50 protein-coding genes, 2 tRNA genes and 1 pseudogene (1 of these 53 running past the window's edge) are annotated in these 45,904 nt (G+C 64.4%); 38 read left to right on the plus strand and 15 right to left on the minus strand.

Annotated features, from left to right (window positions below; all coding sequences use genetic code 11):
* The 4 genes from bamA to rpmE form a co-directional block, all read left to right on the plus strand.
* Window positions 1-65, plus strand: the 3' end of a protein-coding gene (gene bamA / locus GVM20_RS02705; RefSeq protein WP_166545747.1) for an outer membrane protein assembly factor BamA. Its footprint begins 2,668 nt before the window's first position; the window shows 65 of its 2,733 coding nt (coding positions 2,669-2,733); its start codon lies beyond the left edge, outside the window; it ends in the stop codon at window positions 63-65.
* Complete coding sequence (locus GVM20_RS02710) at window positions 65-754, plus strand: OmpH/Skp family outer membrane protein (RefSeq protein ID WP_166545748.1); 690 nt, start codon at window positions 65-67, stop codon at window positions 752-754. The genes bamA and GVM20_RS02710 overlap by 1 nt, the downstream gene beginning before the upstream one ends.
* A 19-nt stretch (window positions 755-773) precedes the next feature.
* Window positions 774-1,250: a 3-hydroxyacyl-ACP dehydratase FabZ gene (fabZ, locus tag GVM20_RS02715; RefSeq protein ID WP_160760668.1), complete on the plus strand. Its 477-nt coding sequence runs from the start codon at window positions 774-776 to the stop codon at window positions 1,248-1,250.
* A 113-nt stretch (window positions 1,251-1,363) separates the two neighbouring features.
* On the plus strand, window positions 1,364-1,591 hold the full coding sequence (gene rpmE / locus GVM20_RS02720) for a 50S ribosomal protein L31 (RefSeq protein ID WP_160760669.1): 228 nt from the start codon (window positions 1,364-1,366) through the stop codon (window positions 1,589-1,591).
* 69 nt (window positions 1,592-1,660) lie between these two features.
* Here the strand turns inward: rpmE and GVM20_RS02725 are convergent, their stop codons facing one another.
* Window positions 1,661-1,978 (minus strand): TraR/DksA family transcriptional regulator, encoded by a 318-nt coding sequence (locus tag GVM20_RS02725; RefSeq protein ID WP_166545749.1) that lies wholly within the window; start codon window positions 1,976-1,978, stop codon window positions 1,661-1,663.
* Window positions 1,978-2,613 carry a prolyl hydroxylase family protein gene (locus GVM20_RS02730; RefSeq protein WP_166545750.1) on the minus strand — a complete coding sequence of 212 codons (636 nt, stop codon included), beginning with the start codon at window positions 2,611-2,613 and terminating at the stop codon, window positions 1,978-1,980. Before GVM20_RS02730 ends, GVM20_RS02725 begins: the two co-directional genes overlap by 1 nt.
* Before the next feature lie 232 nt (window positions 2,614-2,845).
* Between GVM20_RS02730 and GVM20_RS02735 the strand changes: the two genes are divergently transcribed.
* The 11 genes from GVM20_RS02735 (at window position 2,846) to GVM20_RS02785 (ending at window position 11,688) form a co-directional block, all read left to right on the plus strand.
* Window positions 2,846-2,922: transfer RNA gene (locus GVM20_RS02735), tRNA-His, on the plus strand.
* Window positions 2,923-2,970: 48 nt separating this feature from the next.
* Window positions 2,971-4,038, plus strand: coding sequence for a Leu/Phe/Val dehydrogenase (locus GVM20_RS02740; RefSeq protein WP_166545751.1), 1,068 nt, complete (start codon window positions 2,971-2,973; stop codon window positions 4,036-4,038).
* A 98-nt stretch (window positions 4,039-4,136) separates the two neighbouring features.
* Window positions 4,137-4,895, plus strand: a complete 759-nt coding sequence (gene ccmC / locus GVM20_RS02745) for a heme ABC transporter permease CcmC (RefSeq protein ID WP_166545752.1) — start codon at window positions 4,137-4,139, stop codon at window positions 4,893-4,895.
* Window positions 4,895-5,035 carry a heme exporter protein CcmD gene (locus tag GVM20_RS02750; protein ID WP_166545753.1) on the plus strand — a complete coding sequence of 47 codons (141 nt, stop codon included), beginning with the start codon at window positions 4,895-4,897 and terminating at the stop codon, window positions 5,033-5,035. The genes ccmC and GVM20_RS02750 overlap by 1 nt, the downstream gene beginning before the upstream one ends.
* Before the next feature lie 13 nt (window positions 5,036-5,048).
* Window positions 5,049-5,510, plus strand: a complete 462-nt coding sequence (gene ccmE, locus GVM20_RS02755; RefSeq protein WP_199799408.1) for a cytochrome c maturation protein CcmE — start codon at window positions 5,049-5,051, stop codon at window positions 5,508-5,510.
* Window positions 5,511-5,537: 27 nt separating this feature from the next.
* Window positions 5,538-7,523 (plus strand): heme lyase CcmF/NrfE family subunit, encoded by a 1,986-nt coding sequence (locus tag GVM20_RS02760; protein ID WP_166545755.1) that lies wholly within the window; start codon window positions 5,538-5,540, stop codon window positions 7,521-7,523.
* A gap of 4 nt (window positions 7,524-7,527) precedes the next feature.
* Window positions 7,528-8,058, plus strand: a complete 531-nt coding sequence (locus GVM20_RS02765) for a DsbE family thiol:disulfide interchange protein (protein WP_166545756.1) — start codon at window positions 7,528-7,530, stop codon at window positions 8,056-8,058.
* The gene (locus GVM20_RS02770; RefSeq protein ID WP_166545757.1) at window positions 8,055-8,483 is read left to right on the plus strand and encodes a cytochrome c-type biogenesis protein; all 429 of its coding nucleotides are present in this window, start codon (window positions 8,055-8,057) and stop codon (window positions 8,481-8,483) included. Before GVM20_RS02765 ends, GVM20_RS02770 begins: the two co-directional genes overlap by 4 nt.
* Window positions 8,480-9,127 (plus strand): tetratricopeptide repeat protein, encoded by a 648-nt coding sequence (locus tag GVM20_RS02775; protein ID WP_166545758.1) that lies wholly within the window; start codon window positions 8,480-8,482, stop codon window positions 9,125-9,127. The genes GVM20_RS02770 and GVM20_RS02775 overlap by 4 nt, the downstream gene beginning before the upstream one ends.
* Before the next feature lie 138 nt (window positions 9,128-9,265).
* A complete protein-coding gene (locus GVM20_RS02780; protein WP_166545759.1) occupies window positions 9,266-11,209 on the plus strand; it encodes a potassium transporter Kup in 1,944 nt (647 codons plus the stop codon).
* A gap of 107 nt (window positions 11,210-11,316) precedes the next feature.
* A complete protein-coding gene (locus GVM20_RS02785) occupies window positions 11,317-11,688 on the plus strand; it encodes a VOC family protein (protein WP_166545760.1) in 372 nt (123 codons plus the stop codon).
* Here the strand turns inward: GVM20_RS02785 and GVM20_RS02790 are convergent, their stop codons facing one another.
* From GVM20_RS02790 to GVM20_RS02810, 5 genes are all read right to left on the minus strand, one after another.
* On the minus strand, window positions 11,689-12,339 hold the full coding sequence (locus GVM20_RS02790) for an inner membrane-spanning protein YciB (protein ID WP_166545761.1): 651 nt from the start codon (window positions 12,337-12,339) through the stop codon (window positions 11,689-11,691).
* Window positions 12,339-13,262, minus strand: coding sequence for a signal recognition particle-docking protein FtsY (ftsY, locus tag GVM20_RS02795; protein WP_166545762.1), 924 nt, complete (start codon window positions 13,260-13,262; stop codon window positions 12,339-12,341). Before ftsY ends, GVM20_RS02790 begins: the two co-directional genes overlap by 1 nt.
* Window positions 13,259-14,434 carry a MiaB/RimO family radical SAM methylthiotransferase gene (locus GVM20_RS02800; protein ID WP_166545763.1) on the minus strand — a complete coding sequence of 392 codons (1,176 nt, stop codon included), beginning with the start codon at window positions 14,432-14,434 and terminating at the stop codon, window positions 13,259-13,261. The genes ftsY and GVM20_RS02800 overlap by 4 nt, the downstream gene beginning before the upstream one ends.
* Window positions 14,431-15,234: a diaminopimelate epimerase gene (gene dapF, locus GVM20_RS02805; protein ID WP_199799432.1), complete on the minus strand. Its 804-nt coding sequence runs from the start codon at window positions 15,232-15,234 to the stop codon at window positions 14,431-14,433. Before dapF ends, GVM20_RS02800 begins: the two co-directional genes overlap by 4 nt.
* Before the next feature lie 91 nt (window positions 15,235-15,325).
* A complete protein-coding gene (locus GVM20_RS02810) occupies window positions 15,326-16,918 on the minus strand; it encodes a putative bifunctional diguanylate cyclase/phosphodiesterase (protein ID WP_353653094.1) in 1,593 nt (530 codons plus the stop codon).
* A 250-nt stretch (window positions 16,919-17,168) separates the two neighbouring features.
* Here GVM20_RS02810 and GVM20_RS02815 point away from each other — a divergent pair, with 250 nt between their 5' ends.
* Together GVM20_RS02815 and GVM20_RS02820 are read left to right on the plus strand one after the other, a co-directional pair.
* Window positions 17,169-17,576 (plus strand): EVE domain-containing protein, encoded by a 408-nt coding sequence (locus GVM20_RS02815; RefSeq protein ID WP_166545766.1) that lies wholly within the window; start codon window positions 17,169-17,171, stop codon window positions 17,574-17,576.
* Between the two features lie 127 nt (window positions 17,577-17,703).
* On the plus strand, window positions 17,704-17,874 hold the full coding sequence (locus GVM20_RS02820; RefSeq protein ID WP_166545767.1) for a CsbD family protein: 171 nt from the start codon (window positions 17,704-17,706) through the stop codon (window positions 17,872-17,874).
* 58 nt (window positions 17,875-17,932) lie between these two features.
* Here the strand turns inward: GVM20_RS02820 and GVM20_RS02825 are convergent, their stop codons facing one another.
* Window positions 17,933-19,639, minus strand: a complete 1,707-nt coding sequence (locus tag GVM20_RS02825; RefSeq protein WP_166545768.1) for a thiamine pyrophosphate-binding protein — start codon at window positions 19,637-19,639, stop codon at window positions 17,933-17,935.
* A 178-nt stretch (window positions 19,640-19,817) separates the two neighbouring features.
* On the opposite strand from GVM20_RS02825, the gene GVM20_RS02830 reads away from it, so the two are divergent.
* The gene (locus GVM20_RS02830) at window positions 19,818-20,009 is read left to right on the plus strand and encodes a hypothetical protein (protein WP_166545769.1); all 192 of its coding nucleotides are present in this window, start codon (window positions 19,818-19,820) and stop codon (window positions 20,007-20,009) included.
* Here the strand turns inward: GVM20_RS02830 and GVM20_RS02835 are convergent.
* Complete coding sequence (locus GVM20_RS02835) at window positions 20,002-21,327, minus strand: MFS transporter (RefSeq protein ID WP_166545770.1); 1,326 nt, start codon at window positions 21,325-21,327, stop codon at window positions 20,002-20,004. The two genes, GVM20_RS02830 and GVM20_RS02835, sit on opposite strands and share 8 nt — an antisense overlap.
* A gap of 163 nt (window positions 21,328-21,490) precedes the next feature.
* On the opposite strand from GVM20_RS02835, the gene pgsA reads away from it, so the two are divergent.
* On the plus strand, window positions 21,491-22,099 hold the full coding sequence (pgsA, locus tag GVM20_RS02840) for a CDP-diacylglycerol--glycerol-3-phosphate 3-phosphatidyltransferase (RefSeq protein WP_166545771.1): 609 nt from the start codon (window positions 21,491-21,493) through the stop codon (window positions 22,097-22,099).
* A gap of 52 nt (window positions 22,100-22,151) precedes the next feature.
* A complete protein-coding gene (locus GVM20_RS02845; RefSeq protein ID WP_166545772.1) occupies window positions 22,152-22,493 on the plus strand; it encodes a hypothetical protein in 342 nt (113 codons plus the stop codon).
* A 13-nt stretch (window positions 22,494-22,506) separates the two neighbouring features.
* Here the strand turns inward: GVM20_RS02845 and GVM20_RS02850 are convergent, their stop codons facing one another.
* Window positions 22,507-23,403, minus strand: coding sequence for a hydrogen peroxide-inducible genes activator (locus GVM20_RS02850; RefSeq protein WP_160760693.1), 897 nt, complete (start codon window positions 23,401-23,403; stop codon window positions 22,507-22,509).
* 9 nt (window positions 23,404-23,412) lie between these two features.
* Window positions 23,413-24,651 (minus strand): ribonuclease D, encoded by a 1,239-nt coding sequence (rnd, locus tag GVM20_RS02855; RefSeq protein WP_166545773.1) that lies wholly within the window; start codon window positions 24,649-24,651, stop codon window positions 23,413-23,415.
* Window positions 24,652-24,906: 255 nt separating this feature from the next.
* Between rnd and aspS the strand changes: the two genes are divergently transcribed.
* Window positions 24,907-26,700 (plus strand): aspartate--tRNA ligase, encoded by a 1,794-nt coding sequence (gene aspS, locus GVM20_RS02860; RefSeq protein WP_166545774.1) that lies wholly within the window; start codon window positions 24,907-24,909, stop codon window positions 26,698-26,700.
* Here aspS and GVM20_RS02865 read toward each other — a convergent pair.
* Window positions 26,697-27,713, minus strand: coding sequence for a histone deacetylase family protein (locus GVM20_RS02865; protein WP_166545820.1), 1,017 nt, complete (start codon window positions 27,711-27,713; stop codon window positions 26,697-26,699). The genes aspS and GVM20_RS02865 overlap by 4 nt on opposite strands.
* A gap of 119 nt (window positions 27,714-27,832) precedes the next feature.
* Here GVM20_RS02865 and GVM20_RS02870 point away from each other — a divergent pair, with 119 nt between their 5' ends.
* The 11 genes from GVM20_RS02870 (at window position 27,833) to GVM20_RS02920 (ending at window position 37,440) form a co-directional block, all read left to right on the plus strand.
* Window positions 27,833-28,813 (plus strand): tetratricopeptide repeat protein, encoded by a 981-nt coding sequence (locus GVM20_RS02870; protein ID WP_166545775.1) that lies wholly within the window; start codon window positions 27,833-27,835, stop codon window positions 28,811-28,813.
* Between the two features lie 81 nt (window positions 28,814-28,894).
* Window positions 28,895-29,131, plus strand: coding sequence for an acyl carrier protein (locus GVM20_RS02875; RefSeq protein WP_017666217.1), 237 nt, complete (start codon window positions 28,895-28,897; stop codon window positions 29,129-29,131).
* Window positions 29,132-29,310: 179 nt separating this feature from the next.
* On the plus strand, window positions 29,311-30,570 hold the full coding sequence (gene fabF, locus GVM20_RS02880; RefSeq protein WP_166545776.1) for a beta-ketoacyl-ACP synthase II: 1,260 nt from the start codon (window positions 29,311-29,313) through the stop codon (window positions 30,568-30,570).
* A 10-nt stretch (window positions 30,571-30,580) separates the two neighbouring features.
* The gene (gene mltG / locus GVM20_RS02885; protein ID WP_166545777.1) at window positions 30,581-31,537 is read left to right on the plus strand and encodes an endolytic transglycosylase MltG; all 957 of its coding nucleotides are present in this window, start codon (window positions 30,581-30,583) and stop codon (window positions 31,535-31,537) included.
* Between the two features lie 57 nt (window positions 31,538-31,594).
* Window positions 31,595-32,125, plus strand: a complete 531-nt coding sequence (locus GVM20_RS02890) for a 2'-5' RNA ligase family protein (RefSeq protein WP_166545778.1) — start codon at window positions 31,595-31,597, stop codon at window positions 32,123-32,125.
* Between the two features lie 114 nt (window positions 32,126-32,239).
* Window positions 32,240-32,316: transfer RNA gene (locus tag GVM20_RS02895), tRNA-Met, on the plus strand.
* 221 nt (window positions 32,317-32,537) lie between these two features.
* Window positions 32,538-32,978, plus strand: coding sequence for an RrF2 family transcriptional regulator (locus GVM20_RS02900; RefSeq protein WP_166545779.1), 441 nt, complete (start codon window positions 32,538-32,540; stop codon window positions 32,976-32,978).
* A 143-nt stretch (window positions 32,979-33,121) separates the two neighbouring features.
* Window positions 33,122-33,289, plus strand: a complete 168-nt coding sequence (locus GVM20_RS02905) for a YezD family protein (RefSeq protein ID WP_166545780.1) — start codon at window positions 33,122-33,124, stop codon at window positions 33,287-33,289.
* An 87-nt stretch (window positions 33,290-33,376) separates the two neighbouring features.
* Entirely contained in the window at window positions 33,377-35,818 is a 2,442-nt protein-coding gene (locus tag GVM20_RS02910; protein WP_166545781.1) for a TonB-dependent receptor, read from the plus strand.
* 28 nt (window positions 35,819-35,846) lie between these two features.
* The gene (locus GVM20_RS02915; RefSeq protein WP_166545782.1) at window positions 35,847-36,620 is read left to right on the plus strand and encodes a sulfite exporter TauE/SafE family protein; all 774 of its coding nucleotides are present in this window, start codon (window positions 35,847-35,849) and stop codon (window positions 36,618-36,620) included.
* 16 nt (window positions 36,621-36,636) lie between these two features.
* On the plus strand, window positions 36,637-37,440 hold the full coding sequence (locus GVM20_RS02920) for a lipid II flippase family protein (RefSeq protein WP_166545783.1): 804 nt from the start codon (window positions 36,637-36,639) through the stop codon (window positions 37,438-37,440).
* Here GVM20_RS02920 and chrA read toward each other — a convergent pair.
* A complete protein-coding gene (chrA, locus tag GVM20_RS02925) occupies window positions 37,437-38,756 on the minus strand; it encodes a chromate efflux transporter (protein WP_199799409.1) in 1,320 nt (439 codons plus the stop codon). The two genes, GVM20_RS02920 and chrA, sit on opposite strands and share 4 nt — an antisense overlap.
* Window positions 38,757-39,083: 327 nt before the next feature.
* On the opposite strand from chrA, the gene GVM20_RS02930 reads away from it, so the two are divergent.
* The 4 genes from GVM20_RS02930 to GVM20_RS02945 all read left to right on the plus strand — a co-directional run bounded on the left by GVM20_RS02930 (window position 39,084) and on the right by GVM20_RS02945 (window position 42,450).
* Entirely contained in the window at window positions 39,084-39,857 is a 774-nt protein-coding gene (locus GVM20_RS02930) for an SDR family NAD(P)-dependent oxidoreductase (protein WP_166545784.1), read from the plus strand.
* A gap of 10 nt (window positions 39,858-39,867) precedes the next feature.
* Window positions 39,868-40,662 (plus strand): SDR family oxidoreductase, encoded by a 795-nt coding sequence (locus GVM20_RS02935; protein WP_166545785.1) that lies wholly within the window; start codon window positions 39,868-39,870, stop codon window positions 40,660-40,662.
* Window positions 40,663-40,974: 312 nt separating this feature from the next.
* Window positions 40,975-41,304 (plus strand): DUF6481 family protein, encoded by a 330-nt coding sequence (locus GVM20_RS02940; RefSeq protein ID WP_166545786.1) that lies wholly within the window; start codon window positions 40,975-40,977, stop codon window positions 41,302-41,304.
* Window positions 41,305-42,450, plus strand: coding sequence for a cupin domain-containing protein (locus GVM20_RS02945; protein ID WP_166545787.1), 1,146 nt, complete (start codon window positions 41,305-41,307; stop codon window positions 42,448-42,450). It abuts the gene before it with no gap.
* A gap of 15 nt (window positions 42,451-42,465) precedes the next feature.
* On the opposite strand, the gene GVM20_RS02950 is transcribed toward GVM20_RS02945, so the two are convergent.
* Window positions 42,466-43,014, minus strand: a complete 549-nt coding sequence (locus GVM20_RS02950) for a pseudouridine synthase (protein ID WP_166545822.1) — start codon at window positions 43,012-43,014, stop codon at window positions 42,466-42,468.
* 229 nt (window positions 43,015-43,243) lie between these two features.
* Here GVM20_RS02950 and GVM20_RS02955 point away from each other — a divergent pair, with 229 nt between their 5' ends.
* Window positions 43,244-44,041, plus strand: coding sequence for a transglutaminase-like domain-containing protein (locus GVM20_RS02955; protein ID WP_166545788.1), 798 nt, complete (start codon window positions 43,244-43,246; stop codon window positions 44,039-44,041).
* A gap of 248 nt (window positions 44,042-44,289) precedes the next feature.
* Complete coding sequence (locus GVM20_RS02960) at window positions 44,290-45,309, plus strand: fatty acid desaturase (RefSeq protein ID WP_166545789.1); 1,020 nt, start codon at window positions 44,290-44,292, stop codon at window positions 45,307-45,309.
* A gap of 19 nt (window positions 45,310-45,328) precedes the next feature.
* Here GVM20_RS02960 and GVM20_RS02965 read toward each other — a convergent pair.
* A pseudogene (locus tag GVM20_RS02965) lies at window positions 45,329-45,904 on the minus strand (ATP-binding protein); the annotation flags it as partial.

The following is a 45,904-nucleotide window of genomic DNA, read 5'->3' on the forward strand; positions in this document are numbered from 1 at the left end:
CCATTCGCAGGGTCGAAGGCGATGACGAGCGGCGCTTCACATTCAACGTAGGAACCCAATTCTGATGACACGTCTTGCCAAGCTTCTTGCTCCGGCCGGCCTGGTGCTGGCCGCCACCGCCGCGCTTCCCGCACAGGCACAGGTCGATGGCCGCATGGCCTCGGTCGATGTCACGCGCACCATCATCGGCACCACCGCCTTCCAGACCTCCTACGAGCAGGTCAACACGACGTACGCTCAGCAGAACGAGCTGCGTCGCACCAAGGCGCAGGAGCGGCAGACCATGCTCGCCAAGTTCGACAAGAACGCCGACAAGCAGGTTGATGAGACCGAGCAGGCCGCCATGCAGAAGTCGGCCGACTTCCCCAAGCTTCAGGCGCTGGAGCAGGAAATTCAGGGCCTTTCCAACCAGATCGACGGTGCCCGCGTCTTCGCGATCGAGCAGATCATCATGCAGTATGGCTCGGCCTTGCAGGACGTGACCACGGCTGAGCAGATCAAGGTCGTGCTGGATCCGGGCACGGTGCTGTTCGCGGTGCCGGAAATGGATATCACCCCCAAGGTGACTGCTGCACTCAACGCCCGCGTTCCGGCGGTAGGCGTGGTTCCGCCCGCTGGTTGGCAGCCGAGCCGTGAAGGCGTGCAGGTCTATCAGGAAATTCAGCAGCGCCTCGCGCTCGCCGCGCAGTTGCAGCAGCAACAGCAGGCCGCCCCCGCACCGCAGGGCGACACGGCCGCGCCGGTCGGCCGCTGATCCTGACGGAGAACATAAGATGAGCGAAGCGGGTAGCGCGCCGGCCGAGGTGCTGGATTACGACATCGTCAAGATCCTCAAGGCCTTGCCACATCGCTACCCGCTGCTTCTGGTCGACCGGGTGCGGTCGATCACGCTGGGTGAGCGCATTCACGCGGTCAAGGCCGTGAGCATGAACGAGCAGTTCTTCCAGGGCCATTTCCCCGGCGCACCGATCATGCCGGGCGTGCTTCAGATCGAGGCGCTGGCGCAGGCTGCCGGCATCCTCGGGATCGAGACGATGGAGCTGGCCGGCACCGGCAAGCTGGTTATCTTCATGGGGATCGAGAACGCCAAGTTCCGCGCGCCCGTGACACCGGGCTGCCTGCTCGACCTGCACGTGGAATTCACCCAGAAGCGCAGCCGGGTCTACAAGTTCAAGGGCGTCGCCAGCGTCGAGGGCAAGACCACTTGCGAAGTCGAATTCACCGCCATGATGACGGATCCGCCTGCCTGAGGGCAGCAATGCTCATCTAAGGTTGCATTGCGCTGCGTTCCTCACTAAGGCGCGCGCTTCCCATTCATAGCTGTGCCGGTCGGTACCGGTGCCACGCTGCAAAGGATCACGTCATGAAGGCCGAAGGTCACCCCGAATACCACATGATCACGGTCAAGATGACCGATGGCACCGAATTCCAGACCCGCTCGACTTGGGGCAAGGAAGGCGACACCCTGTCGCTCGAAATCGATCCCCTCAGCCACCCGGCTTGGACCGGTGGCCGTCAGCAGGCGTCGGAAGGCGGCCGCGTGGCCCAGTTCAACAAGCGTTTCGGCGGGCTCAGCCTCAAGAACAAGTAATCGATCTTTTCAGCTTGCGGCCTTCGGGCCGTACGAGGAAGGCGGCCCGACGGGGTCGCCTTTTTCGTTTCAGGCGGCACATCTGATACAACAGGTGGCCATGGGCTGCGCTTCCAGTCGCGCGATCGGGATCTCCGCGCCGCAATTCGCACAAGCCCCGTAGGAGCCGGCCTCGATTCGGGCGAGGGCCGCGCGAATCTGGCGGGCCTCGGCGCGCAGCACATCATCGACCCCTTCGAGGGCTTCGTCGTCGGCAAGGTCGGTCGCCTGCTCGGCGAAATCGGCGTCGAGAGGGCTACGCAAGTCCTCCTCGATTTCCTCGCTGCGTGCGACAATATCGGCGAGCCGCGCCTTCAGCTGCTGCTCGATTGCGGTGTAGTCGTTCATCAACCCCTCCATGGCTTTTCGCGATACCACTTGGTGATCACGTATTTGACGCCCTTCCTGACCTTCATCCCGTGGTGCAGCGTCGCTGGATTGATACCTCCGTCAGGCAAGCGGTTGTTCCAACAGAGCAGTTTGCCTGTTTCGGGTTGAAAGGTCTTGTCGAGCAGCTTGAAGCGGGTAGCACCACCCGCGGCGACGTCATTGAGGTAGATCATGAAAGTCCAGGTGCGGTTGCCCGACAACGTACAGAATTTGGCAAAGTCCCGGCCACCCGGCGCGAAGTAATCGGTGTGCGGTTTGAACTCCTGCCCTTCGGCATAACGCTGGCCTTGCAGTGGTTCGCCAAAGGCCGGGTCAATGCCCGACAGGTCGGCCAGCAGCGCTTCGATCTTCTGGACTGCCGGGAGTTCGGCTGAAAGATCGCAGGTCTCGCTGGTGCGGAACACCGGATCGCCATTATCGTCCGCAATGGTCGAGGGACGGCGACCGGCGTCGATCAGCGTCATCAGCTCTTCTGCCAGATCAGGCGCGACGAATCGCTTCCGCTGGAACAGCACCGCCTTGGGGGTCGGCACGCGCTGCACACCGGGTTGCGCCGCGATTTTGGCAGCGATGGAATCGGGGAGGGTCGTCATGGCTGCCCAAGGATAGATGCGGCTTGGGGCTTGGCAATGATTCACCGGGGCGCGTAACAATCTTGCGTGCGGGGCGACGCAAAGCAGTTTTCGCTTCCCTTGAAGAGGCCTTTGTGCAAGAGGCGCGCCTCCCTCGCCAGCGCACTTGACGTGCGTCTGCCTTGCGTACACCGCGCCACTTCGCGCGGGCTTGGCAGCGACCGAAATGGTGGTATGCGGGCAGGGGCGTGTGGCGATCATAGCTCAGTTGGTTAGAGCGCCGGTTTGTGGTACCGGAGGTCGCGGGTTCGAACCCCGTTGATCGCCCCATCTCCCCCCATGCAGCAGGTTAGCACCGCGCCCGATAGGGGAGACGACATGACCGCATTCTGGGCCGAGCCCGATTTCGACGCACATGAACTTGTGCAGCTGGTCCACGACCGGGCGAGCGGGCTGACGGCGATCATTGCGGTCCATTCGACCCACCTCGGCCCGTCTGCGGGTGGGACCCGTTTCTGGCATTACAACGATCCCGCCGGTGCGATGCGCGATGCGCTGCGCCTGTCGCGCGGGATGAGCTACAAGAACGCCATGGCCGGTCTGCCGATGGGCGGCGGCAAGGCGGTGATCCTTGCAGACGAGCAGCGGATCAAGACCCCCGAGATGCTTGCGGCATTCGGTGATGCGGTCGAAGGTCTCGGCGGGCGCTATGTCACGGCCGAGGACGTCGGCATCTCTGAGGCGGACATGGTTGCCGTCTCACAGCGCACCGCGCACGTATCCGGCCTGCCAGTGGCGGGTGAGGGCAGCGCGGGCGGCGATCCCGGCCCGTTCACGGCCTATGGCATCTATCTCGGCATCAAGGCGGCGGTACGGCACAAGCTGGGCAAGGATAGCCTCGCTGGTGTCCATGTCGCTGTGCAAGGCACCGGCTCGGTCGGTGGCGGGGTGGCCCGGTTGCTGGCGCGTGACGGCGCGAAGCTGACTCTGGCTGATATCAACGCAGACCGCGCAGCGGCGCTGGCAGCGCAGCTGGGCGGCGTGGCGTTGGCATCTGACACGATCATGGCGACGGCTTGCGACGTGTTCAGCCCCAATGCGCTGGGCGCGATCCTTGATGACGCCGGAATTGCCGCGCTCGATTGTCCGATTGTGGCAGGCGGGGCCAATAACCAGCTCGCCCGTCCCGAGCACGGCGCGCTACTCGCCGCGCGCGGCATCCTCTACGCACCTGACTATGTCATCAATGCTGGCGGCATCATTTCGGTCGCGACCGAATACCTCGCGCGCCGCGACAGCCGCACCGGAAATGTTGCCGAAGTCAATGCGCTGGTCGAGCAGATTCCCGGCCGACTCGAAACGATCTGGCAGGAGAGCGAAAGCACCGGCATTTCGGCCGATGTGGTGGCGGACCGGATGGCGCAAAAGCTCATCGGCCGCGGGTGATGGTGCGGCGCGCAGTGGGAACTATTCCACGCGCGCGTGATTTGCTCTCTTGTCCGGTTCGGGTGTAAGGCTACAAGCCCGGCCAGACGCAAACGATCATGCACATCTACGCCAACCCCACCCGTTTTCTGTCACTTGCAAAGTGGCTCACGCCGCTCCTGTTCTGGAGCGGTCTGGCGCTGTCTGTCGGCGCGGTGGGCTGGGGCCTGTTCATGGTCCCGCCCGACCGGCTGATGGGCGATACGGTGCGCATCCTGTTCATCCACGTGCCTGCTGCATGGCTCGGCATGGGCGGATGGGCGGGGATCGCGATTTCCAGCGCTATGTTGCTGATCTGGAAGCATCCACTCGCCGCCCTGTCTGCCCGCGCGATTGCGGTGCCGGGAATGGTATTCTGCGCGATCTGCCTCGCCACCGGATCGATCTGGGGGCGCCCGACTTGGGGCACCTGGTGGGAATGGGACGGCCGGCTGACTTCGATGTTGGTGCTGCTGTTCCTCTACGCTGGCTACATCGCGCTGACAGAAGCGGCCGAGAAGGAAGGCTCCTCGACCAAGATCGCTGCGATTTTCGGTCTCGTCGGCGCGGTCAATGTGCCGATCATCAACCGATCGGTGGTATGGTGGAACTCGCTGCATCAGCCCCCCAGCATCACCGCGGGCAAAAGCGCGATTGAGGCGACCTTCCTTGTGCCGCTGCTGGTCGCAGTGGTGGGCTTCTCGCTCTTGTTCGGGGCGATTGTGCTGATGCGGATGCGCGCGCTGATAGCCGAGCAACAGGTCGAAGCGCGCCTGCGCCGCCGTGCGCTTGATGATGACGCGCCGACGCCGGTCGCGCCCGCGATGGAGCAGGCGTGATGCGTGAAGAATTGAACCAGTGGGATTTCGTGTGGCTCGCCTATGGCGTAGGCGCGCTTGCGCTGGCCTTGCTGATCGTCTGGGCATGGCGCTCGATGGCGCGCGCCGAAGCGCGGCGCGATGCGTCGCGGCGGCGCTGAACGGGACAATGCAATGAAAGCCAAGCACCAACGTCTGATCCTCGTGATCATTGCCCTCGTCGCGATTGTCGGCGCGGGGCTGCTGGCGGCGTGGAGCCTGCGCAACCAGGCGAATTACTTCTACCTGCCCGAACAGATGGCCTCGGCCCCGCCGGAAGTGGGTCAGGCCGTGCGCCTCGGCGGGATGGTCAAGGCGGGCTCGATCAAAACCGAAGCCGACGGTGTGACAGTAAACTTCCTGGTCACCGGCAACACGGCCGACGCGATCCCCGTGCGCTACAGCGGCATCCTGCCCGATCTCTTTGTCGAGAATTCGGGCGTGGTGGCTGAAGGCAGCCTTGGCCCCGACGGCGTGTTCTTGGCGACCAATCTGCTCGCCAAGCATGACGAGAATTACGTGCCCAAGGAACTCGAAGGCATGGGCACTGATCAGGCCGCCAAGATGGCAGCCGAAACCACCGTCGGGCTGAAATAGCATCGTGGCACAAATGAGGGCCAAGCAATGATCCCCGAAATCGGACTGGCCGCCCTGTGGCTCGCCGCCGCGCTGGCGGTGTTGCAGATGGTCTCGGGCGCCTTTGCGCTGAAGGCGGCGGAAGGCGCGGTCAATCCGCTCGCGATCTACGCGCGCCCCGCGGCCGTGGTGCAGGCTTTCCTTGCGGTGCTGGCCTTCCTGATGCTGCTGTGGTCCTTCGCGATCACCGACCTGTCGATCAAGCTGGTCGCGAGCAATTCGCACTCGATGAAGCCGCTGCTTTACAAGCTGACGGGAACCTGGGGGAACCACGAAGGCTCGATGCTGCTGTGGGTCGGCGTGCTGGCGCTATCGGGCGGGTTGCTGGCCGGGTTCGAGAAGCGGCTGCCGGAACGCACCATGGGCGCGACGCTGGCGGTGCAGGGCTTTGTGGCGCTGGGCTTCTATGCCTTCCTGCTGTTGTCCTCCAACCCGTTCGAGCGTCTGCCGGTCCCGGCTGCTGAGGGCACGGGTCTCAACCCGCTGCTGCAAGATATCGGCCTCGCGATCCACCCACCGACGCTTTATGCGGGCTATGTCGGCCTGTCGGTCGCGTTCAGCCTCGCCATGGGCGCGCTGCTGACCAATCAGGTCAACCCCTCCTTCGCCCGCGTGCTGCGCCCCTGGGTGCTGGGTGCGTGGGTGCTGCTGACCTTCGGGATCACCGCCGGTTCCTATTGGGCCTATTATGAGCTCGGCTGGGGCGGCTGGTGGTTCTGGGATCCGGTTGAGAACGCCTCGCTGATGCCGTGGCTCGCTGCGACCGCACTGATGCATTCGGTGAGCGTCCTTGCGGCGCGCGATGCGCTGCGGACGTGGACGATCATGCTGGGCGTGCTCGCGTTCTCGATGTCGATGCTGGGTACGTTCCTCGTGCGGTCAGGCGTGCTGACCAGCGTCCATGCCTTCGCTGTCGATCCTGAGCGCGGAGCGTTCATCCTTGGGCTGCTGGGTCTCTACATTGGCGGGGCGTTCACGATCTTTGCCCTGCGCGCTGGCGCCGTGGCCGAGGGCAAGCGCTTTGCCATTGCTAGCCGCGAAGGCGCGTTGGTGTTCAACAATGTGATGCTGTCCGCGATCCTTGCGATCGTGTTGCTGGGCACGCTCTATCCGCTGCTGACCGAGGTGTTCGACGTGCGCGTGTCGGTCGGCCCGCCTTACTTTAACCCGGCGGGCGCTATCTTCGCCATTCCGATGCTGCTGGTGATGGCGGTCGGCCCGCTGCTGCGCTGGAAGAGCGACAAGCCCGCACGGCTCCAGTTCGAGCTGGCGCTGATCGCGGCGCTGGTGATCGGCGTGATCGCGCTGGTGAGCTTCTTCGGTCAGTTCCCGCTGCTGCCGCTGCTAGGCCTTGGCCTTGCGGCCGCGCTGGCGGTGGCTGCCTTCCTGCCGCTGCGTGGGCGCAATCTCGCACGCGTGCCGGTCGCAACCTGGGGCATGGTGCTCGCCCATTTCGGCATAGCAGTGTCCTTGTTCGGCATGGCCTGCGAAGGCGCGTTCTCGCAGGAGCGCCTTGCCGCGGTTGCGCCGGGCGGCACCGAGCAGATCGGCGATTTCGCTGTCACGCTTGAAAGCGTCACGCCCGTTGCGGGTCCGAACTGGACCGCGATTGAGGCACGGCTGGCGGTCAGCAGGGATGGCGGCGAGCCGGTGATCCTCAATCCGCAGGCGCGCAACTTCTGGTCGCCGCCACAATCCACCAGCGAAAGCGCGCTGCTGACCCGCTGGGACGGGCAGCTTTACGCAGTGATCGGCAATCAGGCCGAGGATGGCCGCTGGCAAATCCGGGTGTGGTGGAAGCCGTTTGTGACCTTCATCTGGTACGGCGGATTGCTGATCGCGCTGGGCGGCATTCTGGCGATTGCGGGCCGCGTGAAGGTCGACGTGAAGCGTCGTGCAGCGGTGACCAAGGGAGCAGAGCGCCGCGCCGATGTCGAGGCGCTTGATGTCGCCTCGCCGGTCCCGGCGGAGTAGGCCGATGCGCTCGCGTCTGTTCCTGTGGGTGCCGCTCGCCCTGTTCGCCTTCTTTGCGGGGGTCGCGGGCTATATGTTGACGCAGGAGAAGGACGAGTTCGTCGAAAGCACGATGATCGGCCAGCCCTTGCCCGATTTCGCGCTCGATCCTGCGTTCGGTGGACTGCCGGGGGCAGCCAAGGGCGACCTCGTCGGAGGCAAGCCGCGCCTGCTCAACATCTGGGCCAGCTGGTGCACACCCTGCATTGCCGAAGCACCGCAACTCGAAGCGCTGCAAGCCCGCGGCGTGGAGATTGTCGGGATCGCCATCCGCGACCGGCCGGAGGATGTCGCCAATTTCCTTGGCCGCTACGGCAATCCCTATGCGCGGATTGGCAGCGACCGCATTTCCGAAGTGCAGCTGGCGATCGGATCGTCGGGGGTGCCGGAAACCTTTGTGATCGATGCCAAGGGCGTAATCCGCTATCAGCATATTGGCGACATCCGGCCCGAGCATGTCGCGGTGCTGCTGGAAGAACTGGAGAAGGCCCGATGATCCGCGCTGTCGTGGCTCTGCTGCTGGCCCTGCTCGCCATTCCGGCCTTGGCGCAGGACTCGATGCCGCCGGCGCCCTATGCCTATAATCAGCTCGACGATCCGCGGCTTGAGGCCGAAGCGACCGCGCTGATGCACACGCTGCGCTGCCTCAAGTGCCAATCGCAGAGCATCGCGGATTCCGACGCGCCGATGGCGGGCGATATGCGCCATCAGGTGCGCAGCCGTATTCTGGCAGGCGAAAGCCCCGACCAGATTCGCGGCTGGCTGATCGCCCGCTATGGCGATTACGTCAGCTACGAGCCTGAGGTCAGCGCGACCACCTGGCCGCTGTTCGCAGCGCCGGTGTTGCTGCTGCTGATCGTAGGAGGCGTGCTGCTGCGGCGGCTGGGCAAGCGGCGCAGCGATGCGGGGGATGCGGCATGATCGGCGGCTGGCTGGCGATTGGCGCTTTGGCGCTGGCAGCGTTCGCGCTTGCGGTGTTGCTGCTCAAGCTCCCGCGTGAAGGCATGACGCTGTTCGGCGCTGTGCTGGTATTCGGCCTGGCGGGCTATGCCTGGCAGGGCTCACCGGGGCAGGCTTCTGCGCCCAAGGGGGAGGCGGAGGCTGCGTCGGGGCAGGGCGAGGCGATGGTTGAAGGACGCGCCGCGCTGTTCTCGCGCACACTGCCGGCGCCCGACTACCTCGTCACCTCCGACGCCTTTGCCCGCCGCGGCAAGTTTGCCGATGCGGCCAACCTCCTCCAGCGCGGCTTGGCTGAGAACCCCCGCGACGTGGAGAGCTGGCTGGCGCTGGGCCTCGCGTTGGTCGGCCATGCCGATGGTTTTGTGACGCCGGCTGCGGTGCAGGCCTTCGGTCGGGCCAAGGCGATCGATCCGGGCCATCCGGGCGCAGAGTACTTCCTCGGCTTTGCCTATCTCCAGAGCGGTGAGATCGTTGCGGCGCGCAATGTCTGGCAAGGTCTGCTCGCCAACTCGCCGCCCGAGGCGCCTTGGCGGGAGGGGCTTGCCGCCGAAGTTGCCCGGCTCAACGACATGATCGCCCGCGCGCCGATGCTTCAGGGCCAATGACGCCTTGCTCTCTGGCGCGCGCCACCCGCGCTGATATTGTTGCAGGTGCGAATAGGCAGTGCTAGGCGCGCTGCCTCATCGGCCTGAATGGTTCCGGCAGGATGGGCAGTACCGCGGGATACGGGAAATCCGATCAAGATGAGCAGCGTAGCCAATACTGACGAACCCGTCGCCGCGAGCGCCCATAGCCACGGGCACAGCGCATCGACGCTGACCCTTGCGGTCGGCGCCGTCGGCGTCGTGTTCGGTGACATCGGCACCAGCCCGCTTTACGCCTTCCGCGAGACCTTCGCCGCGCACCACGGCACAATCGGGATCACGCCCGATGCCGAGCATATCCACGGTGTGCTGAGCCTCGTGTTCTGGTCGATGATGATGGTGGTGACGGTCAAATATGTCCTCACCATTATGCGCGCCGACAACAAGGGCGAAGGCGGCAGCCTTGCCTTGCTCGCGCTGATCCGGCGCGCTTCGGACAATCGCCGGTGGACGGCGCCGCTGATCCTGCTGGGCGTGTTCGCCACCGCGCTGTTCTACGGCGACAGCATGATCACTCCGGCGATCTCGGTTCTGTCCGCGACCGAGGGTCTGCAATACATCGTCCCCGGCTTCAAACCGTGGATCGTGCCGACGGCGGTGGCGATCCTGTTTGGCCTGTTCGCGATCCAGTCGCGCGGGTCGGGCAAGGTCGGCAAGCTGTTCGGCCCGATCATGCTGACCTATTTCGGGATGCTGGCGACGCTGGGTGTGATGCACCTCAGCGCCAATCCCGCGATCATTCTGGAAACGATCAACCCCATCAACGCGCTGCGGTTTTTCCAGTCTGATGGCTTTACCGCCTTCATCGCTCTGGGCAGCGTGGTGCTGGCGGTGACCGGTGCCGAGGCGCTTTACGCTGACATGGGCCATTTCGGACGCAAGCCGATCGGGCTGTCGTGGCTGACTTTCGTGTTTCCGGCGCTGATGCTCAATTACATGGGGCAGGGCGCGATGATCCTATCGGCAAGTTCGCCCGCGGCTGCGGCTGCGCTCGTCAAGGATCCGTTCTTCCTGATGATCCCTGACCTTGTTCGCGTGCCAGTGATCATCCTCGCGCTGCTCGCCACGATTATTGCCAGCCAGGCGGTGATTTCGGGGGCCTTCAGCCTGACCCAGCAAGCGATCCAGCTCGGCTTCATCCCGCGTATGGAAATCCGCCACACCAGCGCATCGGCTGCGGGGCAAATCTACATCCCGACAATCAACTGGGGTCTGATGGTGATGGTGATCCTGCTGGTGCTGTTCTTCCAGTCATCGACCAATCTTGCCGCGGCCTATGGCATCGCAGTGACCGGGGCGATGTTCATCGACACGCTGCTGCTGGCGGCCGTCCTGTTCTCGCTGTGGCGCTGGCCGGTATGGAAGGCGCTTCCGCTGGTCGCTGCGTTCCTGATCGTCGACATTGCCTATTTCGGTGCGAACCTGATCAAGGTGCCGCAGGGCGGCTGGGTGCCGCTGCTGATCGGCTTCGTGATCTTCACTCTGCTCACCACCTGGTCGCGCGGACGCGAGCTGATGCGGGCGAGCATGTCCGAAAGCGCGCTGCCGATCGAGATTTTCGCCAAGAGCGCGCAGAACAGCGCCACCCGCGTGCCGGGAACGGCCGTGTTCATGGCCTCGACAAACACCGGCGTGCCATCGGCGCTGCTGCACAATATCAAGCACAACAAGGTGCTGCACGAACGCATCCTCATCCTGACCGTGGCGGTGCAGGATGTGCCCTATCTCGAATCGATCGAACGCTATTCGTGCAAGGATCTGGGCAACGGCTTCTACCGGGTCACGATCCGCTGTGGCTTCCTTGAAGAAACCGATGTGCCCGCGCTGCTGCGCACGCTCGACCTGTGCGGCGCGCCGTTCGACATGATGCACACCAGCTTCTTCCTGTCCCGGCAAACGCTGCTCGCATCAGCCAAGCCGGGCATGGCGATCTGGCGCGAGAAGCTGTTCGCCTGGATGCTGCGCAACGCGGCGAGCGCGATGGAATTCTTCCGGCTGCCCACCAACCGCGTGGTTGAGCTGGGGAGTCAGGTGGAAATCTGACCTTGCGGGCGCTCGCTCTCGCCCTTGGGCCGCTGTGCCTGATGGTAGCAGCGTGTGCGCCAGAGGCAGCTGGCGAAGCGCAGGTATCCGGCAAGGAGCAGGCAGCGATGACGAACCCGGTCTTTCATTTCGAAATTCCCGTCACCGACATGGACCGGGCCATTGCTTTCTACGAAGACGTATTTGGCTACCGGCTGACCCGCGAAGAGGTCGATGGCTATGACATGGCGTTCTTCCCGCGTGCGGGCGATGCGCCGGGCGCAAGCGGAGCCTTGGCCAAGGGCGACGTCTATCGCCCGTCGCATGATGGGCCAGTGATCTACTTCGACGTGCCCGATATCGACGCTGTACTCGCGCGGGCGGAGGCACGCGGAGCGAAGGTGCTCTATGCCAAGAAGGATATTGGCGAGGCGGGCTTCGTTGCGGAAATCGAGGATAGCGAGGGCAACCGGATTGCCCTGTCACAAGTGAAGCCCTGATCAGCCCCCCGTCGGCGGCTCGTCCTTCAGCGGCTCGTCACGGTCCTCGAAGCTCAGCCCGTGCTTCAGCAGCATCGGAATCTGGCTGAAGGTGAACAGGAAGGTCAGCGGCAGGAACACCCACAGCTTGGCCCACAGCCAACCTTCGAAATCCATCTGCGCGCGCAGGACTTCATTGAGCCCCGCCAGCACCAGGAAGAACACCCCCCAGTTGCGCGAAAGCTTGAGCCAGCCTTCGTCCGACAGGCCCTCGAAGGCGGCTTCGAGCAGGATCTTGAGCATCGCTCGCCCGGCAACATACCCGGCCAGCAGCACCGCGCCGAAAGTCGCATAGATAATCGTCGGCTTGATCTGCACGAAAGTGGGATCGCCGAAGAAGATCGTCAGACTGCCAAAGCCAACGATCAGCGCGGTCGAAAACCACAACATCGGCGACACCTTGCCCAGCCGCCATTTCGAGACCAGCAGCGCGATAACGGCGGCGACCATGAACGCGCCCGTGCCGTTGATGATCGCGCCGAGTTCGCCCGCTGCACTCACCTTGTCGGGCGCGCTCCAGCGATAGACGCCGAGGAACACCACCAGCGGGCCGTAATCGACCGCGACGTTGAGCCAGCTCGACGCGGCCTTCTTGGTTTCATTGTCGCTCATCACGCCACTCCGGCAATCACGCGGGCGACCAGATCGGGGTCGAACGGGCGCAGGTCTTCCATCTTCTCGCCGACGCCGATGGCGTGGATGGGGAGGCCATATTGCTCCGCCGCCGCGACCAGCACGCCGCCGCGTGCGGTGCCATCGAGCTTGGTCATGATCAGGCCGGTCACGCCCGCGACTTCTTTGAACACGTCAATCTGGGCGAGCGCGTTCTGGCCATTGGTCGCATCCAGCACCAGCACCACATCATGCGGCGCTTCGGGGTTGATCCGGCCGAGGACGCGGCGGATTTTCGCCAGCTCCTCCATCAGCTCCTTCTTGTTCTGGAGGCGCCCGGCGGTGTCGACGATCAGCGCGTCGATCCCGGTGTCGGTCGCCTGTTTGACCGCGTCGAACACAATCGCCGCCGGATCGCCGCCCTCGGGCCCGCGCACCAGATCTACGCCGATGCGGCCCGCCCAAGTCGCTAATTGGCCGATGGCCGCCGCGCGGAAGGTGTCACCCGCTGCCAGCAACACGCCGTAGTCATCCTCCTGAAACAGGTGGGCGAGTTTGGCGATGGTGGTGGTCTTGCCGCTGCCGTTCACGCCGATCACAAGGATTACCTGCGGGCGCGGGAAGGCGGTGATTTCGAGCGGCTTGGCGACGGGGCGCAGGATCGCTGCGATCTCTTCGGCCACGGCTTCCTTCAGCTCGCGAGTGGTGATCTCCAGCCCGAAGCGCTTGTCGGACAAGCGCGCCCGGATGCGGGCCGCCGCGGCCGGGCCGAGGTCGGACATGATCAGCGCATCCTCGACCTCGTCGAGCGTGGCGTCGTCAAGCTTCGCGCTCCCGCCCACCCCGGCAAGGTTGGCAGTCAGGCGCTCCGATGTCTTGGCGAAGCCGCCGAACAGGCGCTGGCTCCAGCTGGTTTCACTCATCCGAGCAGGCCCTCCCTGACCTCGCGCACATTCACTTCGATGATGTCGCCCGCTGCTGTCCCGTCAGGCAGCGCGACGCGGGCATAGTTGGGGGCATAGCCCGTGCCGTCGCGTTCGGCGAGGACGGGGAGCGTTTCGCCCACAAGGCTGTCGAGCCAGACCGCACGGCGCGCGGCGGCGCGGGCGCGCAGGTCAGCAGCGCGGCTTTTCACCACCTCGCGCGGTACCTGCGGCATCCGCGCGGCCGGGGTGCCGGGGCGGGGCGAGAAGGGGAAGATGTGGGCATGGACGATGTCGAGCTCGTCGATGATGCCGAGGTTGTCAGCATGGTGCGCTTGAGTCTCGGTCGGAAAGCCGGCGATCAGGTCAGCGCCGACGGCGATGTCTGGCCGGATCGCCTTGAGGCGCTGAACCAGTTCCACCGCATCGCGGCGCAGATGACGGCGCTTCATGCGCTTGAGGATCAGGTCGGCGCCGTGCTGCAAGCTGAGGTGCAGGTGCGGCATCACCCGGGGTTCGTGGGCGAGCAGGTCGAACAGCCCCGCATCAATCTCGATCCCGTCCACCGAGGACAGGCGCAGGCGGGGGAGGCGAGGGAAAGCTGCAAGAATCGCTGCGACCAGCGTGCCAAGGCGCGGCTCGCTCGGCAGATCATGCCCCCACGAGGTCAGATCGACCCCGGTGAGCACCACCTCCTTGGCTCCGGCTGCCAGATGTTCTTCGACCTCGCGCAGCACGTCCCCCACGCTCAACGAACGGCTCACCCCGCGCCCCTGCGGTATTACGCAGAAGGTGCAGGCATGGTCGCAGCCGTTCTGCACCGCCACAAAAGCGCGGGTGCGCGCCGGGGCGATCGGAGGGGCATCGGCGGCGACATTCCACGCCCTCGGATCGAGCTTGGCCGCGTTCGCCACCAGCCCATCAACCTCAACCATCGCGCCAATGGCGTCACGATCGATCTCCGCTGCGCAGCCCGTCACCACCAGCCGCGCGGTCGGATGGTCACGCCGCGCGCGGCGGATAGCCTTGCGGGTCTGGCTGAGCGCCTCACCCGTCACCGCGCAGGAATTGACCACCACCAGATCGGTTTCGCCCGCGAGCATTGCGCGCATCCGCTCGCTCTCGGCGATGTTCATGCGGCAGCCGAGCGAGATAATCTGCGGAGCGTTCAAGCTCCGGCTCCCGCGGCGTAATCATCCCAATTGAAGGTGCCGCGATAGCTTTCGGCCGCAGGGCCGCTCATCAGGATCGAGCCGCCCGGCTGCCATGCGATCACAAGGTCGCCGCCCGGCAGTGTCACGCGCACCGGGCTCGCCACCAAGCCGCGCCGGATCGCTGCGACCGCTGTCGCGCAGGCCCCGGTGCCGCAAGCGCGGGTCAACCCGGCGCCGCGTTCCCACACCCGCAGCTTGAGGTGATCCGGCCCGGCAAGGCTCGCGACATTGACGTTCACCCGCTCGGGAAACAGCGGATCATGCTCGATCACCGGCCCCAGAGTTTCCAGCGGCACGGCATCGGCCTCATCGACGAGGAAAATCGCGTGCGGATTGCCGACATTGACCGCCATCGGCCCTTCAAGGCTGTCCCACCCGACCGGCATCGTGAAGGTGTCCATCGGAAAGGCGAGCGGGATCGCGTCCCATTCAAAGCGCGGCGCGCCCATGTCGACCCGTGCGCCGCCGCCCAGCGGTTCGAGCGCAATCGGCCCGCCGCCAGTCTCGATCACTGCGGGTTCGCCATGCAGGAGTGCCACGGCCCGCGCGGCATTGCCGCAGGCCTCGACCTCGCTGCCATCGGAATTGAAGATCCGCATCCGAAACGCCTGTGTCTCGCTCGGCTCCAGTAGCACCAGCTGATCGAAGCCGATCCCGGTGCGCCGGTCACCCAGCGCGCGCGCAATATGCGGCGTCATCTGCGGCAGCGGCGTCAGCCGCGCGTCGAGCACGACGAAGTCGTTGCCCAGCCCGTGCATCTTGATGAAGGCAATCGTCTGCGTCACGGCTGCGCATCTATGCACGCAGGCCGTCCGCGTCCAGTCCTGCCCGCGGGCAGGGGGCGCAATCTCAGGGTCGGGCGATGCGGTAGAGGGTTGGGCCGTCTTCGGTGCCGGTGCGTGGCAGCGACGGTGCTTGGCCGGAAACGCCAGTCAGCTTGCCCGCCGCTTTCAGCCGCGCGCGCACGGCTTCGGCATCTTCGGGCAGGCCATAGAGATAGCCCTGCGCCTTCAGCCGACCCATTGATTTCAGCGCCTGAAGGATTTGTTCGTCCTCGACACCTTCCGCCGTCAGCGGCAGATCAAGCCCGCGGCCGAGCGAGATGATCGCTTCGACAATCCGTGAGCGGCTGCCCGGTTCGCGCAATTCGCTGACAAAGCTGCGGTCGATCTTGATCCGGTCGAACGGCAGATTGCGCAGCTGTTCAAGGCTGGAATAGCCGGTGCCGAAATCGTCGAGGCTGATCTGCACGCCCTGATTGCGCAGGCTCATGATCATCGAGCGCACCAGACCGATGTTCTCGTGCAGGCAGCTTTCGGTGATCTCGATTTCGAGCCGCTGCGGGGGGAAACCTGTGGCGACCAGCTTTTTCAGCAGTCGCTGCGCAAACCACGGATCGCGCAGCTGCACCGGCGAGATGTTGATCGACAGGGTCAGGCTGTCATCCCATTCGCGCGCATCGGCGAAGGCCTGTTCCATCAGGCGTTCGGACATTTCGTTGATGAGGCCGATTTCCTCGGCGATCGGCACGAAAATGTCGGGGCTGATCACGCCAAGCTGCGGGGAGCGCCAGCGCGCGAGCATCTCGAACCCGACCAGCGCGCCGCTTTCGACATCGACCTGCTGTTCGTAGTACGGCACGAATTCGCCGCGCGCGAGGCCCCGGCGGATGCCGGTTTCGAGCTGGTTGCGGAAGCGCATCTCGCTTTCCATGCTCGGCTCGAACCAGAAGTAGCGGTTCCGGCCCTGCTTCTTGGCATGGTAAAGCGCCATGTCGGCGCGCTGCATCAGCGTGCCGGCATCAACCACGAGGCCGATTGTGCCATCCGCATCATGATCGGCGGACAGCCCGACCGACAAGGTCAGCTCAACCGTGATCGTCGGCAGGCGGAAGGGCTGGGCCAGGCTTTCGAACAGGCGGATGACCAGATCATCGACCCGGTCGGCGTGACCTGCGGGGTAGGGCATCACAAAGGCGAATTCGTCCCCGCCAAGTCGCGACAGGCGCGCGTCACGCGGGAGTATGGCGCGCACCCGCTCGGCCAACATCACCAGCACCGCATCGCCCACCGGATGACCGTGCATGTCATTGATCTGCTTGAAGTTGTCGAGATCCATCATGCAATAGGCGACAGCTTCACCGCGAACGGCCGCGCGCGACCGCAGCTCCTCGGTCGCTTCGAGCATACTGCGGCGGTTGAGGCACTGGGTCAGCGGATCGGTGGCCGCCAGCATTTGCGCGCGGGCTTCGGCCCTGCGGCGCTCTTCGATTTCGCGGGTGAGTTCGCGGTAACGCCGCCAGCCGAAGATGATCAGCGCGATGTTCAGCAGCAGGGCGTTGACCAACAGAACATCCGGACGCGCACCATTGCCAAACAGGGCGTCCATGACTTTGGGCAGCACCGTGCCGCCGGTTCCCACCAGCATGATGATGGCCGCCACGGCAATTCCCAACGCGATGATATCGCGCTCAGCCGTTTGCAGTGGGTTGTGGGGCTCGTGATCTTTCAAAATCGTTGCCTTAATCGTCCCGCGCATGTCGCTTGGCAGGTACGCCAGCGGTGCCTTCGCCCGATTCATCGCAGATTGCGCTAAAGAACGGGTTAACTTGCACACTGTGGATACTGGCTTGGCGAGGTGGGGGTGTGCGGGCTACGTGGGCGCAGTTCAAGCAAGGGAGCGCGCTGCCAACATGGCCTATTGGCTGATGAAATCCGAACCGTTCAAGTACAGCTGGGACGATCTTGTCGCCGAGGGCGAGGGGACGTGGGATGGCGTGCGCAACTATCAGGCGCGCAACAATCTGGCCGCGATGCAGGTTGGCGACGAGGCGTTCTTCTACCACTCGCGCGAAGGACTGGAGGTGGTGGGCATCTGCACCATAAGCGTCGCGGGGATCACCGATCCGACGGACGAGACCGGCAAATGGGCGGCGGTGAAGGTGAAGGCGAAGGAAAAGCTCACCCGGCCCGTCACGCTCGTGGAAATCAAGGCTGAGCCGCGCCTCGCCGAGATGCAGCTGATCCGCCAGTCGCGCCTGTCGGTGTGCGGCGTGACCCCGGCCGAATGGCAGGTGATTTGCGAGATGGCGAAGGGCTAAGCTGCGGATCCAATCGGGCTGCCGCGCCCGTGCCACGACTTGCCCCGGTTGCCGGAACGAACATCTCTGGGAACCGTAGATCTCTTGAAAAGCCAATAAAGTCATTGGCTTAACCTAGGAGACTATCATGGGTGAATTCACTGACAAGGCGAAGGGTACGGCCAAGGAAATCATTGGCGAAGCCAAGCAGCATTCGAGCAATCCCGAGACCCGCGCCGAAGGCAAGGCCCAGAAGCTTGAAGGCAAGGCCGACAAGGTCAAGGGCTCGATCAAGGGCGCACTCGGCGACAAGATCTGACCTCGCGTCAGCGCTGACACGCAGGAAAGGCCGCTCCGTTCGGGGCGGCCTTTTCGTGTCAGGCGGTGGCTTTGGCGCGCGCGCGCAGGCCGGTGATGGTCGCACCGCTGGCGGCGATCCGGTTGAGATCGGTCACGGCGTGGATCATGCGGATGCCGCTGCGGGCCTTCGCATCATCCAGCGCGGCGATGAAGTCCGCAGTCGTTTCAACCCGCGTGCTCCACGCGCCATAGGCTGCGCCCAGCATCGCGAAATCGGGATTCGAAAGCTGAGTCGCCGACACGCGGCCGGGATATTCGCGCTCCTGATGCATCCGGATCGTGCCGTAGGCGCCGTTATCGACCACCACCACGATCATGTTCGCGCCGTATTGCGCAGCGGTGGCGAGTTCCTGGCCGTTCATCATGAAATCGCCGTCGCCTGCGACGGCGACCACGGTGCGGTCGGGGAAGCGCAAAGCGGCAGCCACGGCGGCAGGCACGCCGTAACCCATCGCGCCGCAGGTCGGGGCGAGCTGGCCCGGATAGGCAGCATAGCGCCAGTAGCGGTGCCACCACCCGGCAAAATTGCCGGCACCGTTGCAGATGATCGTGTCCGCCGGAAGCGCGGCGCGCATCGCCGCGACGCAGGCGGCCAGATCAATGGTCGCATCGGAGGGTTGCGGCGTCGACCAGTCGAGCCAGTCCGCGTGAGCCTCTGCCCCGGCGTCGAAGGGGATCACCGCTGCATCTTCCCACAGCGCCGCACACTCGGCGAATTCATCCATCGAACAGCATAGCGCGAGATCGGTGCGATAGACCCGGCCCAACTCCTCCGGGTCGGGGTGGATGTGGACCAGCAGTTGGCCGGGATGCTCGAGCGTGGGGACCTCATAGCCATCGGTGGTCGCCTCCCCCAGCCGCGCGCCGACGGCAATGATGAGGTCGGCGTTTTTGACCCGCTCGACCAGCTTGGGGCCGGGGCCGTAGCCCAGGTTCCCGGCATAGACCGGGCTATCGGGCGCAATAGCGTCCTGACGGCGGAAGGCCGTCGCCACGGGAAGCCCGATGCGTTCGGCGAATTGCTGGAAATACACCCGCGCCTTGGCGTTCCAGCCCGCACCGCCTATGATCGCGATCGGGCTCGCGGCGTCTGCGATCATGTCGAACAGCGCCTGCATCGCATCGGGGCAGGCAGCCTGCGCGGTGCGGGTGACGAAGGGGCGGGGCTGGAGGCTGGCAGGCACCTGCTCCACCAGCATATCCTCGGGCAGAGCGAGCACCACCGGGCCGGGCCGTCCATTGATCGCGACCGAATAGGCGCGGGCGATATATTCGGGTATGCGCGCCGGATCATCGATCCGCGCGGCCCATTTGCAGATCGGCGCAAAGAAGGCGGTAAAGTCGACCTCCTGAAAGCCTTCGCGCCCCTGCATTCCGCGCGCGACATCGCCGACGAACAGGATCATCGGCTGCGAATCCTGATGCGCCACATGGACGCCGATGCTGGCATTGGTCGCGCCCGGACCGCGAGTGACGAACGCGACGCCGGGGCGACCTGATCCTGCCGCGTTCATCGTGCCATCGGCGCAGGCCATAAAGGTGACCCCGCCTTCCTGACGGCAGGTGACAACGTCGATCTCGGGCCAGTCGGGCAGGGCATCCAGCACCGCGAGAAAGCTTTCGCCCGGCACGGTGAAGATCCGCTCGCAGCCCTGCACGGCAAGGCAATCGACCAGCAGGGCAGCCGCGCTTCTGGTGGCAGCGGCGTGCGTGGAATCAGGCATCGAATAGTCTCCCGTCGTCTTTTGCGGCCTCTACCGGCGTGGGCGGAGCGGTGCAAATCCGCCGACCCCGGAATGCCCCCGTCACAGCCTGTCCCAGCTTGCGACAGCTTCGTCGCAAACCGTTTCCAATGGTTAAGAAAGTCTTAAAGCTGGCCTTCCTGCCACGGGAGAGTCGTACATGCGCCGCAGCCTGGTTCTCACTGACGAGACCGCCCGCCACTGGTTCCGGGCGAGCCTGCCGCCGCATGTGAAGCGCGATCTGATCCCGATCCCGGCCGAGGCCTTGTGGCGGTTGACCCTTGCCGATGTGCGCGGCGTCGCCAGCACGTACGTGGCCATGACGCTCGCAATTTTCGCCTTCATTATCTGACGGCGTCACCTTCTGCGTCACGCAGCGCTTCGGTGGCGTGCAGCTTGCGCGCAAGCTGGGCCGAGAACACGCACAGGATCAGGCTCAGCAACAGCTGTTCTTCAAGCGGAATGCCGAAGAACCCCAGCGCACCGGCAACGCCTGCGCCGATCACCATGAAGATCGAGGAAATGAAGTTGTTGGCCGCGACCGAGCGCGAGGCCTCCGACTTGTCGACCCGCGTGGTGAGGAAGGCGTAAAGCGGCACCACGAACATCCCGCCTGCCACCGCAATCAGCAGCAGATTGAAGGTCAGCACCAGCGCCAGCGGCTGAGCGAGGAATTCCCACACGGTGAAGAGTTCGCCTTGCGGCTGAAGGTTCCACATCCGGCACACACCGTAAAAGGCGATCAAGAGCACGCCCAGCACCAGCACCGAGCGCGCGGAGTAGCGGGCCGAGATGTCGCCTTTCAGCAGGGCATTGATCGACACCGAGCCGATGGCAATCCCGGCCGAGAACGCCACCAGAAGCACGGCTGCGACCTGCTTGTCCGCCAGCAGCACGTTCTTGGCTAGCGGGATAAATTGTACCGAAAGGATCGCGGCAATCGCCCAGAAGTAGCTGATCGCCAGCACCGAATAGCGCAGTTCCAGATTGCCCATCGAAAAGGCGATAAGATCGCGCGAGGCGCGGATCGGGTTCCAGTCGACTGTGTTTTCGTCGCTCTGGGCAGGCGCGGGCGGCACCCAGCGGCAGGTGACATAGCCGATCACCGCAATCACGATCACGCCAACAATCGAATACATGATCGGCATCGCGCCGCCCAGCATCATGCCGACGAGGATCGCGACGTAAGTGCCGGCCTCCACCAGACCGGTGCCAGCCAGCACCTCATCCTTGTGGAGGTGCTGCGGCAGGATCGCGTATTTGATCGGACCGAAGAAGGTTGAGTGCACCCCCATCGCAAACAACGCGACGAACATCAGCGGAATTGCGAGGCTTTCGATCTGCATTCCGCGCGATGCCAGTAGCAGACCTGTGGCGCCGACGCTCATGATGAGGATTTCGGCAAACTTGATCCAGCGGATGATCTTGGTCTTGTCGCGCATATCGGCGAGCTGGCCCGCGGTGGCCGAGAACAGCACGAAGGGCAGCACGAATAGCGCGGTGGCAACGCCGCTGATCAGCGTCTCCATCTCGGGCGAATCGTAGACCTGATAGACCACGAACAGCACCATCGCGTTCTTGTAGAGATTGTCGTTCAGCGCGTTGAGCAACTGGGTCAGGAACAGCGGCAGAAATCGCCGCTGGCGCATCAGGTGTGTCGATGTGGTCATGCGATGGTTACGCTGGCGCTTCCTTGTGAGTTACCGCGACATAGCGGGCGTGCAGGCTTTCACAAGAGCGCAAGGGGAGCGCGTCCCTGACTGCATCAATGTGGGGGAAGTCGGGACGAGGGGTTTTGCAGCAGGTCGTGCCGCGCTAGAGCGGGGATCAGTCATGTCGAGCCTTCCCAATATCCTCACGCTCTCGCGCATCTTTGCGGTGCCGCTGCTGGCGTTCTTCCTGTGGTGGCCGGAATGGCGGCTGGGCTATCTGATCGGCTTCGGGCTGTACTGCATCATTGCGCTGACCGATTATCTCGATGGCTACCTCGCCCGCGCGCAGGGCACGGTGTCGAAGATGGGCACCTTCCTCGATCCGATTGCGGACAAGATCATGGTGGCCGCAGTCATTCTGGTGCTGACGGCGCAAGGCTATCTGCGCGGGCCCTATGCGGGTGATGTCCATGTGATCGCCGGGCTGATCATTCTGATCCGCGAGATTGCCGTCTCGGGCCTGCGCGAATTTCTGGGCGGGCTTCAGGTCTCGATGCCGGTGTCGAAGCTCGCCAAGTGGAAGACGACATTCCAGCTTGTCTCATTGGGCGCGCTGATCCTGGGCGGCGCGGTGCATGGGCAGCCGTGTCAGTCGGTGTTTGAAGGCTGCGGCACGATCGCCGAAAGCTGGGTGCATCTGATCGGGCTGGTCAGTCTGTGGACTGCCGCAGTGCTGACATGCGTGACAGGGTGGGATTACCTGCGGGTCGGCCTCAAGCATATGGATTAATTCGATTGATTCTGTCTGGCGCAGCTGCCGGATATTGGGTTACAACCGTCTCATGGGATCGGATACAACGCGCTTACCGGGCGCATATGTCGGACAATTGGCGGACCATGCGCGCAAGCTCCAGAGCGAGGCGCGCAATGCGATCGCGCAAGGGGATTACGCCCGCGCGGCGGCGCTGATCGGCGATGCCGAACTGCTGGCCGAGGATGTCCACGATCTGGTTGACGCTATCGAAGTCCGACAGGCCGACCGGCTGCTGGGGCTGACCGTGCAAGCGGCCGAGACAGAGGCCAAGGCGCAGCCACGGCGGCAGCGATTCGCTTTGCCTGCACGGCGGGTGCGGGTGGCGCTGGGCGCCAGCCTCGCCATGAGCCTCGCGCTGGTGGAGTGCTGACCGCAGCCGGCGGCTAGCCAGCGCGCAGTTCCTCGGCCAGCAGTTGGAAATCGCTCTCGCGCGGGGAGTTCTTGCGCCAGGCGAGCACGATCTCGCGTTTGGCGGTGGGGCTGTCGACGGGCCGTGCGACCACTTGCGTTCCGGCGAGAATGCCCGCCTTCAGCGCCATCTCCGGTAACATGGTCAAACCGAGGTCGTTGTCGACCAGTTGTACGAGCGTGTGCAGGCTTGTGCCGATCATGGCCGCGCTCGCGCGCAGTTCGGCGCGGTTGCAGGCGGCTAGCGCGTGATCGCGGAGGCAATGCCCGTCTTCCAGCAGCAGGAGGCGGCCCTGGTCGATCATGTCCGGCTTGATACTGGCAGGCGGATCGCGCGGGTCGTCCTTCGGAAAGGCGATGAACAGGCGGTCGTCGGAAATATGGGCAATCGCCGCATCGCCGGTGTCGAAGGGCAGGGCAAGCAACACGCAATCGACCCGCCCATGATTGAGCGATTCGAGCGCGTCGTGACTCGTCTCTTCGCGCAACAGCAGCTTGAGGTCGGGCCGCTCGCGCTTGAGGCGCGGGAGCATCCGGGGCAGCAGGAAAGGCGCGATGGTCGGGATCACGCTCATGCGCAACTCGCCCGAGAGCGGCTTGCCCGAGGCCTGCACCAGATCGGCCAGTTCCTCGGCTTCGCGCAGCAGGCGGTTGGCCTTGGCGACCACCTGTTCGCCCAGCGCGGTAAAGCGCACCACGCGGCGCGAGCGTTCGACCAGTGTCACGCCCAGCAGCGATTCCAGCTCGCGCAGGCCCGCCGACAGCGTCGACTGCGACACGAAGCTGGCATCGGCGGCTTTGCCGAAATGTCCGTGTTCGTGAAGCGCTACGAGATATTGCAGCTGCTTGATGGTGGGCAGGTAGGTGGACACTGGCGCGGGTTACTCCGCCGCCAGCGTATCGGGATCGGCTGCGTGCTCAGCGGCAGGCTCTGGTTCTGTGGCCACGACGATCACATCGTCGATATGCGTCATCTTCAGCTTGCCGCGCTCCACGGCGAAGGCGAGCTTGCCTTCGACCAGATCGAGCGCGTCCTTGCCGAACACCTCGAACCGCCAGCCTTGTAGCACCGGCAGATCGCGCGCGCCGGCGGCCAGCGCCTCCATCTCGTCAGCGCGGGTAAGCAGGCGCGGGGCGACATCGATTTCGCGGGCACGAATTTTCAGCAGCAGCTTGAGCAGATCGGCCACCAACGCGCCTTCCTTGCCCAGCGGGGCGCCCTGCTTGATCTTCTCGGGCATCTCGTCCTTGGGCAGGGGTTCGGCGTCGGCGAGGATCTTCATCAACCGCTTGCCGATGTCATTGTCGCGCCATGCTGCCGAAAGGCCGCGCACCTTGGCCAGATCGGCCTGCGTCTTGGGCGGGTGGCTGGCGATGTCGGCCAGCGTTTCGTCACGCATGATCCGCCCGCGGGGAATGTTCTTGTGCTGCGCTTCGCTCTCGCGCCATCCGGCGAGCGCCTTCATCCGGCCGAGCACCAGCGGATTGCGGCCCGGCTGGCGGATGCGCTTCCACGCCTGACCCGGATCGGTGATGTAGTTCGACGGATCGGCGAGCTTTTCCATCTCGGCGTCCAGCCACAGCCCGCGCCCGGTCTTGATCAGCTTTTTCAGAATGCGCGGGAAGATCGTGGCGAGGTGCGTCACGTCGCCGATGGCATATTCGATCTGACGGTCGCTGAGCGGGCGGCGGCTCCAATCGGTAAAGCGCGCACCCTTGTCGATGGTGAGGCCCATCCAGGTTTCGACCAGATTGGCATAGCCGATCTGTTCCGACTGGCTGATTGCCATCATCGCAATCTGGGTGTCGAAGATCGGATGCGGGGTCCGCTGCGTCAGGTTGACGATGATTTCGACATCCTGCGACCCGGCGTGGAAGACCTTGAGCACGTCTTCATTGTCGCACATCAGATCGAGCAGCGGCTTCAGATCAATGCCCGGCGCCATCGGATCGATCGCGGCGGCTTCTTCGGTGTTGGCGATCTGCACCAGGCACAGTTCGGGCCAATAGGTGTTCTCGCGCATGAATTCGGTGTCGACCGCGACAAATTCGGACTTGGCGAGACGGTCGCAGAGGTCGGAGAGGGCCTCGGTGGTGGTAATCAGCGGATGGATTTTCATGTCATCTTTTCGCGGTTAGCGAGCGGAGTGCCGCCCTCGGGGTCGTGCCCCATCACATTGGACGCTGCCAAAGCCGCAGCGCGCTTACTCTGATACAGTCAAAATGGAAAAGAGTTTAGAGGCGGGGCCGTGATGCCCACAGATCACGGCGGGCGCGGCTGGCCTGGTGTGCTTGTGCATCCCCCACTGGATTTGTGCCGCCCGCTCGCTTAGAGGCGCGCCTTCGCAATCCTTACAGTGTCGGACAGTCAAAAAATGCACCCCTATCGCACGCATACCTGCGCACAGCTTACCTCCGCTCATGTTGGCGAGACCGTCCGCCTGTCGGGCTGGGTGCATCGCAAGCGCGATTTCGGCGGGTTGCTGTTTGTCGACCTGCGCGATCATTACGGCATCACCCAGATTGTCGCCGATGCAGATTCGCCCGCGCTGGCGGTGCTGGACCGGCTGCGGGTGGAATCGGTCATCACCATCGAAGGCAACGTCAAGGCGCGCTCGGCCGAGACGGTGAACCCCCGCCTCGCTACGGGTGAGGTCGAGGTGTATGCGCGGCAAATCACCGTGCTGAGCACCGCGGAAGAACTGCCTTTGCCCGTGGCCGACGAACAGCCTTACCCTGAGGACATCCGCCTCAAGTACCGCTTCCTCGATCTGCGCCGCGAGACGCTGCACAAGAACATCATGACCCGCGTGGCGGTGATCGCCGATATGCGGCAGCGGATGGGCGCGGTGGGCTTTAACGAGTTCTCGACCCCGATCCTCACCGCGTCCTCGCCTGAGGGCGCGCGCGACTTTTTGGTACCGAGCCGTATCCACGCGGGCAAGTTCTACGCGCTTCCGCAGGCCCCGCAGCAGTACAAGCAGCTGCTGATGGTCGCCGGTTTCGACCGCTATTTCCAGATCGCCCCCTGCTTCCGGGACGAAGACCCCCGTGCTGACCGTCTGCCGGGCGAGTTTTACCAGCTCGACCTTGAAATGAGCTTCGTGACGCAGGAAGAAGTGTGGGAGACGATGGAGCCCGTGATCCAGGGCACCTTCGCCGCATTTGCGGGCGACAAGAGCGTCACCCCGGCCGGTGAGTTCCCGCGCATTCCTTATGACGAGGCGATCCTCAAGTACGGCAGCGACAAGCCCGATCTGCGCAACCCGCTGATCATCAGCGATGTGTCGTCGCACTTCACCCAGTCGGGCTTCGGCCTGTTCGAAAAGATTGTCGGCGGCGGCGGTGTGGTGCGCGTCATCCCCGCGCCTGCCACTCACGAAAAGAGCCGCAAGTTCTTTGACGACATGAACGATTGGGCGCGCAAGGAAGGCTATGCCGGTCTCGGCTATGTCACCCGCAAGGGCGGCGAGTTCGGCGGCCCGATCGCCAAGAACCACGGCGCTGACCGGATGGCCGAACTCTATGCCGAGCTTGGTCTTGGCGAGAATGACGGGCTGTTCTTCGCCGCGGGCAAGGAAGCCGACGCTGCCAAGCTGGCAGGTGCGGCGCGCATCCGCGTGGGTGAGGAATTGGGCCTGATCGACGAAAGCCGCTTCGCGCTGTGCTGGATTGTCGATTTCCCGTTCTACGAATGGAACGAGGACGAAAAGAAGGTCGATTTCAGCCACAACCCCTTCTCGATGCCGCAGGGCGGGATCGATGCGCTGAACGGGCAGGATCCGCTGACGATCAAGGCGTTCCAGTACGATCTGGTCTGCAATGGCTTTGAAATCGCGTCGGGCTCGATCCGCAACCACATGCCGGAAACCATGGTCAAGGCGTTCGAACTGGTCGGCCTTTCGAAGGCGGACGTGGAAGAGCGCTTCGGCGGGATGTACCGCGCCTTCCAGTACGGTGCGCCGCCGCACGGGGGCATGGCCGCTGGCGTCGACCGGATCGTCATGCTGTTGTGCGGCGCCAAGAACCTGCGCGAAATCTCGCTCTTCCCGATGAACCAGCGCGCCGAAGATCTGCTGATGGGCGCGCCGAGCCCGGCTGAACCGCGCTCCTTGCGGGAACTGCACCTGCGCGTGGTCGAGCCGCAGGCGAAGCCGACCGCTGGCTAGGCACCCTCCAACCCGGCGATGAAAGCAGCAACGTTACGGCCAAGTGCCGCGACGTTGTAGCCGCCTTCCATCACCGTGACGGTAGGCAGGCCGAGCGCCCCGATGCGCGCGCCCATGGCCTGCATATCGTCGGTCGTCAGGGCGAACTGTGAGATAGGGTCTTCGGCAAAGGTGTCCGCGCCGTAGCTGACGATGAGCGTTTTCGCGCCGAACCGCGCGACCGCGTCCAGCGCCTTGCCGAGCGCGTCCTGATAGGTCGCCCAGTCCGTCCCGCGCGGGAGCGGCAGATTGAGATTCGCTCCTTCGCCCTCGCCGGCGCCATGTTCCTCGGCATGACCCCAGAAATAGGGGAAATCGGTGCGCGGATCGGCGTGGATCGAGGCGAAGAACACGCTCCCGTCCGCGTAGAAGATGTCCTGCGTGCCGTTGCCGTGGTGGTAATCGACATCGAGCACTGCGACCGGCCCCATCTGCCGCGCGGCGACGGCGCGGGCGGCGATGGCGGCGTTGTTGAGGTAACAATAGCCTCCGAAATAGTCCGCCCCTGCATGGTGGCCGGGCGGACGGCAAAGCGCGAAGACGTGCCGCGTTTCGCCTGACGCCAGCGCCTCGGCCGCAGCAATCGCCGATTGCGCCGCGCCGTAAGCTGCCTCCCACGTGCCCGCCGCGATCGGTGTCACTGTGTCGAAGCCATATTGCCCGAGCTTGCCGTCGATACGCTCCAGCGCCAGCGGTCGCCGCCCGCGCACGGGGAAGGCATAGCCGATGGCATCGCCTTTGCGCCCCGCCGCAAGCCAGGCCGCGTGGGCGGATTGGAGAAAGGCGAGATATTCCGCATCATGCACGGCAAGGATCGCCTCCATCCCGTGATCGGCGGGCGCGCGCACGGTGCCCATCGCCGCAAGCATGTTCGCAAGCCGCGCCGGGGTTTCGGCGTGCGCTTCCGCCTGCCCGTTGACGAGCTCGACAAGGGGCGCGTGGGCGTTCTGGGCGGGGGAGCAGAAGGTCAGCATGATCGGCAGGCCTTCGCACAGCGGCGCGGCGGCTGGCAAGGCTCTCGCGTGGCGGCTTGTTTGCGCGGCAAAATCCTGCAAAGTTCGCGCGCGGATGGGGTCGGATAGGGGGGAAGGCCATGCGGTTAACATTGTTCATTGGGGCAGGTGCTCTGCTCTGCGCTGCGGCGGCGCAGGCTGAAACGATCCCTGTTGCAGGCATCTATGCGGCAGGGACCGATGCGCCATCGCGTGCGCGCTCAATCGCGATTGCGGGCTTTGCCGGACGGGGCGGCGAACGGCTCGCCTTTGCCATCGACACGGCACTGCGCAGCGCGGTGATCGAGGGCCGCCCGTGGTTCGATCTCACCTTCGCCGAGCCCCCACGTGGCTCGACCTACACCTATGACCGCGATGCCGATCCGGCCGCTTACCGCGGCGGTGCGGACGCGGTGATGCGCGGCATCGCCGAGGTCGAATGGCGCGATACCGACAGCGGCACCAAGGAGGTGGAAGAATGCGTCACCAAGGATGACCGCGGCAAGTGCACCGAAAAGAAGAAGATCAACGTGCCTTGCCGCGCCCGGAATGTGACGCTGCGCCCGGAACTGCGGCTGGTGTCGCGCGAAGGCGAACTGCTCTATGCTAAGGGCGACGTGGTCACCACCAGCCGCCGTTTCTGCAAGGATGAAGACGGCTCGCCTTCGGTCGATTCGATGGTTGAGGAACTGGCACGCGATTTTGCCAAAGCCGTGCGCCGCGATCTTGCGCCCGAATTCCGGGACGAGGACATCCGCGTGCTGGAAAGCCGCGATGGCATGACCAAACCGGATCAGGCCCTGTTCCGCTCCGCGCTGCGTTTGACCAAGACCGATGTGTCCGAGGCCTGCGCGGTCTTCGCAGACCTAAGCGCGAACAACCCCGATAGCGTCACCATCCTGTTCAATACCGGCCTGTGCATGGAACGTCTGGGCGAGTTGGAGACCGCGACCCAGCGTTACGAGGAGGCGCTGGCGCTCAGCCCGCGCAAGGCAGAACCGCGCGAGGGCCTTGCTCGCATCGCTTCGCGGCTGCGCGCCGAGGCCCAGCGGCAATTGCATGAGGACACGCTGTCACGCTGACTGTCATCCCCACTTGCGCTTGTCCGCGCCGTTCATTAGGGCGGGGCGACTTATTCTAACCCCAGTTCAAGAGGGAATACCATGAGCGATACTGCCGACCGGGTGGCCAAGATTGTCGTCGAGCATCTCGGCGTGGAAGCTGACAAGGTCACTCAGGATGCGAGCTTCATCGATGATCTCGGTGCGGACAGCCTCGACATCGTCGAACTGGTGATGGCCTTCGAAGAGGAATTCGGTGTCGAAATCCCCGACGATGCGGCCGAGAAGATCACCACCGTCGGCGACGCGACCAAGTACATCGAAGAGCACAAGGGCTAACACCCGCAAGGACGCCCCGGTGTCCGCGCCTGCCAGCCCCTTGCCCGTTCGGCAAAAGGCGGGGCATTTGTCCGGCAACCCATTTGCCGGGGCGCGGATCAGGGCTTAGACAGGCTCAGCCCTAGGCGGGTTGGGCCTGTTGCCTTTTTGCAAGCCAGCCCCTTTATCGGAGAACGCGAATGCGCCGTGTGGTTGTTACCGGGCTTGGCCTCGTCACCCCGCTTGGAGCCGATGTCGAAACGACATGGGCGAACCTGATTGCGGGGAAGAGCGGGGCGGGCCAGATCACCCGGTTCGATGCCTCGAACCAGAAGTGCACCATCGCCTGCGAGGTGAAGGGCAAGGATCACCCCTGGGGCTTCGACCCCGACAAGCGCGTGGATCACAAGGTTCAGCGCCAGGTCGATCCCTTCATCATCTATGGCATTGATGCGGCGGGCCAAGCGTTGGAAGACGCTGGCCTCACCGACATGACCCAGGCCGAGAAGGAGCGCACCGGCTGCTCGATCGGTTCGGGCATCGGCGGCTTGCCGGGGATCGAGATCGAGAGCGTCAACCTCCACGAACGCGGGCCGTCGCGGGTCAGTCCACACTTCGTACACGGGCGGTTGATCAATCTCATCACCGGTCAGGTGCAGATCAAGTACGGATTCATGGGCCCGAACCATGCGGTCGTCACCGCTTGTTCCACCGGCGCGCACTCGATTGGCGATGCGGCGCGGATGATCATGGCGGACGATGCCGACATCATGCTGGCGGGCGGGGCGGAAAGCACCATCAACCCGCTCGGCATCGCCGGTTTCGCGCAGGCGCGCGCGCTCAACATGAGCATGAACGACCGCCCGACCGAAGCGAGCCGCCCCTACGATCGCAACCGTGACGGCTTCGTCATGGGTGAGGGCGCGGGCGTGATTGTGCTTGAGGAATACGAACGCGCCAAGGCGCGCGGCGCGAAGATCTATGCCGAAGTCACTGGCTATGGCCTGTCGGGCGATGCCTATCACGTCACCGCCCCGCACCCCGAAGGCAAGGGCGCGGAACTGGCGATGCGGATGGCGCTGAAGAAGGCGGGTCTCGGGCCGGGTGATATTGATTACATCAACGCCCACGGCACTTCGACCATGGCCGACACCATCGAACTCGCCGCGATCAAGCGCGTGCTGGGCGAAGGGCTGGGCGGGGCTTCGATGTCTTCGACTAAGAGCGCGATCGGCCACCTGCTGGGCGGCGCGGGTGCGGTCGAAGCGATCTTCTGCATCCTCGCGATGCGTGACCAGATCGTCCCGCCGACGCTCAACCTCCACGATCCCGACGAAGGCACCGAAGGCATCGATCTCGTGCCGCTGGTGGCCAAGAAGCGTGAAGTGCGCGCGGTGCTGAACAACAGCTTCGGCTTTGGCGGCACCAACGCGTCGCTCATCATGCAAAAGGTCGACTGATCCGGTGAGGATGCTGCGGCTTGCCCTGGCGGGCCTCGGGGCCATCCTTGCAGCCGTGGTGCTGGCGTGGGTCTTTCTGGGGTCGGCCACGATCTCCAAGGAGACCAGCTTCACCATCCCCGCCGGCGCCTCAGTGGCGTCGGTCGCAGACAAGCTGGAAGCCGAGGGGCTGATCTCCTCGGCTTCGGGCTTTGTCCTGCAAGCGCGCATCTTTGGTTCAGACACCCCGATCCAGGCGGGCGAGTTCCTGCTGACCCCGGACATGAGCCAGGGCGACATCCTCGCCGCGTTCCAGTCGGGCGATGTGATCCGCCGCTTCGTGACAATCCCCGAAGGCATGCCCTCGATCCTCGTCTGGGAACGGCTGATGGCCGAGGAGCTGCTCGCCGGCGCGGTTGACGTGCCGCCCGAAGGTTCGATCCTGCCCGATACCTATGCCTTCGAACGCGGCCAGTCCCGCAAAGCCCTTGTCGAGCAAATGCAGGCCGCGATGGACAAGGCGCTCGCCGAAGAATGGGGCAAGCGCGCGCCCGGCATCGCGGTCGATACAATGCGCGATGCGTTGATCCTCGCTTCGATCGTCGAGAAGGAAACCGGCAAGCCCGAAGAACGCCGCATGGTGGCGGGGCTCTACTCCAACCGCGTGCGCACCGGTATGAAATTGCAAGCCGATCCGACGATCATCTACCCCATTACCAAGGGCAAGCCGCTCGGTCGCCGGATCAAACAGTCCGAGATCAGCGCGGTCAATGGCTACAACACCTACACCCGCACCGGGCTTCCGGAAGGGCCGATCACCAACCCGGGCCGCGCCAGCATCGCGGCGGTGGTGAACCCCGAGAAAACGACTGCGCTGTTCATGGTCGCCGACGGCACGGGCGGGCATTGGTTCGCCAGCACCCTTGCCGAACACAATGCCAATGTTGCCAAGTGGTACGCCATCCGCCGCCAACGCGGCGAGATGTGACATCGCACCCGTCATCCCGGACTTGATCCGGGATCGCTATCGCCGCAGACCCCTCCGGTGGCCAATCCCTTCATCCTGACCGCGGCCCTGCCGCCCGATCTGGCAGGCTTTGCCGAAGGGCTGCGGCGGGCGCATTATCCCGCAGAGAAGAACCACCTCCACACCCACGTGACCCTGTTCCATGCCTTCGCACCATCGCTGCTGGAGGAACTGCGCGACTTTCTGCCCAAGGTGGCCCGTGAATTTTCCGCTCCCGAGGGTGCGGTGAAGGGCGTGATGGATCTGGGCAAGGGCACCGCCATCGCATTGGATGCGCCGCAGCTGCTTGATCTGCGCGCGCTCATTGCCGAGCATTTCCACGGTAGCCTGACATCTCAGGACCTCCACGAGCCACGCCCGCACATCACGATCCAGAACAAGGTCACCAAGGACGAGGCGCGGGCGTTACAAGCGGCGCTAGCGCCCGACCTTGCTCCATGGATCGGCAAGGGGCGTTTCGTCTTCCCCGCGCTGGAGCTGTGGCACTATCGCGGCGGTCCGTGGGAGCTGGTCAAGACCTGCGCTTTCCGGGGCCGCGAACGGGTCTGAGCCAAGCGCGCCAACAGGGCTTGACCCCGCAGCGCGCCCGCCCTAAGTGCCCGCCTCGCCCGGGCCGACACCCGGCGCCGAATCCGGCTGCGAAACACCGCCGGATGCCCATGGGGCGGAGTAGCTCAGCCGGTTAGAGCAGCGGAATCATAATCCGCGTGTCGGGGGTTCGAGTCCCTCCTCCGCTACCATTGCTAGCGTCAACATCGGCCGGATCAGAAGTGGCTACGTCAGCTTTTTTCCGGCGGCCATTCATCGGCATTATCGTGCTCGTGCCTCGACCGGCGACTGCTTGAGATCTCCCTGCCAGATACCTTCAACCTGAAGTCGGCCCCATTGCCCTCAACGCGCGCAAGTCTGCAGTGCGGGGTGACTTGACCGTTTTGCCTACTTGGCAGATAGACAATGCGCGATGCTGTCCCAGAAGACCCGCTATGCCATACGCGCGATGCAGCACCTTGCTGATCACTTTGGCGAGGGGCCGGTCCAGCTAGCCGCGATTGCCGACACGCAGAATATTCCTGCAAAGTTTCTCACCGTCATCCTGTCGGAATTGACCCGCGCGGGCCTGGTTGAATCCCAGCGCGGGCGCGACGGGGGCTACTGGCTCGCAATCCCGCCGGTCGATATCACCTATGGCGATCTTATCCGGCATATGCGCGGGTCCTTGGCGCTGGTGCCTTGCGCCAGTCGCTATGCCCACGAGAAGTGCAAGAACTGTCTGGAGGAAGGCGCGTGCCGCACACGCGCCTTGCTGCTTGATGTGCGCGACCGGACCGCGCAAATCCTTGATGGCATCCGGCTGTCCGATCCCATCACGCCGGTGCCAGCCTTCACCGGCGACGAGGCCTGACCACCCCGGCCATTCGCCCCGGCGCACAAAGCCCACCTTTCATCGCCTGACAGAAAATCTGCGCTGTCACCCTATTGTCAAGCAAAACACTTGAGTTTAATTGCTTCGTTGCGGATCGAGTCCGTGTAACGAAAGGCCCACTTATGGACCGTGACGAAAAACAATCTGGCGCAGGTGGCGTTCTGCCGGACGCGCTGGCGCTGGTCAGCGAGGCGCTCGGGCGTTTGCGCTACGGCGCGATCCAGCTGACCGTGCATGACGGCAAGGTCATGCAGATCGACGTGACCGAAAGGAAGCGGCTGACCGATTGATCGGCACCGTGACCCAACCCCACCAAACATCAACAGGGACCAGCAGACCGGACCACCGGATGCATACCCGCTTGCAAAGGCGAGACCATGTATCCGTTTTCCACCCGCAGCACTCTCCTGCTCGGCGCAGGCCTGGCCGCGCTGCTTTCCGCACCCTCTACCGCCTTCGCCCAGGATCAAGCGCCTGCCGAAGCCGCCGAGACCGCCGAGGAGCCGAACAGCAATGACATCATCGTCACCGCCCGTCGCCGCTCCGAAAGCGCGCAGGATATCCCGCTCGCAGTGTCGGTGATCGATGCCCGCCAGCTCGACGAGACCGGGGCGTTCAACGTCAACCGGCTCCAGCAGCTGGCCCCGACCTTGCAGTTCTATTCGTCGAACCCGCGCAACACCGCGGTGAATATCCGCGGGTTGGGCGTGCCCTTCGGTCTGACGAGCGACGGGTTCGAACAGGGCGTCGGCATCTATGTCGACGATGTCTATTACTCGCGCGTCGCCTCGGCCACGTTCGACTTCCTCGATGTGGCGCAGATCGAAGTGCTGCGCGGGCCGCAGGGGACGCTTTACGGCAAGAACACCACCGCAGGCGCCATCAACATCACCACCAACCAGCCGAGCTTCGATTTCGAAGGCCGGGCGGAAATCAGCCTTGGCAATTACGAGTTCCGGCAGGCACGACTTGCGGTTTCAGGCCCGCTATCCGAGCGGGTGGCGGCGCGCGTGGCCTTCTCGGGCACTTCACGGCGCGGCACGATCCGGAACGTTGTCACCGGGCAGGACATCCAAAGCCTCGATAACCTCGGTGTGCGTGCGCAGGTGCTGTGGGAGGCGGCCGACAATCTCAAAATCACGCTGGTGGGCGATTACAACAAGCAGGACGCCAATTGCTGCGGTTCGGTGTTCGTCCGCACCGGCACGACCCAGCGTCCGCTCAACCGCCAGTTCGCCGCCCTGGCCGCCGCGCAAAATTATGCGCCGCCCAGCACCAATCCGTTCGACCGCCTGAGTGATCTGGACTCGCAACTCAACGCCGGCAACGTGATCGCTGGCGCGTCGCTCCGGGCGGTGTGGGACATCGGGCCGGGCACCTTCACCTCGGTGACGGCATGGCGCTACTGGGACTGGAAGCCCGAGAATGACCGCGACTTCACCGGCCTGCCGATTGTCTCGCTGTCGCAGAACCCTTCGCAGCAGAACCAGTATACGCAGGAGTTCCGCTACGCTTACACTGGCGACAAGTTTGACTTCGTGCTCGGCGCCTTCGCCTTCGATCAGCGCATCGACACCCAAGGGACAGAGGCTCAGGGCCTCGCCGCAAGCCGCTGGAACATTGCGCCGAATAATGCGCTCTCGAACGATCCGAGCGTGCTTAACGGGCTGACGGCGCGCAACACGCAGTTCCTTGAGAGCACCAGCCTGGCGCTGTTCGGACAGGTCAGCTGGAAGGTCACCGACGCCTTCACCATTCAACCGGGCGCGCGGGTGAATTACGACAAGAAGAAGGGCTTCTACCAGCGCCGCGTCTTCACCGGCGCAGGCACGGAATTGCTCGGCACCGAGACTGACGCCCGCAGCCGTGCGCAGCTGGGGGTGTTCCAGCCGCAGGTGAGCGCGCCTGAGGATACCGACTGGAACCTCACCTATGACCTCACGCTCAGCTACGAAGTCGCGCCCGATGTGCTGGCCTATGGCACCTATGCCAAGAGCTTCAAGACCATCGGCATCAACCAGAACGGGTTGCCGACCGACGCCAGTGGTCAGCCGATTGCGGCGGCAGGGACGATCCGGCCCGAGACAGTCGATCACTTCGAGCTGGGGCTCAAGTCGCAATTCTGGGATCGCAAGGCAACGCTGAACCTTGCCGCCTTCCGCACGGACATCCGCGATTATCAGGCGACCGTGAACAACGGCCAGTTCGGGGTGCTGCGCGGGTTCCTTGCCAATGCGGACAAGGTGCGCTCGCAGGGGATCGAGGCAGACTTCTCGATCCGGCCGAGCCAACGCTTCACCGCCTATGCGAGCGGCGCTTACACCGATGCCAAATATGTCCGCTTCGTCGATGCGCCGTGCCCGCCAGAGCTTGCGGGCGGCACCATCGCGGGCGCCGGCCAAACTCCGTCCGCGCCAAGCACCCCCGGCGGGATCAGCCCGGCCAACTGCGATATCTCGGGGCAGCGGCTGCCGGGCGTATCGAAGTGGGCGTTCTCCTTCGGGGCAGAGGGCAATCTGCCGACCGAGTTCCTCGGCAAGGCGGGCGAGGTCTATCTCGGCTATGACGGCTCCTACCGTTCGGGCTTCTCCTCCAACCCTTCGCCGTCGGCCTTCACCAATGTCGAGGGCTACGCCCTGTCCAACTTCCGAATTGGCTTTCGCTCGGACGACGGGTTCAACCTCTTCGCCTGGGTCAGGAACGCCTTTGACGAAGACTACTTCGAGCAGCTATTCGTTGGCCCGGGCAACACCGGGCTGATCGCTGGGCTTCCGGGCGATCCGCGCACCTGGGGCGCGACCGCCGCGATTACCTTCTAGCCCTGCCACGTGCAGAGAGGACCGCCTCATGCCTGACATCACCTCGCTCCTGATCGACATCGCGCCGTTCATCGCCATCGGCATGGCGGCCCAGATGATCGACGGAGCGCTGGGTATGGCCTTCGGGGTCATCACCCAGACCCTGCTGGTTAGCGCCTTGGGGGTGCCGGCCGCCACGGCGTCGGCCAGCGTGCATCTGGTCGAACTGTTCACCACCGGGGCATCGGGGGCGAGCCATATCTGGCACCGGAATGTCGATTGGGGGCTGTTCTGGCGACTGGTCCCCTTCGGCGTGCTAGGCGGGGTGAGCGGTGCCTATCTGCTGTCGAGCATCGATGCCTCGGCGGCGCGGCCCTTTGTGATGATCTACCTCACCGGGATCGGGTTCTATCTGCTGTGGCGCGCGATCCGTATGTCGAAGCCCCGGTTCGAGGATCCGCGTTACACCCGGCCGCTGGCGCTGGCTGGCGGGTTCCTTGATGCGGCCGGTGGGGGCGGGTGGGGGCCGGTGGTCACGTCCAACCTGATGATCCAGGGCGGCGATCCGCGGAAGATTATCGGCACGGTCAATTCCGCCGAGTTCCTGCTGACCTTGTCGATCTCGATCGCCTTTATCGCCACGCTCGGCTTTGCTGCCTTCACGACGATCACCGTCGGCCTGATCATCGGCGGTGTGATCGCCGCGCCGTTCGGGGCGATCCTTGCCAACCGCGTTCAGCCGCGCACACTGCTGCTGGCGGTGGCAGTGGTGCTGATTGTGACCAGCAGCTACAGCATCATCAAGGCATGGCCGATCATCTAGGCCCTTGGGAAGCAGCATGGACACCGAACTGATCGCTATTTGCGCGCTGACCGGCGTGATCAACCTCATTGGTGCGCTGGCCTATGCCGCGCGCATCGCCGGGGTGCGCACGGGGCGGATTGCGCTCAGCTTCGCGCTCTTCAACGTCCTGCTGCTGGTGTCGCGCACCTCGAACGGGTTCCTCGGGCCTTTCCTTGCCAAGCGGATCGAGACCGGGCTGGCGAACGGCGCGGGTGATGCCCTGTTGTTCGACCTGCGGCTGGTGCTGCTTTCCGCCGCGGCTGCCGTGGCGCTCGGGATCGTGCTGGTGCCGACCTTCCAGCGCCTGTTCGCCGCCGCGATTGGCTTCTTTCAAGTGAACCGGTCCACCACCCGCCTGCTGCTCAGGAGCATCACGCCGGCTGGCCTCAGCACGATCCGGGATTCGGTTGCGCTCCCCTCTGCCGACACGCTGCGATCGCTCAAGGGCCCGCGCGGGGTGAGCTGGCCGGTGCTGATCGCCAATGCCGCGGCGCAAGGCTTGCTGGCGGTGGGCGTGCTGGCCTCGCTCTATGCCGGTTACCTCGTACCGGAGTTCCGGGTCACCGCCTCGCAGATGACCGCCATCGTCAACGGCTTTGCGACGATCCTGCTGTTCGCTCTGATCGACCCGCAAATCTCGGCGCTGACTGACGATGTGGTTGATGGCAGCGTCAGCGAAGCAACCTTCCGACGCGCCATGATCTGGGTGTCGCTGAGCCGCCTCGCTGGCACCTTGGTGGCGCAGGCTTTGCTGGTGCCAGCCGCAGTGGTGATCGCCTGGGCGGCTGGGTGGCTCTAAAGCGGCAGGCTTAAAGCCAATCCGCCCACGGCACACACCGCGAGAATGCGCAGCACTGACCATTTCAGACCGAACGCGAGCCCGCAAGCGATCGCTGCCAGCACGCCCGCACGCCAGTCGAAGCTCGCCGGGTCGGGCCAATAGAGCCGCAGCGGGCCGAATTGGCGCTGGCTGACGCTGGCAAACAGCACATGCAGCGCGAACCAAGCGGTGAGGTTGGCGATCACGCCGACAACCGCTGCCGTGACCGCCGCCAGCCCGCCCTTAAGCCGCACAGCATTGCCGAGCCGGTCGATCCACGGCGCAAAAGCGAAGATCCACATGAAGCACGGCGCAAAGGTCACCCAGGTCGTCAGCCCCGCGCCGAGCAGTCCGGCCACTAGGGGCGAAAACGGCTCGGGCGCACGGAACGCCGCCAGGTAGCCGACGAATTGCGTGACCAGAATCAGCGGTCCCGGCGTGGTCTCGGCAAGGCCCAAGCCGTCGGCCATCTCGCCGGGCTGGAGCCAGCCGAAGCCCTGGACCGCTTCCTGCGCCATATAGGCCAGCACAGCATAGGCCCCGCCAAAGGTGACGATCGCCAATTGCGAGAAGAATGTGCCAATCTCCCACAGCACGTGATCCTGACCCAGCATCACCGCGATCAGCACCATCGGCGCGGCCCAAACGGCGCCCCACACTGCCACCGACAGGACCGTGCTGCGCCAGGGACGTTCCGGCAGCACGTCGCCCGATTTGCTCGCTTTGAGCGCCAGCAGATCGGGCCGCTTTGCCGCTACCACCATGCCAATGACACCTGAACCCAGCACGATCAGCGGGAATGGCAGATCAAACAGAAACAGCCCAACAAACGCCGCTATCGCCAGCGAGCGCTTCAACTTGGTGTCCAGCGCGCGCCCCGCGATCCGCAGCAGCGCCTGGACCACAATCGCCAGAACGGCCGCTTTCACGCCGAGGAACAGCGCCTCAACCCAGCTGAGATTGGCCGCGACCCCATAAAGCACGGACAGCGCCAGAATGATCAGTGCGCCGGGGATGACAAACAGCAACCCCGCCGCCAGCCCGCCGCGCCACCCGTGCAGCCGCCACCCGATCCACGTGGCGAGCTGCTGCGCTTCGGGCCCGGGCAGCAAGTGGCAGAAGTTGAGCGCGTGGAGGAAATCGTCCTCGCTGATCCATGCGCGGTCTTCGACTAGCTCGCGGTGCATCAGCGCGATCTGGCCCGCAGGCCCGCCAAAGCTGAGCAGGCCGATGCGGGTGAACACCCGCAGCAGATCGGTGAATGTGATGGAAGGGGTAAGACCGAGTGACGCCAAGTGAACCTCGCACAATGCACCTTGCCCGATGAGGCAAGATTACGAGGCAACGCTTGGGCTTTTCTCGGCCTGAACGGGAGGTTGCTTCGCCCCGCGTATACAAGGTCTAACGGCTCAAATCGGTGAGATCAAGCAAGCTCCCGCTAATCTCAAATCCTCCCACTTTGGGCCACAAGTCCGGGATGGCCGGTAGCGACTTCCTGACATTCCGATGTCGCCGCCAACGGCGCCCACTGCCCATCCACACGGTGCGCCTATTTGAAGCGTCAGTGTTCCTTGTCCGTGGCGGCCGTAGGTTTGCTGTCAGCTTGCAGCGCAGGGGGTTTCATGGGGATTCTGGATCGGTTTCGGCTCGATGGCGAGGTGGCGGTGGTCACCGGAGCGGGCAAGGGTATCGGGCGGGCGATCGCGATTGCCTTGGCCGAAGCCGGCGCGGATGTGGTGCTCGCGTCGCGTACGCAGGCTGATCTTGACGCTGTGGCGGGAGAGATCACCGCTCTGGGCCGCCGCGCGCTGCCGCTGGCCACCGATGCGACCGACGGCGCGGCGCTCGAACGCTTGGCCGAGGCAACCATCGCGCAATTCGGCAAGCTGACCATTTGGGTCAACAATGCGGGCGGCATCCCCGATGCCACGCCGCGCTATCTCACCCGGACGCCCGAGGAGAATTTCGACGCGCAAATCGCGCTCAACCTGAAAGCGGTGTGGATGGGCGCGAGCGTGGCGGCTCGGCATATGGGTGAGGGGGGCGGGGCAATCGTCAACATCTCATCACGCTCGGCCTTCGGCCCGCAGGTCAAGAACGGGCCCTATGGCGCGGCCAAGGCGGCGGTGAACAGTCTGACAAGCACACTCTCGGTTGAACTGGCGCCCAAGATCAGGGTCAACGCCATCGCGCCCGGCCCGGTGCCGACCGAGAATTTCGATGAATGCATGGGCACCGATACCGAAGAGAAGCGCGAAAAGCTGCTCGGCATGATCGGCATCCCGCTGGGCCGCTATGGCGACCCCGAGGATATCGCCGCCGCCGTGGTCTTCATGGCCTCGCCCGCGGCAAGCTGGGTGACGGGGCAGTGCCTCTACGTCACCGGCGGCCGATAAGGAGGCAGGCATGGATCTCGGCATTGCGGGGCGCAGAGCGCTGGTGAACGGCGGCAGCGCCGGGATGGGTCATGGAGCGGCACTGGCACTGGCACTGGCACGCGAAGGGGTGGAAGTGTTCATCTCCGCGCGCGGGGCCGAGCGGCTGGAAGCGACCTGCAAGGCGATTGCCGCCGAGACCGGCGCGAGGGTCCACCCGCTGGTCGCCGATCACGCCTCGGATGAGGGGCGGGCCGCGATCCTCTCCGCGATCCCCGATCCCGACATATTGGTCGCCACTTGCGCGCCGCCGCCCTTTACCGGCGACTTTCGCGAGGTTTCGCGCGAGGATTTCGAACGCTCGGTCGCCACCGCGCTCTTGAGCCCGATAGATTACATCAAGGCGGTGACCGGCCCGATGGTGGCGCGGCGCTGGGGACGGATCGTCAATATCAGTACGGGAGCGGCCAAGTATCCCGCCGCGATGCGGGTGTTGTCCGGCCCGCCGCGCGCCGCCTTGGCGAATTATTGCCATGCGATCTCGAAGGAACTCGCGCCGCACAATGTCACGATCAACTCGGTGCTGCCGGGGATGCACCACACGCCGGGGATCGAGGACATTCTGGCACCGCGCGCCGCCGCCAATGGGCGCAGCTATGACGAGGAGGTCGCCGCCTTCGTCAGCGCGGTGCGTCTCCCGGCCGGGCGGTTCGGTGATGCCAAGGATCTGGGCGCGCTGGTCGCGATTTTTTGCAGCGCGCAGGCGAGCTACGTCACGGGCCAGTCGCTGGTGGTGGATGGCGGGATCGGCACGTCGACCTTCTAGGCGATCGGGACGCCTTGTAGCGCCACGTTTGCAGCAAGGTTGCGGATGTTGCGCGACGGGCATCTCACCGTAGGCGCTGCGCCATATATCCTAACGCACAGAGCAATATTGCATGCTCACCTTCGATCAGGCCTGTTGATCCGGGCCATGTTCCTCTAGGGGCCAAGCCGTGAGCGTTTGATCCACGCGTTTTTGTGGCGCGGATACGACCGGTTGCCCTCAGGCGCCGCAGACACCGCCACCGCCGGGATTTTCCCGTAGTCATGCAATTTGGCCGTGCTGCGATTGGCAAGCCGGCAGGAGACAATACCGATGAGAGGTTTCAAAGAGCCGAGCTTTCAGGACAGGGCTGCGGCCTCTTCCCGGGCAAAGGACAAGGCTCTGGAAAAGATGAAGGCAGCGCCCCAGCCGGATGCTGCCGAATTGGCCGAACGGCTTGAACGCCGCGCAAAGCGCGAAGCGCTCGCCGCTGAAAAGAGCGAGAAAGCCCGGCAATTGCGCGAGGAAAAGCAGCGACTGCTTGAGGAAAAGCGCGCCGAAGCGCTGCGCAAAAGCGAGAAGGCCGACGCTCCCAAGAAGTCCGAGGCCGAGCAGAAGGCGGCACGCGATGCGCGTTATGCTGCGCGCAAAAGCCGCAAGTGAATGCAACTTAGCAACTTCGACGTTACCGGCTTCCTGAAGGATTACTGGCAACAAAAACCGCTGCTGATCCGCTCGGCTTGGGACTGCTGGACCAATCCGGTCGACCCGGACGAGCTGGCAGGCCTCGCGTGTGAGCCGCTGGTCGAATCGCGCATCATCACGCGCCGCGATCATGCGTGGGAACTGGAGCATGGCCCCGTGCCGGAAAGCCGGTTTGCCAAGGCGGGCCGTGATCCGTGGACGTTGCTGGTGCAATCAGTCGATCACCATTTGCCGAGCGTTGCGGCCTTGCTCGATCCGTTTCGCTTCGTGCCCAATTGGCGGATCGATGACGTGATGGTCAGCTACGCGGTCGATGGCGGCGGGGTGGGCGCGCATTTCGATCACTATGACGTGTTTCTGGTCCAGGGCCTCGGCCGCCGCCGCTGGGAACTTGGCGCGCTGTGCGATGATGATACCGAGCTGCTGGCGCATGACGGGTTGCGCCTGCTCGCAGATTTTCAGGCGACCGAGGAGTGGATCCTCGAACCCGGCGACATGCTCTACGTCCCGCCGCGCGTGGCCCATCGCGGCGTGGCGATCGGGGACGATTGCATGACCTATTCGATCGGCTTTCGCGCCCCTTCGCGTGCGGAACTGATCGAGGCCTGGGCCGATGACATGATCCCCGATCTGTCGGACAGTGACCGCTACAGTGACCCGCACCTGTTGCAGCAGGACAATCCCGGCGAAATCAGTGCCGAAGCGCTTGCGCAGTTGCAGGCCATGATTGCCGAGACCCTGCTCGACAAGACCCGGTTTGCCCGGTGGTTCGGTCAATACAACACAACCCCCAAGAACCCCGAAATCGACTGGCGTCCTGAACATGCCGAAGACGCGGATGACGTTCAGCAGCGGCTTGCCGCCGGCATGACGCTGGTGCGCAATCCTGCCAGCCGGTTCTCGCTAATCCGTGAGACGGACACATCGCTGCTGCTGTTCGCGGACGGGCACTGCATTGCGTGCCGCGATGACACGGCTCGGTTTGCCGAGCGGGTCTGTGCCGAGACTGAGCTTGCGGTGTCGCCGGCCAGCGTACCTGCGACGTTGGAGGTGATCGCGTTGCTGGTCAACGCGGGCAGCCTCGCCTTCGAAGCCGAGGCCTAACGCCTGCGCGGCTGACTAGACCGCGACTTCGGTGAATTCGCCGGGGGCAATCCCGGCCACGGTCCAGTCACCGATCGACCAGCGCACCAATCGCAAGGTCGGCAGACCCACCGCCGCTGTCATCCGGCGCACCTGCCGGTTGCGCCCTTCGCGGATTGTGAGCTTCAGCCAACTATCCGGGATCGACTTGCGCTCGCGAATGGGCGGGTTGCGCGGCCATAGTTCGGGGGGAGCGATCCGCTCGACTTCGGCGGGCAAGGTCATTCCATCCTTGAGGCGGACGCCATTGCGCAAGGCTGCCAAGGCCTCGTCCTGCGGATCGCCTTCGACTTGCACCAGATAGGTTTTGGGCAGCTTGAACTTTGGGTCGGCAATCCGCGCCTGCAATCGGCCATCATCGCATAACAGCAGCAGCCCCTCGCTATCGCGGTCTAGCCGTCCGGCGGGATAGACATCCGGTACCGTGATGAAATCCGACAGGGTCGCACGCACCGTCTCCGACCCGCGATCGGTGAATTGCGACAGCACCCCGAAGGGCTTGTTGAACAGGATCAGCCGGGCCATGCCGGGGCCTATATCCGCAGGCAGCGCCTTTGTCTCCAAGCCCCGCTATGCACCGTGCAGTCAGGCTGGCTTGCAAGCCTGCGGTGCGGTAATGGCCCGTGCGCGCAAGACGCGATTGGCGGCGTGCTGATTCTTTCTATCACTTCAGAAACAATGCACCGGCTGGCGAGGTTCTTGCGGGATACCCCGTGGCACCCGCCGGGATCTTTTTGCGAATGGAACGCTGATCGTGACTCTCCAAATCAACGTGCAGCTGGATTACTGGTTCGAGGCGCCCTGTGATGTCCTGCTGCAAGTGGAGGCGGCCGCGATTGCCGGGCAGCGGATTGAGCAGGCGCACATCACGGTCACGCCGCATGACTATTTCGGCCGCGTCGCGGCGCAGGACCACATCGGTGAGCGCATCTGGCTTCGGACGGCGGGGCGGATGGTGGTGGACTATCAGGCCACGGTGACAATCGAGCGCAGTCCGGCCGATTATGCGCTGCTTTCGGCGGTGCCGTTTCACCGTTTGCCCGGTGAGGCTGTCCCCTACCTGCTACCCTCACGCTACTGCCCGTCCAACCAGTTCGTCGATCTGGTGCAGAGCGAGTTCGGCGCGCTGGAGGGCGGTGCCAAGATTGCGGCAATGCGGGACTGGATTGCCGGGCACCTGTCCTATGTGCCGGGCTCCAGCAATTCGGATACGACGGCGGTCGACACCTTCCACGGCCGCGAGGGCATCTGCCGGGATTACGCGCATCTGTTGATCACCTTCGCCCGCGCGGCGGACATTCCGGCCCGGATCGCGAGCGTTTACGCGCTCGGCGTGTCCCCGCCGGATTTCCACGCCGTAGTCGAAGTCTTCCTCGACGGGGAATGGCATCTGGTTGATGCAACCGACATGGCCACGGCGAGTGAAACGGTCCTGATCGGGGTGGGCCGCGATATTGGCGATGTTGCCTTCCTGACCGCCTTCGGACCGCTGGAGATGAACAGCCAGAACGTCACCGTCGCCGCAGTCAGCCCGGTTGTTTCCGCCGACTGACCGGGCCTCAGGCGTGCCAAGCGGTCGCTTGTCTCGGTTTTGACGTCCGGGAAGCGCATGGTGCGCCTGGTCTTAAGGGTCCCGCAATGCTTGGCCATGCACCATAGGCAGCAGTCGCTCCGTCACGCTGGGCGCTGCGTCAGAATACTTGCATTGGCTAGCATCGCGCAGACTGGTGGTTTGGCAGAGATGCCTGTATCAGGTCCTGAAATGTTATTGGGTTGGGAAGAGAATTAATGCACGCTCCTATGTCCGCGGCCGCTGCGGACGCTGTTTCGCTGGAACCGCGAAAGCTGGTTTCGCAGCTCAAGCCCTTCATCAAGCCACACACAGGGCGGAGCATCTGGGAGCTGGCGATCACACTGGTTCCGTTCCTCACGGTGATTCTCGGAATGCTGTTCGCGATCGACGCTGGCTATTACGTCGCGCTGGCCCTGGCGCCGGTGGCGGGGCTGCTGCTGCTGCGGGTTTTCATCATCCAGCATGATTGCGGGCACGGCGCCTTCCTGACCAAGCGGGCCGGTAACGACTGGATCGGCCGCGCGCTCGGCGTGCTGACCTTCACGCCCTATGATTGCTGGCGCCGGTCGCACACGCTCCACCACGCCAACACCGGCAATCTCGACGCTCGCGGATTTGGCGATGTCGACACGCTGACAGTGAAAGAGTTTCAGGCGCTCAGCCCGCTACAACGCTTTCTGTACCGCGCTTATCGCCACCCATTGATCCTTTTGGGAGTCGGCCCGGCCTACCTGTTCCTGATCCGTCATCGCTTGCCGATTGGTCTCATGAAAGAAGGCTCGATCTACTGGGTGAGTTCGATGGCGACCAATCTGGCAACCGCTGGTGTCCTTGCTGGCCTGATCTACGCCTTTGGGCTTGGGACGACGCTGCTGGTGGTGCTCCCGGCGCTGCTGATCGCGGCTTCGACCGGCGTCTATCTGTTTTACATCCAGCACCAGTTTGAGGATGCGCATTGGGACCGGCGTGAGGATTGGACCTTCCACGAGGCGGCGGTGCGCGGGAGTTCCCACCTCGATCTGCCGCAGCCGCTGCGCTGGTTCACCGCCAATATCGGCGTGCACCATGTCCACCACCTCGCGAGCCGCATCCCGTTCTACCGCTTGCAGGAGGTGCTGAAGGCCCATCCGCAGCTGCGGGATCTCAACCGCTTCACGGTGCCCCAAACGCTCAGCCCGCTGCTTTTGACGCTTTGGGACGAGGACAAGCGCAGGCTCGTCACCTTCCGGGAAGCTGCCGCGGGCTGACCCCTGCGGCGCGGCTGCGTCAGGCGGCTTTGGTCGTATCCTCAAAGTCGGGTAGGCCGGGGACAGTGATAACCCGCTCCCCGCCGAACTCCTCGCGCACCACGATCAATCCGCTGCGCTCAAGATGGTCGAGCAGGCGGCGGATGCGGCTGGGTGAGGAGCTGCCGTAGAGCCGCGCGAGCTCTTCCTCGTCCGGCATCGGCTCACCCAGCACCTCGGCGACAAGCATGGCGAGATAGGGCGCGAGCACATCGTCATCGACGCCTGCGATCATCGCCTCGACCCTGTCACGCAGAGCGCCTTCGAGGCGACCGAGCCCGCCGATTTCGCAGGCGAACATGCGGCGGAAGCGCGCGAGGTCGACCTGCGCGCTGGCGACACCCTGCTGCCGGCACCGGATCGCAAAATCGCGGAACAGGGCCGTGGCCGGGCGGAAGGTCGCGCCTTCACTGCGCGCCAGTTCGCGGACCACATCCTCGGCGCTGGCCGCGGGCATGGCGGGCTGGGGCAGGGCAGAAGGCTTGGGAGCTGGAGGCGCAGTCTCTGTCGTCGGCAACGGCTTGGGCGCGGGCGGCAGGGGCGGCACGGCGCGCAA

It is taken from the genome of Porphyrobacter sp. SLTP, from assembly GCF_009905735.1.
In the GTDB taxonomy this organism is placed as follows: domain Bacteria; phylum Pseudomonadota; class Alphaproteobacteria; order Sphingomonadales; family Sphingomonadaceae; genus Erythrobacter.

Bases quoted from the DNA above. Each gene is read 5' to 3' on its own strand.
- GVM20_RS02780 (WP_166545759.1), top strand. From the start codon at position 9,266: ATGAGCAGCGTAGCCAATACTGACGAACCCGTCGCCGCGAGCGCCCAT.
- GVM20_RS02915 (WP_166545782.1), top strand. From the start codon at position 35,847: ATGCCTGACATCACCTCGCTCCTGATCGACATCGCGCCGTTCATCGCC.
- GVM20_RS02765 (WP_166545756.1), top strand. From the start codon at position 7,528: ATGCGCTCGCGTCTGTTCCTGTGGGTGCCGCTCGCCCTGTTCGCCTTC.
- GVM20_RS02725 (WP_166545749.1), bottom strand. From the start codon at position 1,978: ATGAACGACTACACCGCAATCGAGCAGCAGCTGAAGGCGCGGCTCGCC.
- GVM20_RS02785 (WP_166545760.1), top strand. From the start codon at position 11,317: ATGACGAACCCGGTCTTTCATTTCGAAATTCCCGTCACCGACATGGAC.
- GVM20_RS02750 (WP_166545753.1), top strand. From the start codon at position 4,895: ATGCGTGAAGAATTGAACCAGTGGGATTTCGTGTGGCTCGCCTATGGC.
- ccmC (WP_166545752.1), top strand. From the start codon at position 4,137: ATGCACATCTACGCCAACCCCACCCGTTTTCTGTCACTTGCAAAGTGG.
- rnd (WP_166545773.1), bottom strand. From the start codon at position 24,651: ATGAAAATCCATCCGCTGATTACCACCACCGAGGCCCTCTCCGACCTC.
- mltG (WP_166545777.1), top strand. From the start codon at position 30,581: ATGCTGCGGCTTGCCCTGGCGGGCCTCGGGGCCATCCTTGCAGCCGTG.
- GVM20_RS02815 (WP_166545766.1), top strand. From the start codon at position 17,169: ATGGCCTATTGGCTGATGAAATCCGAACCGTTCAAGTACAGCTGGGAC.
- GVM20_RS02770 (WP_166545757.1), top strand. From the start codon at position 8,055: ATGATCCGCGCTGTCGTGGCTCTGCTGCTGGCCCTGCTCGCCATTCCG.
- aspS (WP_166545774.1), top strand. From the start codon at position 24,907: ATGCACCCCTATCGCACGCATACCTGCGCACAGCTTACCTCCGCTCAT.
- pgsA (WP_166545771.1), top strand. From the start codon at position 21,491: ATGTCGAGCCTTCCCAATATCCTCACGCTCTCGCGCATCTTTGCGGTG.
- dapF (WP_199799432.1), bottom strand. From the start codon at position 15,234: ATGCACGGGCTGGGCAACGACTTCGTCGTGCTCGACGCGCGGCTGACG.
- GVM20_RS02900 (WP_166545779.1), top strand. From the start codon at position 32,538: ATGCTGTCCCAGAAGACCCGCTATGCCATACGCGCGATGCAGCACCTT.
- GVM20_RS02825 (WP_166545768.1), bottom strand. From the start codon at position 19,639: ATGCCTGATTCCACGCACGCCGCTGCCACCAGAAGCGCGGCTGCCCTG.
- GVM20_RS02920 (WP_166545783.1), top strand. From the start codon at position 36,637: ATGGACACCGAACTGATCGCTATTTGCGCGCTGACCGGCGTGATCAAC.
- GVM20_RS02730 (WP_166545750.1), bottom strand. From the start codon at position 2,613: ATGACGACCCTCCCCGATTCCATCGCTGCCAAAATCGCGGCGCAACCC.
- rpmE (WP_160760669.1), top strand. From the start codon at position 1,364: ATGAAGGCCGAAGGTCACCCCGAATACCACATGATCACGGTCAAGATG.
- GVM20_RS02835 (WP_166545770.1), bottom strand. From the start codon at position 21,327: ATGACCACATCGACACACCTGATGCGCCAGCGGCGATTTCTGCCGCTG.
- GVM20_RS02710 (WP_166545748.1), top strand. From the start codon at position 65: ATGACACGTCTTGCCAAGCTTCTTGCTCCGGCCGGCCTGGTGCTGGCC.
- GVM20_RS02740 (WP_166545751.1), top strand. From the start codon at position 2,971: ATGACCGCATTCTGGGCCGAGCCCGATTTCGACGCACATGAACTTGTG.
- GVM20_RS02775 (WP_166545758.1), top strand. From the start codon at position 8,480: ATGATCGGCGGCTGGCTGGCGATTGGCGCTTTGGCGCTGGCAGCGTTC.
- GVM20_RS02935 (WP_166545785.1), top strand. From the start codon at position 39,868: ATGGATCTCGGCATTGCGGGGCGCAGAGCGCTGGTGAACGGCGGCAGC.
- GVM20_RS02950 (WP_166545822.1), bottom strand. From the start codon at position 43,014: ATGGCCCGGCTGATCCTGTTCAACAAGCCCTTCGGGGTGCTGTCGCAA.
- GVM20_RS02940 (WP_166545786.1), top strand. From the start codon at position 40,975: ATGAGAGGTTTCAAAGAGCCGAGCTTTCAGGACAGGGCTGCGGCCTCT.
- GVM20_RS02870 (WP_166545775.1), top strand. From the start codon at position 27,833: ATGCGGTTAACATTGTTCATTGGGGCAGGTGCTCTGCTCTGCGCTGCG.
- fabF (WP_166545776.1), top strand. From the start codon at position 29,311: ATGCGCCGTGTGGTTGTTACCGGGCTTGGCCTCGTCACCCCGCTTGGA.
- GVM20_RS02960 (WP_166545789.1), top strand. From the start codon at position 44,290: ATGTCCGCGGCCGCTGCGGACGCTGTTTCGCTGGAACCGCGAAAGCTG.
- GVM20_RS02760 (WP_166545755.1), top strand. From the start codon at position 5,538: ATGATCCCCGAAATCGGACTGGCCGCCCTGTGGCTCGCCGCCGCGCTG.
- GVM20_RS02865 (WP_166545820.1), bottom strand. From the start codon at position 27,713: ATGCTGACCTTCTGCTCCCCCGCCCAGAACGCCCACGCGCCCCTTGTC.
- ftsY (WP_166545762.1), bottom strand. From the start codon at position 13,262: ATGAGTGAAACCAGCTGGAGCCAGCGCCTGTTCGGCGGCTTCGCCAAG.
- GVM20_RS02945 (WP_166545787.1), top strand. From the start codon at position 41,305: ATGCAACTTAGCAACTTCGACGTTACCGGCTTCCTGAAGGATTACTGG.
- fabZ (WP_160760668.1), top strand. From the start codon at position 774: ATGAGCGAAGCGGGTAGCGCGCCGGCCGAGGTGCTGGATTACGACATC.
- GVM20_RS02830 (WP_166545769.1), top strand. From the start codon at position 19,818: ATGCGCCGCAGCCTGGTTCTCACTGACGAGACCGCCCGCCACTGGTTC.
- GVM20_RS02845 (WP_166545772.1), top strand. From the start codon at position 22,152: ATGGGATCGGATACAACGCGCTTACCGGGCGCATATGTCGGACAATTG.
- GVM20_RS02930 (WP_166545784.1), top strand. From the start codon at position 39,084: ATGGGGATTCTGGATCGGTTTCGGCTCGATGGCGAGGTGGCGGTGGTC.
- GVM20_RS02910 (WP_166545781.1), top strand. From the start codon at position 33,377: ATGTATCCGTTTTCCACCCGCAGCACTCTCCTGCTCGGCGCAGGCCTG.
- GVM20_RS02905 (WP_166545780.1), top strand. From the start codon at position 33,122: ATGGACCGTGACGAAAAACAATCTGGCGCAGGTGGCGTTCTGCCGGAC.
- GVM20_RS02875 (WP_017666217.1), top strand. From the start codon at position 28,895: ATGAGCGATACTGCCGACCGGGTGGCCAAGATTGTCGTCGAGCATCTC.
- ccmE (WP_199799408.1), top strand. From the start codon at position 5,049: ATGAAAGCCAAGCACCAACGTCTGATCCTCGTGATCATTGCCCTCGTC.
- GVM20_RS02820 (WP_166545767.1), top strand. From the start codon at position 17,704: ATGGGTGAATTCACTGACAAGGCGAAGGGTACGGCCAAGGAAATCATT.
- GVM20_RS02790 (WP_166545761.1), bottom strand. From the start codon at position 12,339: ATGAGCGACAATGAAACCAAGAAGGCCGCGTCGAGCTGGCTCAACGTC.